This window comes from Streptomyces sp. NPDC097619 (assembly GCF_040302735.1).
GTDB lineage: Bacteria > Actinomycetota > Actinomycetes > Streptomycetales > Streptomycetaceae > Streptomyces.
The window spans coordinates 1-43,996 of the sequence record NZ_JBEOSD010000060.1 but is presented as its reverse complement, the minus strand read 5'-3'; the positions used below and the strand labels follow the sequence as shown (position 1 = coordinate 43,996).

Here is a 43,996-nt window from a genome sequence, read left to right as displayed (position 1 = left end):
CACCCCGAAGCAGCTGGAGAACGGCTCCTTCGAAACCCTCCAGAAGGGCATGATCACCACCACCGGCTCCGGTGAGTCGTACAAGGTCAACGACAGCGCCAACGTGGTCTGCGGCAACGTCAAGACCGCCAACGCCAACGTCTACATCATCGACACCGTCCTCATGCCCAAGTAGTCCCACCGCGGCGGGGCGATCACGCGTCATCGACGACCGTGGGCCCCGCTCGCCTTCCCGGGGAAGGCGAGCGGGCCCGTCGTCGTCTCCGTGCGGTCCGGAGGGTGGTGGAGGCGGCCGACCCCGTGGAGGGAGAGCGGCCCCGGACTACCAGGTGACGATCGCGATGACCTGCTTGCCCCGAGGGGTGCGGCTGAGGAACAGGTCGGCGCCCAGCGCGCGGACGATCCTCAGGCCCCGGCCGCCGGGCTCGCTCCGCCGGCCACCTCCGCCTCCGTCGGCACCGGGGCGGCGCTCCCGCGTGCCGCCCGAGCTGTCGCTGACGGCGATGCCCGCACGGCCCGGCTCCAGCCCGACCGTGAGCGCGTAGGGGGCTTCGGCGTGCAGGACGGCGTTGGTCGCCAGCTCGGAGACGATCAGCACGAGGTCCTCGGCGACCGCGGGCGGGCACAGGGCCGGGTCCAGGCCCAGCATCGCCGTCACGGTCCGACGGGCGTACCCCGCGGCCCGCGGGCCCGACGGGAGCGGGATGTGGAGTGTCGCGGGACACCCGAGGGGCGCGGTGACGGTGTCCATGGTCCTTCCTCACGGTGGCGCCCTCGTCCGCCGACGTGGCGGAGGGGCGGGGAAGTACGGGAGTGGGGCTCCGGTCCTCCGGAACCCCACGGCGGCCCTGTGCGGGCTACCACTTGTCGTGGCAGTTCCAGTGCGCGGGAACCCAATGGTCGACGTAGTGGCCGGGCACCCAGTGCTGCTTCCAGTACCCGTTGCCCCACCATCCGTCGTGCCGGTTCCCGTGGCGGTCCTGGTAGCCGTGGTGCCAGGTGCCCTGCTGCCACTTCCATTCGTAGTGGCCCTTGACCCACTTCTGGGTCCACTGGCCGTTCACCCAGCCACACCGGTCGTGTCGGTCGTGACGGTCCTGCCGGTGGTCCCGGCGCTCCTCCCGCTGGTCCCGGTCCCCGGTGACCGTCGCGGACGATGCCGGTGCCGCGTTCGCCGTGGTGGAGACACCCACCACGGACGCTCCGGCCAGCAGCCCGACGGACGCGGCCCCGACCACGATCCTTCGCGCCCTCACGGATGCGGTCATCGCTCTCACCTCCTTCGATCCGATCGATCTCGATCGCGGTGTCCTGCGAGCCCCGTGTGGAGCCTTACAGGAGGAATTCGGTACGAAGCGCCGCACGGATGGGCGCCACCGTCCGCACGGCCCGCCGACGACCGATCACGGGGCACCGAGCACCCCCGGCAGGGCGACACCGGTTGCGGAGGTCGAGGACTGGACAGCCTCGTACGGCACCGGGGCGGAGAGGGGCGGGGCGCCGTAGCATCGGTGCGGGGCGAGGGGGGTCGCCACCGGTCCGGGCATGGGGTCGGGATCGGGTGGGGCGCTGATTCGGGGGACGGGTCGTGGCGGATCGGGGCGGGCGGGGGAGTGCGGCGGCGGAGGGCGTTCGCGGGCCGGTGGGCGGGGGGTTGCGGCGGTTCACCCGGCCCGTGCACCCGGTGTTACGGCCGTACCTGCGCGGGCGCGTCGGATACGCGCACCTGGCCGCGCCCTATCGGGTGCAGATGGTCCCGACCGGCCATGTCGTCCTGACGGTCGATCTGGCGGAGCCGTTCCGTCAGGTCCGGCGTCTGGGGTCGCCCGGGCCGGGCACGGGGCGGATCAGTTCCCTGGTCGTGGGGATGGAGGACCGGCCCGCGCTGTGCGAACACCCCGGGGGCCGGCAGGAGGTGATCCGGCTGGAGTTCACGCCGCTCGGTGCCTACCGGCTGTTGGCCCTGCCCATGCGGGAGTTGACCAATCTGGTGCTCCGGCTGGACAGCGTCCTGGGTACGGAGGCCGATCTGCTGGTGGAGCGGCTGGCGGCCACCTCCGACTGGGACCTCCGGTTCGACCTCCTGGACGCCGTCCTGCTCGGCCGCCTCGACCGGGGGCCCGCGCCGGCGCCCGAGGTCGATCGGGCGTGGCACCTCCTCTCCGCCTCCGCCGGCGCGGTCCCCGTCGCCGGCCTCGCCGAGGAGGTGGGGTGGAGCCGCGGCCACCTGGTGCGGCGGTTCACCGAGCAGGTCGGGCTGTCGCCGAAGACCGCGGCCCGGGTGCTGCGGTTCCGTCGGGCCGCGGAGATGCTCGCCGGCGGGACCGTCGGCCTCGCCGAACTCTCGGCCGCCTGCGGCTACTACGACCAGGCCCATCTCAGCCGTGAGTTCCGGGCCCTCGCCGGGATCACCCCCGGCCGGATGACGACGGCCGTCCGGCCCGTCGAGGACGCCGTCGCCCTGTGACCCGAGGTGACCGCGACGTCCCGAGGTCACATTCGTCCAATCCAGGTCCCTCCACCGCCGCCTACGCTCCGCTGGGCGGTACCGATCGCTCCCACGCCGCCGGCCCTGACAGGGGTCCGAGGGGGGCGGGACGAGGACGTGTGACCGGCGATCGGTGACCGGCGTCCGGCGGGACGGCGCCACGGGGGTGTGGCGTCCGGCGGGACGGTCCGTCCGCGGGAGGGCGGGAAGAGCGGGGAGGGGACCGGGATGACGGCGCCTTTGGCGGCGGGCGATCCGCGCGAGGTGGGCGGCCACCGGCTGGTGGGGAGGCTGGGCGGCGGCGCGTTGGGGACGGTGTTCCTCGGCCGTTCGCGCGGCGGACGACTGCTCGCGGTCCGGGTGGTCGGGCCGGAGCCGGCCGCCGACGGCGAGTTCCGGCGCCGCTTCGAGGAGATGGTGGTCTCCGCGCGCGCCGTGAGCGGCGTCCACACCGCGCGGGTGGTGGACGGTGGTACGGACGGGGCCCTGCTCTGGCTGGCCGGCGAGTACATCGCGGGCCCGTCGTTGCGGGAGGCGGTGGCGGCGCACGGGCCGCTGCCGGTGGGGGCGGTCCGGGCCCTGGGGGCGGGGCTGGCGGAGGCGTTGGCGGGGGTGCACGCGGCCGGGCTGCTGCACGGCGGGCTCACCCCGGGGGATGTGATCCTCGCCGATGACGGCCCGCGCCTGACCGATTTCGCCCTCGCCCGGCTGTGGGACTCCGTACACCCCTCCCGTACGGTCGCGGCCGCCCCGGGCGGCACCTTCCTCGCACCCGAGCAGGTGCGGGTCGGTACGGCGTCACCGGCCTCGGACGTGTTCGCGCTCGGCGGGGTACTGGTCTTCGCCGCCACGGGCCGGAACGCGTTCGGTTCCGCCGCCGGTTCGGACGCGCTGCTGCGGCTGGTCGACGGGGAGCCGGACCTCGACGGGGTGCCCGCCGAACTGCTCGACCTGGTCCGGGACTGCCTGGCCAAGGAACCGGAGCGGCGGCCGGAGGTGGGCGAGGTCCTGCGGGGCCTGGCCGGGGAGGCTCCGGGCGCCTGGCTGCCCCCGGACGTCGCGGACATGGTCGGCGAGCGGAGAGCCCGGGCCGGAGCGCACGACACGGGCCGCCGGCCGAGCCGGCGGGCCCTCCTGCTGGCCGCGGGGGCCGGTGCCGTCGGACTCGTGGGCGTACCGGTCGGGATCCGGCTCGCCTCGGACGCCGCCGCGGGGACACCGGGGCCGACGCGTTCCCCGGCGGGCACCCCGACGGCCGGGGCCGGCTCCTCCGCGCCCGCACCCGAGGCCGTACGGCTCGGTCCGGCCGTCACGATCGAGCTCGGCCGCACCGACAACGAGGACGCCCGCAGCCTCGCCTACAGCGGGGACGGTCGGCTGCTGGCGGCCGGCGGGTTGAACAAGGTGGTCCTGATCGACCCGGTCGCGCGGAAGAAGACGGGGGAGATCACGTTCGGGCGCGCCATGGGCGTGGTCTCCGCCCTGGCGTTCAGCCCCACGGGAGGTCTGCTGGCCGCGGCCTACGCCCTGCCGCGCTACCCGCGGAGCCCCAAGGCCGAGGACCGCGCGCGCGGGCGCGTCGCCGTCACCCTGTGGGACCTCGCGTCCCGCCGTGAGGTGCGCATGCTGACGAGCGCCGCGGAGGGGAACCTGCTGACGCAGGCGAACACCGTGGCCTTCAGCCCGGACGGAAAGCTGGTGGCGCTCGGCCGCGACGGGGGCGACAGCATCGGCAAGGCCGTGGTGTGGGAGGTCCGTTCGGGCCGGCAGGTCGCCTCCCTGGCAGTCGGTCCCGGTACGAAGGACACCTTCGGCCGGGCGGACAGCGTCGTGTTCAGTCCGGACGGCAAAGTGCTGGCCGTCGGGTACGGGGCCGACCTGGAGGGGGCGATCGACCTCTTCGACACCGCCTCGTTCGCACGGATCGCCACGCTGCCCCTGCTCAGGACGGACCTGTTCGGCGTCGCCGACCTCGCCTTCACCCCGGACGGTCGGACGCTCTACGGGGCGTTCGGAGGCCTCGCCGGCTGGGACACCTCCTCCTGGAAGCGGACCACCACCCTCGCCGCGGTCGAGGCGCGATACCAGTCGATGGCCCTGAGCCACGACGGGAAGCTCATGGCCGCGACGGACGACAGGGGCGGCGGCCTCACGCTCTGGGCCCTCTCCTCCGGACGGTGGACGCCGGTGCCGACGGCGCACGTCACCGGCGGCCTCGTGGCGTTCGCCCCCGACGGCAGGACGATCGCCATGAACGTCGACACCGCCGAACTCCTGACGGCGGTCCAGATCCGGTCGATCGGATGATCGAGGCGCCGGCCGGGACGGACCCCCGTCACGTCGGCCCGTACGAGCTGGTGCGGAGGCTGGGCCGGGGCGGGATGGGCGAGGTCTTCCTCGGCCGCTCGCCGGGCGGACGCCTGGTCGCCGTCAAGTTGGTGGCCGCCGAGCTCGCGCACGACGTCGAGTTCCGCCGCCGGTTCGCCCTGGAGGTCAGCGCCGCGCGGAAGGTGGGCGGCTTCTACACCGCGCAGGTGGTGGACGCCGACACCGACGCCGAACGGCCCTGGCTGGTCACCGCCTACATCGCCGGTCCGTCGCTGCAGCAGGTGGTCCGGGACACCGGGCCGCTGCCCGAGCGGGCGCTGCGGGTGATCGGTTCCGGTCTGGCCGAGGGCCTGGCGGCGATCCACGCCGCCGACCTGGTCCACCGCGACCTGAAGCCCGGCAACGTCATCGTCGCCGACGACGGCCCCCGCGTCATCGACTTCGGCATCGCCCGCGCCCTCGACGGCGGCCTGCACACGGGGGCGGTGATCGGCACGCCCGGCTACATGTCACCGGAACAGGCGCGCGGCGAGCCGACGGGCCCGGCCTCCGACGTCTTCGCGCTCGGCTGCGTCCTCACCTTCGCGGCCACGGGACACAGCCCCTACGGACAGGGCCGTCCGGACGTCATCCTCTACCGGACGGTGCACCAGGCCCCCGACCTCGACGGGGTGCCCGAGGAACTGGCCGCCTTCATCAGGATCTGCCTGGACGCGGAGCCGGCGAGGCGCCCGCTGGTGTCGGACGTACTGCGGCACCTGGCGACCCCGGTCGAGGACACCCGGTGGCTGCCCTCCGGGGTGGTCGCGATGATCGGCGAGCGGCGCGGCGAGACGCTCCTGCTCCGGGAGCGTCCGACGGTCGAGGAGCCCACCGCGCCCCGGCCGGGGCGCCGACGGACCCTGGTGGCCGCGTCCGCCGCGCTGGCCGTCGGCGGTGCCGTCTGGGCCGCCCTGTCGTTCCCGAACCCGTTCGGCGAGGGAGGAACGGGAGCGCGGGGAGCGGAACCGACGAACACGGTGGCGGCCTGGAGCGGCGACCCCTGCGACCTCACCACCTACGACCTCACCCAGGCCAACCACCTCACCAGCGTGGGGCAGCCCGACGACTTCACCGAAGGCCCCGCGAAGGTGCGGACCTGTAGTTGGCGGCTGGGGCCGGCCACGACGGGCAACCGCAGCTCGATGACGCTCGCCTACGCCAAGGCACCCTTCCGGATGATCTCCGACCGCAAGGCCCCGAAGGACGCGAGCGAGCTCGACCTGACCGACCTGGACTCCGGTGCGGTCTACGCGGACACGCACGACCTCCAGTGCGAGGTCAGCTGGCGCACCCTCGATGGCTACGCCGCTGTCGTCCAGGACCAGCCGGTCGGCACCGTCGACTGTTCCTCCGCCGTCGACTTCGCCAGGGACGTGTCCCCGAGGCTGGCCGGCGGCACGGAGGACGCCCCGTGACGCCCCGCGAATCGGCCGCTCAGGAGAGGTAGAGGCTCATGCCGGGAGCCGGGCGGAGGGTCTGGCCCGGCAGCACGGCCGCGGTGACCCGGCCGTCGCAGAACGGGCCCGACCACACGAACGCCGTCTCGTCCGTGAGGTTGGTGACCTCCGAGGGGGCGTAGTCCCCGAGCGGGTGGCAGCCGGAGGGGTCCGTGCGCACGGACCCGTCGATGAGCAGCACCCCGCGCGCGGAGCCCGCCGTGGCGGTGCCGGGGGCCACCAGCCCCAGGAGCAGGGCCGCCGCCGCCCCCGCTCCGGCCGCCCGCGCGATCCGCCGCATTCCGTTCCCGTCCATGCCTCGTACCCGTTCCTTCCGTCCCACCGGACCAGCCGGCCCCTGCGAACCCTTCCGTCACCGAAGGTAGGGGTTCGCTACTGCTCGTGACACGGTGTGCGGGGGTGCACAGGGGTGCGAGGGGGGCGCGCGGAGCCCGCGGAGTCGGTGGGGGGAGCGGGGGGAGCGGGCGGGGGAGTGAACGGGGCGGACGCGGGGCAGCGTCCGGGGCAGCCGGGGCAGCCGCGGGTCAGAGCCCGGCGGCCTCGCGGAGGGCGGCGGCGGTCTTCGCGGCCTCGTAGCCGGCGGGAACCCCCTCGACGAGGATGATCTCGCCCGGTATGTGGTCGGTCCGCAGCGGCAGCAGCTCCTGGTAGGCGGGCGAGGCGTACCAGGCGCGGGCCTGCTCGATGTCGGGGAAGGCGATCATCACGACGGTCCCGGGGAAAGGGCCCTCCAGGACCTCGACCTCCGTGCCGTGGACGAGGAAACGGCCGCCGAAGGGGTCCATCGTGGCCTGGATGCCCTCGATGTAGCGGAGGATGTCCTCGTTCATGGTCTCGGGACGGATGAGTCCGATGGCGTACGCGGTCATGGCGTTCCCCCTTGCGACGGGCCCGCCGGTGCGGGCCGTGGACCACATCCTGGCAGGGGCCGGTGGGGGGCCGCGATTACCTCCGGGGTCATGACGGTCACCGTCCGGTCATCGGGCGGTCGGCTCCAGGGATCCAGGGATCCAGGGCCTCAGCGATTCAGGGCTTCAGCGATTCAGGGCTTCAGGGCGCCAGGTCTTCAGGCCGGGTGGCCGGCCCGCAGGTCGCGGACGTCCCGGTAGCGCAGGGGCGGGCGCGGTCCGCCGGGTGCGGCGGGTGACACGGCCACCGGAGCCAGGACGAACCCGACGTGGTCCCCGTCGCCGGGCCGGCCGTCGAGCAGCGCTTCGATCCGGCCGGTGAACCAGGTGGACGCCCGCTCCAGCACCGGGCCGCCCTCCGGGCCGGGCCGCCAGTCGACCCCGGCGAACTTGTCCACGTCGTCCCCGGTCCGCCCGCCGAAGTGCTCCGCGAGGTCCCGGTCCCCCGGGTGGAGGAGGTGGACGGTCAGGTGGCGGGCGGTCCGGGCCACCCGGTAGGTGTGGTTCACGACGGACAGCCACACCGTGAACCGCGGCGGATCGATCGACGACTGCGAGGCGAAACCGACCAGGCAACCGGCCCGCTCCCCGTCCGCCGCCACGGTGACCACGTACATCGCCCCGTCGAGCGCGTCGGTGAACGTGTCGAATCCGGGTTCCTGCGGTGCGCGCTGTCGAGGGTCCGGTTCCGCTCGCCCGGAATCCGTCACGGTGGTGCCTCCCGATCGTCCGGTGTCCCCTGCCCTTGTTCCGCCGTATCCCCCGTATCCCCCGTATCCCCCGTATCCCCTGTTCCCTGTGCTCCTTCCCCGCGCGTCGGGGGTCGAGGCCCCGCGCGGGGAACAGCACCCCGCCGGCCGTCCCCGGGGCCCTGTGTACGGTCGGTCCGTGATCGAACAACCGGTACTGCGCGCGCCCGGGGCCGGTGGCGTCCCCGGCCTGGTCCTGCGGCCCTGGGGCGAGGAGGACGTCCCGGCCCTGCTCGACGCCATGCGCGACCCGGGGATGCGCCGGTGGCTGGTCACCTCGCTGGAGACCCCGGCGGAGGGGCTGGCCTGGGTGGCCGATCAGCGGCGGACCCGTGAGGCGGGGACCCGTTTCGGCTTCGCCGTCCTCGAATCCGGACCCGAGGCGTTCGGACGGGGCGGCGCCCCGGCGCGGCTCGTCGGCAACGCCGTCCTCAAGGGGCTCGCACCGGGCAAGGCATCGGCCGAGGTCGGGTACTGGACCGTCGCCGACGCCCGTGGGCGCGGGGTCGCGGCCCGCGCCTTGGGAGCGCTCACCGACTGGGCGTTCGCCGCCTTCGGGGACACCGGGCCGCGTCGCCTCGACCTGCTGCACCAGGCGGGCAACCTCGCCTCCTGCCGCGTCGCGGAGAAGTGCGGGTACGCCCTCGACGGCCTCCTGCCCGCCTTCCCGCCGGACTTCCCGGAGCAGGGCCACCGACACGTCCGGCACCACCCGGGCGCATCCGCGGCCGGCGCCGGGGTGGAAGACCGGGTGGACGGGGCAGACGCCCCGACGTGACCGGGGCGGGCCGCCGCCCCGACCGGCCCTCCGGGAGCCACCATGACGGAGGCCACCATGACGGAGGCCACGATGGCGGGAGCCACGATGACGGGAGCCACGATGACTGCGGGAGCCACCATGAACCGAGCACGCCGATGATCCGGGTACGCCGCACGATGGTCGTCCCGCGGCCCCTCGCCTCCGCCGTGGACCACCTCGCGGACTTCGGGAACGCCCGGGACTGGGACCCCGCCACCGTCTCCTGCGTCCGCCTCGACGAGCCCCCGCCCGGCGCCCCGATCGAGCCCGGTGCCCGCTGGCGCAACACCTCGCGCTTCCGAGGGCGCACCAGCGACGTGGACTACCGGCTCGCGGTCCGGGAGCCGGACCGGCTGCTCTTCACCGGAGAGAACCGGACCGTGGCCGTCCGCGACGACATGCGGTTCCGCGCCCTGCCGGACGGCACCACCGAGCTGACCTACGAGGCGGTGTTCCGTTTCAAGGGCGTGGCCCGGCTGGTCGCGCCGTTCCTGCGCAAGGACGTGGAACGCCTCGCGGACGGCGTGGCCGAACGACTGCCCCGCGCCACCGCGCCCTAGAGCCTGTCGTCAGCGGCTGCGGAGGTCCGCGAGGAGTTCGCGGGCCGCCCGGGCACCGGAGGCCAGCGCGCCCTGTACGGAGCCGGTGGCCCGGTGGTCCCCGCACACGTACCGGCCGCGGGAGAAGCGGGCGGTCCGGGACAGCGGCCACGGCGGCGGCATCGCCGGCAGTGCCCCGGGGACGGGACAGCGCGCGACCAACTCCCAACCCGAGGTGTCGGTTCCGTACAGCTCGGCCAGCCGGCGCCGCACCGTGTCCTCCCGTCCCGGACCGTCCGGTCCGAGGACGGTGGAGGACACCAGGGCGGTGCCGGGCGGCGCGCAGTCCGGGTTCACCGCGCTGAGCACGCAGGTGTTGACGACGGTCAGGGTGCTGTCGGTCAGCAGCACCGGCTCGGCCAGCGGGGCCCGTTCCGCGGCGTGGTAGTACGTGGTGGCCGTGCGCTGCGCCGGGACCTCCAGGCCGGGCAGCAGCCGGGCGGCCGACCAGGCGTCCGTGGCCACGACCACCGCCGCCGCGGGCAGCTCGCGGCCGTCGGAGAGGAGCACCCCCGACTCGGTGAGTTCGGCGACGGGGCTCTCCAGGCGGAGGGTCCCGGCCGGGAGGGCGCCGGCGAGCTGGGCCGGGGCGGCGCCGATCCCCTCGGAAGGCAGGCACAGGGTGCCGCGGGCCATGCTGCGCCACACCAGGTGGAAGTAGCGGGCGGAGGTCTCCAGCTCGTCCTCCAGGAACACCCCCGCCAGGAAGGGCTTCAGGAGTCCGTCCACGGCGGTCCCGCTCAGCCCGGCGCGGCGGAGGGCGGCGGCGGTGGTGTGGTCGGGGAGCCGGTCCTTGAGGGTGCGGACGGGCGGCAGGGCGTCCCGCAGGGAGAGCGCGGCCAGGGCGGCGAGGTCGCGGGCCGAGAGGGCCCGGCCCGGCAGCAGGGCGGCCGCCTCGCGGGGCCGTCGGGTCGGGTCGGTGAGGCGCACGGGACCCGAAGGGGTGTGCGCGAGGACCCCGGGGGTGAAGGGGCGCAGCCGCAGGGGGCGCAGTCGCATCCGTCGTTTGACCTGCGGATAGGCGGTGTTGAACACCTGGAAACCGCGGTCGAGGAGGAAGCCGTCCCGCCGGTCGGTGCGCACCCGGCCGCCGACCCCGTCGGAGCCTTCGAGGAGGGTGACGCGCAGGCCCGCCTCCAGCAGGTCCGCTGTGCAGGCCAGGCCCGCCATTCCGGCGCCGACGACGATCGCGTCGCGGGGCTCCGTCCCGTGTTCACCGGCCACCGGAACTCCGATCCTCGAGGATGGGCACGGGCCATCGTGGCACGACGGCCCCCGGCCCGGGGCCCGTGCGGCGGAGCTCCGGCCGCCCCCGCCCGCCCCTTCACCCGAACGGCGGACATGGGGGGCGGGTACCGGCGGCGGACACGGGCGGGTGCCGGGCACGGCGGGGCCACGGAGCGGGGCCGGGCATCGCCGGCCCCGCCGCGCGTCGGGCCGCGGGGCCGGGCGGGCCGGGCGGGCCGTCAGGCGGTCGTGGCCGGGCCGGTGCCCGAGGGAGTCGGCGGGGTGTCGCCGGTCTCCGGGGCCTCCAGGCCCTCCAGGCTGTCCATGAAGGAGCTGACCGAGAACACCGCGCGCCCCGGACCCGCCGGCCCGTACCCGGGCGGGGAGCTGAGGCCGAAGTCCTCCAGCGTCGCCCGGTACGCCTCCAGCAGCCGGATGTGGTACTCCAGCGGGGCGCCCAGCGGGTTGGCCTTGCCCAGCGGGGTGGTCGGCTCCGGGCACCAGGTGGTGAAGCGCGGCACCACCCCGTGCGACATGAAGAACCGCAGCCCCTCCGTGGTCGACTCGATGGCCTCGCTCACCTTGGTGAAACCGAAGGGCTCGGCCATCTCGATGCCCGCCACGAAGTTCGGGATGACGTTGCGCGGGCCGAAGATCTCGGTCGAGTCCAGGATGCGCCGGTGCCATTCGTCGCGGCCGACGTACCGCTCCTTGCCCGGGCAGTGCAGCTGGAACAGCCGCCGGTCCCACACCTCGAAGTTGGGGTGGTAGATGCGGACGCCGTGGTCGTGGAAGCGCTGCACGGCGTCCCGCGGCAGGGCCTGCGCCACGACCTTGCCGATCCACCGGCCGGGGAAGCGCTCCTCGATGGCCTGCGCGTACTGCCCGTAGAAGTCGGCCTCGTCGCGCCCGCCGACCTGCGAGGTGATGGAGCCGCCGGTCAGCGTGTACGCCCGCGAGATGCCGGCGGTGTCGTACCGGTCGATGATCTCCAGGGCCTCCAGCACCTCCTCCACCGGCTTCACACCGGTGTAGGGGCGGCCCGCCGCCTTGTGCTGGCGCCAGTTGTGGTTGATGTCGCAGAACTGGCACTCCTCCTTCGCGCCGAAGTACTGGCACACCCGGAACACCGTCAGGTAGATGAGGTAGCCCCACTGGATGGTGGGCGCGACCTCCATCACCGACTTCCCGTTCGACAGGGTGTGCCGGTAGTACTCGGGCATCGGCGGCAGGCCCACGTCGGAGATCCGGGCCCCGTCCAGGTACAGGCCGAGGCGGCCCTCCTCGTCCCCGCGGACCACGTAGGGGGAGTCGGGGTTGACCCGGACCGAGACGACCGTCCGCCGCAGGTCGTAGGGGCCGCCGGTGAGGACGATCTCCTCCGGCGGGCGGTTCAGCGCGGCCGCGCCCAGCTCGGGGAGGGTGCGGTGGTCGAAGGAGAAGATGAAGTACGACTTCGGCTTGACGTCGCCGGCCCCGCCGTTCGCCGTGCCGCTCAGCGCGGACTCGTCGAAGGCCATGCCGCCCCGCAGCAGGTCCTCCTTGATGACCGCTTCCCGGGGCACGTGCGCGAAACGTCCCATCAGGTCTTCGATGAGCGCGGTGCGGCTCTGGCTCTCCACGGGCTGTTCTCCTCGCAGGACGGAGTGGGACGGCCCGGTCGTCAAGGGCGGACGGCCGGACTGGTGCGCGGCGGGCCGGGGTGCGGCCGACCGGCACTGGTCGATCTACCGCCAAAACCGTAACCGGCCGGGAAGGGGCGGAACGACGCGGGGGTGGCGCCGCGGGGTGTGGCCTCCCTCACCGCACGGCGGTCCCACGGGGCGGATCCGGGAGGTCGCCGGGCAGGTCGGTGGGCAACTCGGCGGGTACGGTCAGGGTGAAGGCGGCCCCGCCCTCCGGCCCGTGACCGGTGAGGGTGAGGACGGCGCCGAGACGGCCCGCGAGGCGGTGCGCGAGGGCGAGGCCGAGACCGCTGCCCCCCGGACGGAGCCCCCGGTACCGGTCGTGGAGGGCGCCCCGCTCGAAGGCCACCGCCACGTCCTCCTCTGTCAGGCCGGGCCCGCCGTCCCGTACCTGGAGGACCGCCCCGCCACCCGCCGACGGAGCCCGCGACGCCACCGCGAGGACCACCGGGGCTCCCTCGGGCGTGACGCGCAGGGCGTTCTCCAGCAGGCAGTCCAGCAGCTGCCGTACGCGGAACCCGTCGGTCCGGACGGTCATCGCGACCGGCGGTTCGGGCCGTTCCAGGCGCAGGACGACGCCCCGGCGGGCGCACCGGTCCCGCCAGGTCTCCGCCGCCGACCCGACCAGGGCGGCCAGGTCCGTGGGTCCGGGGTCGAGGCGGAAGTCCACCGCCTCCAGCCGGGCCAGGTCGAGCAGATCGCGCAGGAACCGGTCCAGTCGTCCGGCCTCCCGCAGCATCAGGGCACCCGTCGCGGGGACCCGATCCGCCGGGATGACACCGTCGGACAGCGCCTCGGCGTAGCCGCTGAGCGTGGTGAGCGGCGTGCGGATCTCGTGCGAGACGGACATGAGGAAGACCCGCTGCCGGTCCTCGCTCCGCTCCAGGGCCTCGTCGAGCAGCAGCAGGGCCCGGTGCAGCTCCGCGACCTCGGCGGGGCCGCGGTCCGTGGTCGTGGCGGGGCCCGGTGCCGGGTGCGTCGGAGGCGGTTCCGGGAGGGCGTGCGGATGCTCCGGCACCCTCCCGCTCCCGTCTCCGTACGTGGTTCCGCTCATGCTTCCGTTTTCGGTTCTCGTTCCGCTCCGGGTCCGGGTCCGGGCGAGGCTCCGGGCCAGCTCGGCGGCGCGGGTCAGGGGGCGGGCCAGTCGGCGGGCCAGGAACCAGCCCGCCAGCGCGGCGCCGGCCAGGCCCGCGCCGAGGGGCAGCAGCAGGTTCCGGCGGAGCCGGGACGCGGCGGCGTCCACCTCGGCCGTGGACCGTGTCAGCACCACCGCCCCGCCCCGTCCGGTCCATCCCTCGACCAGCACCCGCCGGCCGTCGAGGGTGCCCTCCGCCGACAGCGGGCGGCCCGTCAGCAGCCGGTCCCGCTGGGCCGTGGACACGGCCGCCGCGGCCGGGCCGCGGAGCGTGCCCGAGGGGTCCATCACGGCGATGCCCAGCCCGGCCGCCTCCGCCACCACCGGCTCCCCGTCGGAGAGCACCCCGGCCACCCGCGGCAGCCGACTCAGCACCTCGGCCTGCCGGGCCAGCGCCCTGCTCAACCTCGTCTCGATCGGCGCCTCCTTCGGGGTGGTCGTCGCCGTCTTCCAGTGGGGCTGGGGCAGTTCCCTGCTCGGCGTGCACGAGACCGTCCCCGTGGAGTCGTACGTCCCCATGATGATGTTCGCCATCGTCTTCGGACTCTCCATGGACTACGAGGTCTTCCTGCTCTCCCGGATCCGCGAGCACTGGCTCGCCGGCCACGACAACGGCGACAGCGTGGCCCTCGGCCTGGCCTCCACGGCCCGCGTGATCAGCTGCGCGGCCCTCATCATGACCAGCGTCTTCCTGGCCTTCCTGCTGTCCGGCGACACGGTGGTCAAGATGCTCGCCCTCGGCCTCGGGGTCAGCGTCGTCCTCGACGCCACGGTGGTCCGGCTCCTGCTGGTGCCCGCGACCATGACCCTCATGGGTCGCGCCAACTGGTGGCTCCCCGCCTGGCTGGACCGCGTCCTCCCCCGCCTCGACCCGGAGGGCCCTCCGGAACCGTCCGAGGAGGCCCCGGAACGGGCCCCGGGGCGGACCACCGACACCGACACCTATGCCGACACCGGTACGGGAACCGGTACCGGCACGGGCACCCGGGAGGCCCGCGCATGAGGGCCCGCACCCCATCCACCGCCGCACGGACCAGCGGCCCCGACCCCGAGCGCGTTACCGACCGCGATCCCGACCGTGCGGCCGTCACCCGCCCCCGCGGTGGGCGACCGCACCCGCGCCCCCGCCGCCGCAGGCTCGTGTTCCGCGCCCTCGCCGTCGTCCTCGCCCTCCTCCTGGCCTGGTACACCGCCGAGACCGTGGCGGGCCGGCTCATCGAGCACCGCGTCGCCGAAGCCCTGCGCCCGGTCCTCGGCGACGGCGACGTGCGGCTCGCCGGTTCCGGACTCGCCGCCCTGGCCCGGGACCGCGCCGAGCGGGCCCACGTCACCGCCGACGACGTCCGGTTCGGACGGTTCGAAGGGGTCCGGGCCGACCTCACCCTGGAGGACCTCCGCTTCGGGACGGAGGCCGGGGCCGCCGTGGGCGCCGTCACGGGCACCCTGACCGCGCCCGCCGACACCCTCCGCGCCGGACTGGCCGGCTCCGGAGGCCCCGTCGAGGTCACCTCCGTGGTCCCCGACCCCACCGGCGGCACCCTCCGGATCGGGCTCGGCCCCGGCGGCGCGCTCACCGCCTCCGTGCGCCCCGCCCTCGGAGACGACGGCCGCCCGACCTTCACCCTCACCGGGGCGACCCTCTTCGGCGCCCCCGCCCCGGCCCCCCTCACGGAGCGGGTCCGCACCGCGCTGGCCGACCGCACCGCCGACGCGGAAGCGCCCGCGCCCCGCCTCACGCCGACGGCCGTGACGGTCACCGCTGAGGGCCTGGTCCTCACCGTCCGCGCCCACGACCTCCGGCCCGCCGCCGAAGGGGGTCGACCCCACCCGAGTCCACCCGACCCCGCCCGAGCCCACGCGACCGCGCCGACCACCGGGCGGGCCCGCTGACCACCGGGGCAGCCCGCCGCACACCGACCGGGCCGGGCGGCCCGCCCGGCCCGGACGCGCGCCACGGGAACGGGCCCCGGATCCGAAGATCCGGGGCCCGTTCCCGTCAGCCCTCACACCCCCACCGGCACCCCACGGTGCCGCTGCGACCTCAGGGCGCCAGGCGGTAGGCGTCCGAGAAGGTGGTGCGGAGGGTGTTCCCGGAGGTGTCCTTCAGGTCCACCCGGAACGCCGTCGTCTTCGCCGCCGCCGGGTGCACCACCGTCACCGACCGCGCCCCCGCCGCGTCGGTGGCCACCGTCAGCGCCTTCCACGTGGTCCCGCCGTCGAAGGACACGCTCACCGCGAGCGAGGCCACCTTGCCCGGGGCCGCGGCCGGCCCGCCCACGAACAGCGGGACCTTCAGCGTGCCGCCCGCGGGGGCGGTCCCGTTCAGGCTCAGCGCCGGCGACAGTCGCACCGTGGACAACGGAAGCTTCACCTGCTGGTCCCCGGAGGGCCGGGCCGAGGTGAAGGTCCAGACGGCCGCCACCTTCGTCCCGATGGTGGCGTCGGCGGCGGGCCGCTTCCCCTCCATCGTCAGCCGGTACGCGGCCGAGGCGGCGGGCACCTCGGCGCCCACGTAACCGGGGGAGTCGTACTCGGCGATGATCCGACCGCCGGACTCCAACCGGCTGAAGCCCGTGGCCTGGGCGTAGCCCTCGTGTCCGCTGCCGTCCGCGAACAGCGAGACGTTCGCGTCCAGCCGGTCGCCGTACCGGTACGCACCCTGATCGCCACCGGACAGGTCGGGCCCGAACACACCGGTGTTGAAGGTCAGCGCGTACCGCTTGCCCGCCGTGTACGCGGCCATCGGCACGTAATGCCCGGTGACCTCCTCACCGGCGGCGTTGAGCTGCGCCGCGCTCCAGTCCCACGACACCCCGGCCGTGTTGACGTACTGGGTGCGGCTCAGCGGCAGGCTCGCCTCGATCGGCGGGTGCATGCCCACCCCGAAGCCCTCCGTGTACGGGGTGGCGTGCACCACTCCCTTCGCGCTCACCGAGGCGCCCATCGCCAGCTTGACCTCGGCGAGTTCGGCGCGGGTCACGGCCCGGCTGAGGCCCGTGAAGAAGGTGCCCCTGCGGAGGAAGGCGAACCGGTAGTCGGTGGCGGTCCCCGCCGCGCCGGGCGTCTTCCAGAGGCCGTGGTACTGGGCCTGCAGACCCGGGGATTCCGCGCCCAACCCGGCCGTGGCGAAGCGGGTGGCCCCGTCGATCACCCAGGAGGTGCCCACCCAGGCGGCGGGGGCGTCGTAGCCCATGACGGCGGACACCCGCTGCGCGGTCGCGTCCGGCGCGGTCACCGCGAGCGGCTTCGCCACGCGGGCGTCCAGCGTCACCGAGGTCTTCCCGGTGACCTTCAGCGCCGGCTGTACGAGCGCGGCCGTGCGGTTCCCGCTCCCGGGGCTGTACACCAGGGACTCCACCAGGTAGGTCCCCTTCGGCAGCCTGTGCACGACCGAACCACCGGCCCGCAGCGGCAGGTCGACCCGCCGCACCCCGTTCGGGGTGGGCCACATCACGGCCGTCGCGTACGAGGCCGCGCCGGCGCCCGTCTCGTCGAGGTGCCGGAAGGTCACGTCGTACGCCTCCGACTCGCGGACCGCGACCAGCGGGGTCCGCACCGACTGGTCGGTGCCGTACGCCGTCACCGTGCCGCCGAGGGTCCCGTCCAGGGTGCCCTTGCGGGTGTCGACCGTGACGGTGGTCCTCGCCGTGCCGCCCGCGGGCACCGTCAGCTGCGGGTCCGCGAGCACGAAGGTCCCGGCCGGCGCCGGACGACCCGCCGGGTCCGTCCCGGCCACGCTCAGCCGCAGCTTCACCGACCGCTTGCCGAGGTTCCGGTACGTCAGGGTCTTCACCACCGGGGTGTCGTCGGCGTGCGGCCACAGCTGCGTGCCGAAGTCGACCAGGGCCGGTTCGGAGACCACCGTGGCGGTGCGCGCGCGGGTGAGGTCCACCCGGCCGGCGCCCTGCTGGTACGGGTTCAGCGCCGACACGGCCTTCGAGGCACCCGTCAGCAGCGCCTTGACCCGCGCCCCCGACCAGTCTGGATGCTGCTGGAGCAGCAGGGCGGCGGCCCCCGCCACGTGCGGGGTGGCCATGGAGGTCCCGGACATCGACACGTAGCCGGTGCTGCCCGGCGGCACGTGCCCCTGGGTGGACTGCGCGGCCATGATGTCCACGCCCGGGGCGGTGATGTCGGGCTTGGCCACCCCCGCCGCGGTCGGGCCGCGGCTGGAGAACTCCGCGAGCCGGTCCTGCTTGTCCACCGCGCCCACGGTCAGGGCCGCGGGCGAGCTGCCCGGCGAGGCGATGGTGCCCCGGCCCGGCTCGCTGCCGTTGTTGCCGGCCGCGATCACGAACAGGGCCTTCGCGGAGAGCCGGGCGACGGCCTCCTCCTTCGGGTCCACGCCCGCGTCGTCACCCCCGCCGATGCTCATGCTGACGATCTTCGCGCCCTGCTCGACGGCCCACTCCATGCCGCCGACGATGTCGGAGTCGGTGCCCCAGCCGTCGTCGCTGAGCACCTTGCCGTCGATCAGCCGCACGTCCGGGGCCACGCCCTTGTAGCGGCCGCCGGACTTCGCCCCGGACCCGGCGATGGTGGACGCCACGTGCGTGCCGTGCCCGTGCCGGTCTTTGCCGTCGGCGGAGTCGCTGAAGTTCTTCTCCGCGATCTCCAGGCCCTTCAGGTCCGGGTGCGTCTGGTCGATCCCGGTGTCCAGGACGGCCACCTTCACGCCCTTGCCGGTGTACCCGGCCTGCCACATCGAGGGCGCCCCGATCTGCGGCACGCTCTTGTCCAGCGCGGCCTTGACCCGTCCGTCCAACCACAGGTGCGCGATCGCCCCGCCGGCGGCGGACGCGGCCCCCGTACGGGCCCCCGTCCCGGCCCCGACCGGACCCGCGACGGCCGCCCACAGCGCGGCCGTACCGCCCTTCGGAGCCGTGAACGCCTCGCCGTCCACCGCGGACAGCGTCCGGCGCTCGCGGGCCGTCCGGTCCAGCACCCCCCGGAACGCGGCGAAGGACTCGCGCGACCGGGCGTCCTTCCGGTAGCCGACGATCAGCGGCAGGGTGCTGCGGCGCGCGTCGTCGTACCCGTCCGCGACCAGCCGCGTCACGTCGAACAGCCGCCGGTCCACCACCCCGTCGGCCAGCGGGCGCTGCGCGTCCTGCGGGATCACGTACGTACGGCCCGCCTCGCGCCGCACCGTGAAGACGATGCCCTCCCGGCCCGCGGCGCGGTCGATCCGCACCACCTTGCCGTCCCCGCCGAGGACCACCTCGTCCCCGGTGACCAGCGTGACCACCGTCGACCGGGCGGCCTTCCCCCGGACGACGCCCTTGCCGTCGACCCCGCCGGCGGCGCGGCTCGCGCTCCCCTTGCCACCCTGGCTCCCGGGGGAGCGGCCGTCCTGCGCACCGGCCGGAGCCGTCCCCGCGACCAGTGCTCCGACGACCGCGGCGGCCAGCGCCACCGTCCCCGCCTTCGATGTACGTCCCACCCGTGGACCCCCGTCTCTGGGCATGCCAATCCGGTCGCCCCCTATCACGCCGTGCGGGCCGGATCGGTTCTGTCCTCGGGGGACGAATTCACCGCGATTTCGAGGGGAGTTGTGGAAGATCGGGCTCCGGCGGGTGGCGGGACGTGTGAGCGGCCGGCGGGACGGCCGGCCGGCGGGACGGGTGGGCGCGCGCCGCGGCGGAACCGCGTCGGGAGGCGTCGCGTCTGCGGGGGAGCGGGGCGGTCGGCGGTCCGCGAGGGGTGAGGGGTACGGGAGGGGCGCGTCGGTGGGCACGGGCGGAGGTCCGGAGACCGGAACGGTGAACGGCACGGAGATCGGCACGGTGAACGGAACGGGCGGTGGGACCGAGGGTGGGGCGCGCGGCGGGACGGGTCGGGGCGGGCCGAGCGGGGAGCCCGGTGGGGAGACCGGGCCCGGGGCCGCGCCAGGCCCCGTACCCGGCTCTCGTGAGGCGGCCGTGTTCCTGACGGAGCGGCTGCGGGAGGGGACGGCGTACGCCCGGGGCAAGAAGCGGCGCTTCGGCCGGCGGGCCTCGGCCACGAAGGTGGCGAGCCTGGTGCTGTCGGCGGCGTCCACGGTCATCCTGGGGCTCCAGGACCTCAACGCCTGGGCGGACCTGGCGCTGGCCTGCGTGGCGGTGGTGACGCTGCTCGGGGCCGTCGAGCCGTTCTTCGACTGGCGGTCGCGGGCGGTGCTGATGGAGGAGGCCCAGTACCGCTTCCACCGGCTCGCCGACGACCTCGCCTACCTGCTGGCGACCACCCCGCCGGAGGAGCTGACCGTCGAGCGGATCGACGGGCTCTTCGCGCGCTACCAACTCGTCTGGGACGACCTCAGCCGCGGCTGGCTCGACCACCGCCGGGAGACGGGGACGCCGGGTCCGCCGGGCACCGGCCCGGGAGCCTGACCGCGACGCCCGGCCCGCGGCGGGCGCGGTGCGCCGGTGGGGCGGGGCGTCGGGGCAGGAGGGATCAGGGGCGCCAGTGGCTCCGGTAGTCCGGGTGGGCGGAGTACGGCAGGGCCAGGACGCGCAGGGTCCACTCCGTGGTGACCGGTGGCACCGGGAAGCGGGCGCCGGTGTCGTCGTACAGCCAGCGCTGCCCGTCCTCCTCGTGCACGGGCCCCATCCGGTGCAGGGCGCAGGCGCGGCCGAAGCCGTGTCCCCGGCCGGTCGCGCATTCCGGTGGACAGTCGGCGACGGAGGCGTCCACCAGCAGCCGGGCGGCATGGGCCTGGGCCATCACCCGGGCCGCCGCCCAACTGCCGTCCACGGCGGCGGTACGAGCGTCTTCCGCGTCCTGGCGGAGGCGGGCGCGCAGGAACTCCACGAGGTCGTCCATGGCGCCAGTATGACCGGAAGCGGGGGGTGGGGGCTTGGCCGATCCGGTCCGGCGGCCTAGGCTCTGAAGGCATTATTCAACTTGTTGCAAAAACAGGGAGAGCCGTGCACCCCTTCCGCACCGCCGTCGAGAACCGGGACCACGTCGCGATCGAGGAACTCCTCGCCGACGAGGTCGTCTTCACCAGCCCGGTCGCCTTCAAGCCGTACCCGGGCAAGCCCGTCACCGCGGCGATCCTGCGCGCCGTGATGCGGGTCTTCGAGGACTTCCACTACGTCCGCGAGATCGGGGAACCCGATGCCCGCGACCACGCCCTGGTGTTCCGGGCCACCGTGGCCGGCAAGCAGATCGAGGGCTGCGACTTCCTGCACTTCGACGAGGACGGCCGGATCGACGAGTTCACCGTGATGGTCCGCCCGCTCAGCGCCGCCCAGGCCCTGTCGGAGGCCATGGCCGCCCAGTTCGAGCGCATCACGCGCGAGGCGTCGGAAGCGACGGGGGCCACGAACACCCCGTAACACCCGCCACCCCGGCCCGAGCCCCGCGCCCGCCCCCCGCCTACCGCCGGCCCCGCACCGCCCGGGAGCCCCATGGGCCTCCCGGGCCGCGGTGGCCACAGGTGGCGCCCGGTTCGCGGTGGTCCTCGGCGGCCACGGGTGTGACACCCCCTCCCGCGTTGCTCGAACGCCCGTCCCCGTGGATCCGGCCTGTCCCGCCGGGATGCCGCCAAAGCGGGCGATACCCCCTCGGGAGCCGCGCCCCACGGCTACACAGGAGGTACGGGGCGGCGGTCCGCCGCCCCACGGGACTTCCGGGGGGGACTGCCGCGTGCTGACGATCGACCTGGCGGTACTGCTGCTCGTCATCGTGGTCCTGCGGCTGCGTCGCCGCACGCAGGCGCGGAGCCGGGCCGACGAACGCTTCACCGTCCTCATCGTATTGGCCCTCGGCGTGGTCCTCGCGCCCACGGCCATCGGCCGCGGCATCAGCGACCTCCTCGGCCAACTCGTCGACAGCGTGGGCGGGATGCGGCTGTGAGCGTCCACCGTGCCCGCACTCCTCGCGATGGGCGCCCGGCCCCCGGGCCGGTCCCGCACCGACCCCGCTCCCGCCGTCCGGCCCGGCGGCGCACGACACCGCGCGGCCGAGGGGGACGACGAGAACGCCCGTGGGCCTCCGGGGACGTGGGTCTCGCCGTTGTGTCGGCAGCGGTCCTCCTCAGCCTGACCGCGTCCGCCCTGCGCTGGGCGGCCGAGCACCCGTGGACGGTGGCTGCCGTTCTGCTCGTGGCTGCCGTCGCGGCGGGTGCCCTGCTCCGGCGCCGCCGCGAGGCCGCGCGCCGGGAGCGGGTCCGGGCGAGCGCACTGCGTTACGCAGTCGGGCAGCTCGACGCCCTGGACCACCGTGCCTTCGAGTTCGCCGTCCGTGACCTCATGCGCCGTGACGGCTGCGCGGACGCCCGTCAGGTGGGCGGCCGCGGGGACAACGGCGCCGACGTCAAGGCCACCGACCCCTATGGACGGCTCTGGGTGATCCAGTGCAAGCACCGAAGGGACGGCTGGTCCGGGAAACCCGTGGGCACGCCAGCTCTCCAGGTCCTGAACGGCACCGGCCGCCAGGTCCATCACGGCGACGTCCTGGTCATGCTGACGAACGGCCGGATCACTGCCGACGCCACCGTTTTCGCCCGCTCCCAGCGCCTCCACCTGGTGGACCGCCGACTCCTCGCCGAATGGGCCGCGGGCGGGCGGCCCTTGTGGGAGCTGCTGCGGGTCCTTCCCCCGGGCTCCCCGGGGCGGTGGGGTGTCCGTGGGGGCGTCTAGGGTGCGGGGATGGAGACGATCTACCTGAGTTGGGCCGAGACGGCCGAGCTGTTCGAGCGGCGCGGCTTCCCCGCGGACTGTTACGGGAACCTCGACGAGGACGAGTACATCCTGCACCCCGGCCCCGCCGCGCTGTCCGGGTCGCTGTGGCTCGACGACCACCAGTACCGCCACCTCAACCCGTGGATCAAAGCCGGGGGACGGCCCCAGTACGAGGGGATCGACGGCGCGGTCTCCGGGTACGTCATCGACGGCGACCTCCACGTCGACGGCAACATACTCAACCTCGACCACGGCAGCCCCTCCCTGATAGTCCTCGGCGACCTGAAGGCCGCCAACCTCGTGCTGAGCGGCAGCTCCCGCCTCCTCGTGCAGGGCAACCTCGAAGTCGAGGCATTCCTCGGGGACTCCACCGAGCAGTACGTCGAGGTCCTGGGGGACCTGCGGGCCACCGTCGCGGTGTGCTGGGACGAGTTCCTGCCCGAGATCGGCGGCACGCTCCGCGGCCGGCCCCTGGTTCCCGACTACGTCGACCTCGGCCCCGGCGGGTACGGACCGGCCGTCGCGGACCCGGACCCCGCCGCCGCGCTCTCCGCGCTCCTGGTCCCGGAGGTCCTCGCCGCCCCGGACGGTACGAACGGTGGGCACGGTGAGGACGGGGACGAGGAGCGCCTCGACGGATCGGGCCTGAGCCACGCACGCCTCGTCGACCGGCTGGTCCGGGGCCTGCCGGTGGTCCGTGGCGGTCGCACGGTGGCCGCTCTGGAGGAGCTCCCGGCCCGGGACTGACCCCCGTGACACCCCCCGTGACACCGTCGAGGCACGGGGCGCGCCACCCCGGGACCGTTCGCCAAACAGCGAAGGGTTCAGGCACCCTGAGGGCATGACTCCGCAGCGTGGCGCCGCCGCTCCCGGCACCGGATCCGAGCCCCGACCCGACTCCGGACCCGACTCCGGATCGAACACCGCATCGGACACCGGGGCCGATCGGGGGTCCCGTACCGCTCCCGCCGCCCGGCTGGCGCAGCTGGCCGGGGCGTTGGCGGACGAGACCCGGGCCGCGCTCTGCCTGGCCCTCCTGGAGGGGCGAGCCTGGACGGCCGGCGAGCTGGCGCGGATCGCGCAGGTCGCGCCCTCCACCGTCAGCGGCCACCTGGCCAGGCTCATCGAGGCGGGCATCTGCGTGACGGAACGGCAGGGCAGGCACCAGTACGTGCGGATCGCCGACGCCGCGACCGCCCGCCTCGTGGACGTGCTCGCCTCGCACGCGATCCCGGACCGGGACGCCCCGTACACGGTGCCCGTGGTCTCCGCCCCGGACCCGCTGGCGCGCGCCCGGACCTGCTACGACCACTTCGCGGGACGTCTGGGCATGGCCGTGACCGGGGCCATGGCCGACCGGGGGCTGTTGCGTGCCGACGGCGTCTTCGAGCTGACCGACGCCGGTCGGGAGTGGTGCGCCACGGCCGGGCTGGACCTGACCCCGGCGGGCCGTCGCCGCCCGGTGAGCTCCTGCCTGGACTGGACCGAGCGCCGCCGCCACCTCGGCGGACTGCTCGGGGCCCGCTTCTGCGCCAAGGCGCTGGCGGAGGGCTGGGTCCGTCGCTCGGAGACCGGCGGCCGGGGCCTGCTGGTCACGGCCGAGGGGGAGCGGGCCTTCGCGGATCTGCTCGGGATCGGCCCGGGGGACTGGGCCTGACCGGAGTGAGCCTGACCGGACCGGGCCTGGCGGAAGTGGGCCTGGCGGAAGTGGGCCCGACCGCAGCCGGCGCCTTCTCGTCCGCCGCACGCGGGGTGCCGCCACACCCCTGATTATTTCGGTGGACGCCGAAGTGTCACGGTCCTAGGGTGAGGAGCATGGGACCCCGCTTCCGGCCGTCGCCGCCCGCCCGTGCCCTGACCCTCGGCGCCGTCACCTTCACGGTGCTGGCCTGGGCCTCCGCCTTCGTCTCGATCCGCAGCGCGGGCGCGGCCTACTCCCCGGGGGCCCTGGCCCTCGGGCGGCTGTTGACCGCCTCCGTGGTGCTCGCCCTGCTGCTCCTGATCCGCCGCGAGGGCGTCCCGCCGCGTGGTGCGTGGCGGGGCATCCTGGTGTCCGGACTCGTCTGGTTCGGCGGCTACACGGTGATGCTGAACTGGGGCGAACGCCTGGTGGACGCGGGCACGGCGGCCCTGCTCGTCAACGTCGGCCCCCTCCTCATGGCCCTGATGGCCGCCCGGCTGCTGGGCGAGGGACTGCCGCGCCCGCTGCTGGCGGGCATGGGCGTCTCCTTCGCGGGAGCCGTGGTCGTCGGCCTGTCCATGTCCGCGGCGGGCGGCTCCGGCGGGGAGGCGGGCGAGGGGAGCTCCACCTCGGTGCTCGGCGTGGTGCTCTGCCTGCTGGCCGCCGTGGCCTACGCGACGGGGGTCATCGCGCAGAAGCCCGCGCTCTCCTTCGGCTCCCCGCTCCAGGTCACCGCGTACGCCTGCCTCGTCGGCACCGTCGCCTGCCTGCCCTTCGCGGGCCGACTCGTCGCGGAGGTGCCGGAAGCGCCGCTTTCGGCCACCCTCAACATGGTCTACCTCGGTGTGGTCCCGACCGCCCTCGCGTTCACCACCTGGACCTACGCCCTGACCCGGATGCCCGCCGCGAAGCTGGGCGCCACCACCTACGCGGTCCCCGCCATCGTGGTCCTGCTCAGCTGGATCCTGCTGGGCGAGGTGCCGGCCTGGCTCACCCTCCTCGGCGGCGCCCTCTGCCTGGCGGGGGTCGCGGTGTCCCGCCGCGGCTCCGCAGCCCCCCGGGCCCCCAAGTCACCGGCGGCCGCATCCGTCCCGGGGTCCGAGGCCGCCCCGGAGGCGGACGGCGCCGGCGCGGCCCGCGCCACGGATCCCGCACGGCGCCCCTGACGGAGCGGGGGACCACGGACACGGGAACGGCCGCCGCCCCCCGGAGGGGAGACGGCGGCCGTTCCCGTACCACCGCACCGCTACACCGCACGGAACCACACTGCACCGCACCGGCACCGCGGCGCCCGGATCCTACTCGTCGGGATAAGGGACCGGGAACGGGTCGGGGATCACTCCGATGAGGACCACCGAGCCGTTGATCTGGCCGACCTCGCCGATCGCCTCACCCTCGGCGTAAATGTAGGCGAGCAGCGGGATGAACATCGCGTCGAGTTCCGGGAAATCCTCCACGGCGTCGCCGAGGACTTTCTCCAGGGCGGAGGCCGCGCTGGTGACCATCTCCACCGCGTAGGAATTCAGGTGGATCTTGTAGCCGAGGTCCAGGAACCCGTACAGCTCGCACCAGATGTTCGGGCCGTCGTCGGGGCGCTGCCGCCCGGCCGCCCGGAGCTTCGCGAGCACCGCCTCGTCCGGTACCACGGCGGGCTGCGCCCTGGCCTCCAGGGCCTTCCGCGCCGAGGCTTCGAGGTCGAGCCCGGTGCCGAGGGAGGCGCTCTCCTCCCGTTTGCGGGCGAACAACTCCTCGATCTTCTGGATGCGTTCCTGTACCTGTTCCTTGCTTATGGTGGTTTCGCCTTCGGGCATAGTTTTCCGCACTCCCGTGTGGTCCGCCGATGGGCGGGACCCATTCAGCCGTAAATGCCTCCCGCCGTCCACCGCGCGATCCGGCCAAATTCGCGTGATCCGATCTCGGGGCGGGATTCTTTCGTCTTCTTCGAATGGGATGGTGACCGGCGTGACGAGAGGGCAGGAAAACCGGTGGAGGAGTCGCATAAATGCGCGCCACCCCCGGTTTTCGTGCGCCAGTGCGAGGATTACCGGCCCGGACCCGGGGCATCGCGGATCCCGGGCGCCGGATATCCGAGAGGTCGCGGAAGCGCGCCTTCCGGGGACCGGGGGCCGTACCGGCGGGTACCGCTCCCTAAGATCACCGACATGGCAATGCGACCCGTCAACGTCAACATCAAGGCCGTCGACCCCGACCGCGTCGGCGGCTTCTGGGCGGAAGCGCTCGGTTGGGGACTCTCCAGCGAGGCGCCCGGCGTCTCCAACGTCGAGCCCGGCGGCGGCTACGTCTGGCCGGATCCGTCCGCGCTCTGCATCGACGTCGTCGTCGTCCCCGAGGCCAAGGCGCCCGTGAAGAACCGGGTGCACCTCGACCTCGCCACCACCTCCGCCGCCCACCGGGCCGAGACGGTCGAACGGCTCCTCGCCCTCGGCGCCACCCGCGCGGACGTCGGCCAGGGCCCCGACGTGCCGTGGACCGTGCTCGCCGACCCCGAGGGCAACGAGTTCTGCGTCCTGGAGCCCCGCGAGGTCTACCGGGACACCGGGCCCGTCGCCGCCGTCGTGGTCGACTGCGAGGACCCCCGCGCCATGGCCCGCTTCTGGGACGCGGCCACGGACTGGACCCTGCACTCGGTGTCCGGGGACAGCGCCGTCCTGCGCTCCTCCCACGGAGTGGGCCCGTACCTGGAGTTCCTGCGCGTACCGGGTGCGAAGACCGTCCCGGACCGGGTCCACGTGGACCTGCTGCCCTACCCCGGCGACGATCAGAAGGCCGAGGTCGCGCGCCTCCTCGCCCTCGGGGCCGTCCCGTTGGACCTCGGGCAGGGCGACACCCCCTGGACCTGCCTCACCGACCCGGAGTCCCACGAACTCTGCGTCCTGGCCCCCCGGCCCGCCGGATAGGGCCTCCGCCCCGCCGGTCCGCGCCGGCGGGGCCCGTCCCGGTATCGGCGGGTGCCCGGATCAGCGGCCCAGGCGGCGTCGGGCGTCGAAGCGCGTCAGCACGCGGACCACCCGCCAGATCCCGGCGACGCCCGCCAGCACGGTGCCCGTGGTGAGGAGCCCGTCCCGGACCCGGCCGGAGGCCCCGGACAGGTGGGCCGTCAGCAGGAACGGGCCGTAGACGAGCGCGGCCAGGAACGCGGCCGTCACCAGGGCGAAGACGATCTCCACCGTCATCGCGTCCTTCTCCACGCGGGATTCCCGCCCCATGTCCATGCCGCCAGTCTCACACGGCGGCCCCCGCCCGGACAGCCTCTCCGGCGGGGCCACCGCGCGCCCCGGCCATCGATGGCCCCGGCCGATCGTCCCTCCTCGCGCACCGCACGTGGCCCCTCCCCTCCAGGGTGCCCACAGGCTGCTCCCTGGAGGGTCCGTGGAGGCCCGCGCCCCGGCCGTCGCACCGTCACCCGCCGGACTTTTACCGGGAGATGCCCCCGGAGGTGGAACCGCCGCTCCTCGAACGCACTCTCTGCTGGCGCAAGCAGCAGCGCATCAGGAAGCGGGGCCGTCATGAAAAGGCGCACCATGCTCACGGCGAGCACCGGCATCGCGGCGGCGGCCGCCTGGACGGCCGTCGGGGACGGGGCCACGGGCAGCGCCGCCTCCCGCACCGGGGCGGCGCGCTCCGGAGCCCCCACCCCCGCCGACTGGACCGCACTCGGCCGGGGGTTGCAGGGCGGACTGGTACGCCCCGGCGACGCCGACTACGCCACCGCCCGGCAGCTCTACAACACCCGCTTCGACGGACAACGCCCCGCCGCCGTCGCCTACATAGCCAACGGCACCGACATCGCCGAGTGCCTTGCCTTCGCCCGCCGACACGGCACCCCCGTCGCCATCCGCAACGGCGGCCACTCCTACACCGGCTGGTCCAGCGGTACGGGCCGGCTGGTCGTCGACGTGTCCGCGCTGAAGTCCGTGCGCACCGTGCCCGGCGGGGCCGTCATCGGCGCCGGCGCCAAGCTCATCGACGTGTACGGCGGACTCGGTGCCCACGGGGTGACCGTCCCCGGCGGCTCCTGCCCCACGGTCGGGATTTCCGGGCTCACCCTCGGTGGCGGACACGGCGTGGTCTCCCGCGCCTACGGGCTCACCTGCGACAGCCTCACCGGGGCCCGCGTCGTCACCGCCGACGGCCGGACCCTCGACGTGTCCAAGGACCGGGAGGCCGAGCTGTTCTGGGCGCTGCGCGGCGCGGGCGGCGGCAACTTCGGCGTCGTCACCGAACTCCGCTTCCGCACCCACAAGGCCGCCGACGGCGTCACCGCCTACCTCACCTGGCCCTGGTCGAAGGCCGCCGCCGTGCTGCGCTCCTGGCAGGAGTGGGGCCCGTCCCAGCCGGACGAGATCTGGTCGGCCCTCCACCTGTCGGCCGCGCCCGGCCGCACCCCGACCGTGTCCGTGGCCTGCTTCTCCCTCGGCACCTACGGGGCGCTCCAGAACGCCGTCGACCGACTCGCCGACCGTGCCGGGGGCCCCGGACCGGCCTCGTCCGTCAGTCTGCGGCGGCGCGGCTACCTCGACACCATGCGGATGTACGCGGGTTGCGCCACGAAGACCACCGACCAGTGCCACCTGCCCGGCAAGACCCCGGGCCGCCGTCCGAACGGCACGCTCCAGCGCGAGACGTACGCGGCGCGCTCGGACTTCTTCGACCGGTCGCTGACCGCCGAGGGCATCCGCACCCTGCTCGGCGAGGTCGAGCGCTACGGCCGTCGGCCGGCGGGCAGCGGCGGTGCCGTCTCCGTCGCGTTCACGGCGCTCGGCGGGGCCGTGAACCGGGTCTCGCCGCAGGCCACGGCCTTCGTGCACCGCCGCTCGCGCGTCCTCGCCCAGTACACCGCCTCCTGGCCCGCCGCCCAGACGGGTGGCCCGCAGGCGGCCTGGCTGGCCGGGGCGCACACGGCCATGCGCCGGCACGCCTCGGGGGCCGCGTACCAGAACTACGCCGACGCCTCCCTGAAGGACTGGCGCTCCGCGTACTACGGCCCGCACGCCGCCCGCCTCGCCCAACTCAAGAAGCGCTACGACCCCACCCGCCTCTTCGACTTCCCCCAGGCCCTCTGAACCGTCAGCGCATCGAGCTGCGGTGCCCGGGCCATCGACCGGCGGCGCCAGGTCGGGGGCCCGGATCAGGCGCCCGTGTCGGGGGCTCGGGTCAGGTGCCCGGGTCGTGGGTGATCAGGTCGCCGGGTTGGCAGTCCAGGACCTCGCAGATCCGCGACAGGGTCGAGAAGCGGATGGCCTTGGCGCGGCCGTTCTTGAGGACGGACAGGTTCACCACGGTGATGCCCACCTGCGCCGACAGCTCCGTGAGGGTCATGCCGCGCTCGGCGAGGACCCGGTCCAGGTGGATGCGGATGGAGTGGACTTCGTCTTCGGGCATCAGATCGTCCCGTCCAGGTCCTCCCGCATCCGCACGCCCTGGCGCATGATCCCGCCCATGACGACGGCGGCGAGACCGGCCAGGAGGAGTTCGGTCGGCCCCGAGAACTCCGGTCCGGAGCCGACGATCGGCGCCATGCTGCCGACCAGCCAGGACTGCGACCAGCCCGCGACCAGCCCGGTGAGGGGGGCGCCGACGGCCACGAACCAGCCGAGTCCGGTGAGCCGTCCGGCCACCTGGTCGGTGAACGGGCCGTGGGCCAGGACCGCGGCGAGGAGCCGGGAGAAGAGCAGCAGGGCCACGGCGGCGAAGAGCGGCCAGGGGAGTTCGACGCCGAGGTCCGCCGCGCGCTGACCGGCGGACGGGGCCTCCTGGCAGAGCCGCACCATGCTGGAGGAGGCCGTCACCCCGGCGTCGACGGGGAGGGCGTCGCCCAGTCGGGCGTTGGCCCAGAATCCCGTCTTCACGCAGATGTCCCCGTCGTCGAAGAGGCGTACCGCCCCGGTGCCGAGGAAGGCGAGCCCGCTGAGGGCGCCGAGTCCGAAGGTGACCGAGGACAGGATCCTCGTCAGTCGTGTGTTCATGCCGTTTCCGTCCCGCCCCGTGCAGCTCGATACGGCTCCGCGCGGCCTCGTACGCAGGCGTACGGCCGGGCGGAGCACGATGTCTCGGATATCGAATATCGATAGGTGGAGCGTAGGTGGCATATCGATAATCGACAAGTCCCGGGTCTCGGGCCGCGGAAGACCGAGCGGCCGGGCGGCGTGGTGCGGTCCGGTGCGGGCGGAGCGCGGTCGTTCCGTGGCGGTGCGTGGGACGAGGGTCCGGGGGTGGAGCCGGCCCTGTACCCGGGGCCGTCCGGCGGTTAGCGTCGAAGGTATGACAGGGACTCGCCGCGCTTCGACCGCCTTCGCCGCCGCCGCGGCGACGGTCGTGGTGGCGCTGGTGGGCTGCTCGGGCGGGGGCGGCGCGGCCGTTGCCGAGCAGCTGTCCGCCGCGGCGCCTACGGGTACGGGTACCGCGCGTGCGACTTCGACCGCGCCGGGCCCTGCCACGGTGATCGCCACGGCCACCCCGGGTCCTGGGTCCCCGGCCGCTCCGCGGCCCGTCGCCGCGGTGCCCGCGCCCGGACCGACGCCCGCGCCTTCGACGCGGGCGGCGCTGACGCGGCCCGCCGTGCTCTCCATCCCCGGGATCGGTCTGGCCGGGCTGCGCGTGGTGCCGTACGAGGGGACGACGGACGACTGGCCGGGGACGCGGATCCAGGACCGGGGCGTGGCCGCCAACCCGTACGGGGAGCGGGGCGGCGCCGGGCCGGGGCAGATCGGCAACTACCTGGTCGCGGCACACCGGCTGTCGGCGGGTGGTCCGCTGCGGGACCTGCCGTCCCTGGCGGTCGGGGAGAGCGTACGGGTCACGGCGGGCGGCACGGTCTACGAGTACCGGATCACCGAGACGCGCAAGACGTCCTTCCGGTCGGAGCGTTCGCTGGCCGAGCAGCGGGCGGCGGTCCCGGGCGAGCCCGGAGCGGAGCCCACCCGGGCCATGATCACGATCTCCACCTGTGCCACCCCCGAGGACAACGCCGCCGGGAACTTCTGGCGGGACGACCGGGGCAACCCCGAGCACCGCATCGACAAGGTCGGCGTCCTCGTCGCCACCCGGCCCGCCGGATAGCTCCCCCGCCTGCCGCCCGCCGGGTCCGGGTGCCGCGATATGGGTGCCGCTCCGGAGACCGGCACCCGTATCGGACTACCTTCCGCGGCCGGCCCCGTTCCGCGAACGCGTCGGGGTCGCCTGGGCGGGGGCGGGGTGCCGGCGTTCCTGCCAGACGGCCTGTCCCGCCCAGGCCGCCGCGCACAGGACGACGGCGGCCGCCCCGGCGGCGAGGATCGGTGCCCCGGGCCGGTAGGCGAGGGCCAGGCGGATGCCGATGACCAGCAGGACGAACCCGACGCGGCCGGGACCGTACACGAGGACCCGGGCCGCGGTGGCCCGGAGCAGCCCGAGTGCCGCCAGACCGGTCACTCCGCCCACGGCGAGCAGCGGCCACGGAGAGCCGGGAGCGGCGGCCGGGATGCCGAAGTCCGGTGCGCCGAGCCGGAACTCCGACAGGAACCAGCCGACGAGCAGGGCGGCCGCGGTGACGCCCAGGACCCAGGCCGCGTGCCGCCACAGGGGTCCGGGACGCAGCTCGCCCTCGTCGTCGGCGTCGGGGAGGTCTTCGGGGTCGGCGAAATCCATCATGATCTACAAGACGTGCCGGAGGCGGAGATGGTTGTACCGCGCGGGCGTCCGCGTGCGAGTCGCCGAGGTCGTCCCCCGGCCCGTCCCTGTTTCCCTCTCCGTCCCCGGTCCCCGGCGGGGTCCCCCGCCCCGGCCGGTCCGTCCCCGGCGGGTCAGTCCAGGACCGCCGTGGCCTCCACCTCGACCAGGTGCTCGGGCACGTCCAGCGCCGCCACTCCGATGAGCGTGGCGGGTGGTACGGGGACGGTGCCCAGCCGCGCCGCCGCCCGGCCGATCCCGTCCATGAGGAGGGGCATCTTCTCGGGGGCCCAGTCGACGGCGTACACGGTCAGCTTCACCACGTCGGCGAAGGAGGCCCCGGCGCCGGCCAGCGCGGTGGCGACGTTCAGGTAGCACTGCTCGACCTGCGCGGCCAGGTCGCCGGGGCCGACGGTGGTGCCCTCGGCGTCCCAGGCCACCTGACCGGCGGTGAAGACCAGGCGGGAGCCGGACGCGACGGCGATCTGACGGTAGGCGTCGACGACGGGCAGTCCGGCGGGGTCCGACAGGGAAACGGGCATGGTCGTTCCTTCCTCCGCACGCGATTCACGTGCTCTCTTGTGGTGACTCGGAAACCGTAGGAGAGTGAGCGGCGACCTGGAAGAACGCACTTTTCGGTGACAGGGGAACCTCATGGTGACCAAGCAGCTCACGGGGGCCGCAGGGTCCGCAGGACCTGAAGGGAGCGCGCCGGACGCGGCAGCGGTGACGCGGGCGGACTCCCTCGCGCGCGAGATCTTCTCCGACATCGCCAACAAGTGGGCGCTGCTCATCATCGAGGCGCTCGGCGGGGGCACCCTCCGGTTCACCGAGCTCCGCGCCGAGGTCGAGGGCATCAGCCACAAGATGCTCACCCAGAACCTGCGCCTGCTGGAGCGCAACGGACTGCTCGTCCGGACCGTGCACCCGACCGTGCCCCCGCGCGTCGAGTACACCCTCACCGAGCCCGGCCACGCCCTGCGGGCCACCGTCGACGCCATGTGCGCCTGGACCCAGCGCTACCTAGGCGAGATCGAATCGGCCCGCGACCGCTTCGACGACGCCTGAGCGGGCCACCGAGCGGCGCGCGAACCGCGCCTGAGCGACACCCGGACGGTGCACTCAGGCCGGGCTCGCGCCCGTCCCCGCAGCCGCACCCGTGCCCGCGCCCCGCTCCTTTCCCCGCGTTCCCCTCGCGCCGGGGTGCCGGCCGAGGCGGGCGACCGCCGGGAGTCCGACCACGAGCAGGACGCCGGCGGCGGCCGCGTACGCGAGCCGGTAGCCCTCGACCGACAGGGCAGCCGCGGAACCCGGACCGGAGCCTGCACCGAGTGCGGCACCCGGGCCCGGTCCGGAGACGGCCTGGCCGATCGCGGCCAGGACGGCCGGTCCCGTCGCGCTGCCGAGTTGCAGGGCCGTGACGGTCACCGCCGAGGCCGTCCCGTGGTCCCCGGGCGCCACCCCGTCCAACCCGGTGGCCACCAGGGCGGGGAAGGCCACGCCCTGCCCGCACCCGCTCACCACCAGCCCCGTCAGGACCGCCGGCCACGACACTCCCCGATCTCCGGGCAGGCACCACACCAGCACCCCGCCGGCGGTGAGCAGCAGCCCGACGGAGAGCAGGATCCGGGCCCCGTACCGGCGCAGCAGCCGCCCCGAGACGAGGGCGGCCGCGGACACCGCCAGGCTCACCGGCAGTACCGCCCACCCCGAGGCGCCCGCCGACAGGCCGCGTACCTCCTGGAGTCGGAGCGGCAGCAGGAACAGGGTCCCGGTGACGCAGAAGTAGAAGGCCACCGCCACGACGGCCGCGATCCGCACGCCGGGCAGCCGCAACAGACCGGGATCCAGCAGCGGGGCCCGGTGCCCACCGCCGCGCACGGGGGAGGCGGTGGGCGCCGGGGCGGTGCTTTCCGGAGCGGCGTCGGCCGTCGCGGGGGACCGGCCGCGGAGCCACCAGAGGCGCCCGCAGGCCGCCGCCGCGGCCATGACCGCCAGAGCGGTCGGCAGCCCTCCGGGGCGGGTGGCCAGGTCCGCGGCCAGGACGGCCAGGACGAGCGCCCCGACCAGGGCCACCGCACCCACCGGCTCCGGACCCCGGCCCGAACCCGCGGTGTCCCCGACCGGCAGGCTGCGCACGGCCGCCGCGGCGGTGCCCACGGCCGCGAGGGCCAGTACGGCGAACACCCAGCGCCAGCCCAGGGCGCCCGTCACGGCCCCGCCGAGCACCAGCCCCGCCCCGTAACACCCTGCCTGTGCCGAGGCGAAGACCCCGAGGGCCCGGGCGCGCCCCCGGCCCTCCGGATACACGGAGGTCAGCAGGGCCGTGGCGGCGGGCATCGTGACGGCCGCCCCCGCACCCTGGAGGACCCGGCCCGCCACCACCGCCCCGAACGCGGGCGCGAGACCGGCGAGCACGCTGCCCGCCGCCACCGCCAGCAGCCCCGCGACCAGCACGCGGCGGCGCCGCAGCCGGTCCGCCATCGCCCCGCCGCACAGCAGCAGCCCGGCGAACGCGAGGGCGTACCCGCCCACCGCCCAGGACAGGTCCCGTGCCGAGGCGCCGAACTCGGCGCCCAACGAGGGCAGGGCGCTGTTCAGCACCGCGACCCCGCCCGCGTCCAGCCCGGCGGCGGCGCTGAGCACGACGAGGGGCGCCCGGGACGGGATCCGGCCCGGCCCCCCGGCCCCTGACGAGGGCGGAGCACCGGGACCGGCCCCACGGGGAGAGGGGGATGGCGACGGCCGGTCACGGAAGCGAGGGGGCATGACAACGGACTCCAGGGGGACGGGGTTCGAGGAGGGAGGGTCGGGAGAAGCGGCCTGCTGACGCCGTGACGCCGTGACGCCGTGACGCCGTGACGCCGGGCCGAATCCCGGCCGCGTTCCGCCAGTCTCGTTCGCCTTCCTCGCGGCCACGAGTCACCGCCGCGGGCACGGACCGTCGGGGGTGGCCCCGGCAGGGCTACCCTCCGTTCCGCGGGACCGCCGATACTCCCTCCATGGCCCCGCCCGTTCCTCCCGCCGCCGCCCTCGGCCCCGTCTCGCCCTCCCGGACCGCCGGTTCCACCGCGCCGATCGGCCGGCCCCGTCCCGCCGGACCGGAGGCCGGTCCCCCCGCCGCCGCCGCGGCCGGACGTGAATCCGGAACCACGGGGCCCGTGTCCGCGTCGGAATCCGATACCTGGACCGGCGCCGGCACCGCGACGAGTACGGGAAGAGGCAGCGGCACCGGTACGTGGACCGGGTCGGGCGAAATCTGCGAGCTCGCGCACTTCCTGAGGTCCCGTCGGGCCCGCCTCACCCCGGAGGCGGCCGGGCTGCCCCGCACGTCCACCCGCAGGCTGAACGGTCTCCGCCGGGCCGAGGTGGCCACCCTCGCGGGCATCAGCCCCGAGTACTACACCCGCCTCGAACAGGGTCGGCAGTGCCGGCCCTCCCCGGCCGTGCTGGACGCCCTCGCGGGTGCGCTCCGCCTCGACGAGGACGCCCGCCGCCACTTGCACCGGCTCGCCACCGCGGCCCCGGGACCGCGCTCCGGCCCCGACGGCGGCCCCGGCCTGCCCGAGCTCCCCGAGGGGACGCGCAGGCTCCTCGCCTCGCTGACGCCCTGGCCCGCGCACGTGGTCACCCCGATGCGCGACGTCATCGCCTGGAACCGGGCCGAAGCCTGGCTGCTCCCCGCCCTCCTGGAGCTGCCGGCCGCCCACCGCAACCACGCCTGGTTCGTCTTCTGCGATCCCCGGGCCCACGCCCTCCTCCCCGACTGGGAGCAGGTGGCCCGGGGCAACGTGCACCGCCTGAGGCACGCCCTCGCGGCCGATCCGCGCAATCCCCGGGGCAACCGGCTGGTCGCCGAACTCATCTCCCGCAGCCGCCGGTTCGCCGAGATCTGGGAGGAACACGACGTGCGCGGACCCGCCGAGGGCCACCACGCGTTCCTGCACGCCGAGGCGGGGCGGCTCGACCTCGACTACACCGCGTACGTGGTGCCCGGCACCCCCGCCCTCGAACTCGTCGTCCTCACCGCACCCGAGGGCTCGCCCACCCACCGGGCCCTCCTGCGGGCCGGGTCCGGCGCGTGAGCAGCCCCCGGCCCGGCTGACCGGATCCGCGAGCTGGAAGGCCCAGCTCAGAGGGCTTGTGAAAGGGGAGCGGAGCCAGTCCCGTCGGCGATCGTGCGGGGCTACCCGGTGCGTACCGCTGGGCTGACCGGCGGTACGGTGCGCGTGCCGTGCGCCGCCGCCCCGGTCCCATCTGATGATCACCTGGCGAACGGATCATCAGAACGGAAGGCCTACCCCGTGCCCCTCGCCCCTTGGCCGGACTCCGCCACCGCCCGACGGCAGTTGGTCACCGGAGCCGTCACGCTCGGGCTCTCTCCCGGGAGGCGTGGCTCAGCTCCCGGGGAGCCGTTGGCCGAGGCGGGACTGGAGGGAACGGGCCGCGCAGCGCAGGCCCTCGTCGTCCCCGTGCTCGGCCACGGCGTCGAGCACGGCGAGGGTCACCAGGGCCTCGGTGTGCGTGAGGAGGGGCAGCCAGGGGGCGGTGTCGTCGGCCATGTCGTCGGCGAGCATGTCGTTGTGCAGGTCGTCCAGAGTCACGTCACAGCAACGCGGCGGACGGCCGGGGGTTACGCGGCGGGGCCGGGGCCGGGGGCGGACTCGCCGCCCCCGGCCGCGCGGGTCGGCCGCGAGCGCTACGTGGCCCGCGCCGTGAGGGTCACGCCGCTGAAGTCCTGCGCGGCGGCCAGGCTGAAGTACACCCAGCCCGCGGGCGGGTCGGTGATCGTCAGGGATTCCCCGTTGCCGGGGCCCGCCGACTTCGCCAGGTGGCTGCCGGGGGAGGCCCAACTGCCGCCGCCGTAGTACAGATCGGCGTTTCCGGTGCCGCCGCCACTGGTGACGGTGAGCTGCTTGACACCCGCCGGCAGGTACACGAAGTGGTAGCTGAGGTTCCCGGCGGTGGCGGCGAGCCCGTCCCGGCGGCAGTTCCCGTCGAACTGACGCGGATCCGGGAGGGTGCACACCGCGGTGGCGGGGAGGGTGGGGGCGTCCGGAAGCGGGCCGCAGTCGGCGGTGGCGCAGGTGGTGGTGAGCCAGCGGGTGAAGTCCGCGTCGTAGCGGGTCCCGATGGTCTGCTTCAGGAAGGTGCGCGCCCCGGCCCAGTCACCCGCGCGGTACGCGCCGAGCACGATCCGCATGTCGGCGGGGTGCTGCTGGAGCATGTAGCGGACCGCGAGCCAGCCCCACCGGTAGACCCGGTTCGAGTTGACCTCCGGGTCCCCGCTCTGGTCGTAGACGGTGTCGAAGAGCTCGCTCAGCCGGTAGGTCTGCTTCCCCGCCTCGGCGATCGCGTCGGCGTTGCGCAGGTCGCGGTAGCCGAAGGAGATGTTCTCCGCGATGCCCTCCACCCACCAGATCGTCGGGGTGGTCATGCCCGCCTCGAAGTCGCCGTGCATCGTGTAGCGGCCGTCGAGGTAGTGGGCGTACTCGTGGTTGAGGTTCCAGATCTCGAACCGGGGGCGCAGCCAGTGGGCCTCGTGGGCGATGAAGCGGGCCTGGTTGCCGGCCGCGGAGGGGTTGCCCTCCTCGTACATGCCTCCGTTGTCCACGTCGATGTCGTAGATGGCCCACGCGTACAGGGAGTAGTGGGTGTAGTCGTCGAACACGACGACTTCCAGGTCGGTGTTGACGTCACCGGGCACGGGGCCTTCGGCGCCCATGATCCGGTGGAAGTAGGCGTCCTGGTTCACCAGGCTGGTGCAGGTGCTCGCCAGTTGACCGGGGGACATGTCCTGGGCGCGGATCTTCAGGGCCGGGTTGCAGGTGTGCTGCGTCGGCAGGATCGCGGGGAGGACCCGCGCACCCAGGTCGCAGATGCCGTACGCGGCGCAGTTGCCCCGGTCGTACTGGCGGGTGGCCCAGCCCAGGTTCATCGTCAGCGGGGCGGTGGGGCCGGTGTGGGGGTAGCGGTTGATGAGGTCCTTGAGCAGCGGTCGGAGTCGCGGCTTCAGCTCGGGGACGTCCAGGGCGTGGCCGAGGTGGCGGCCGACGTTGCTGACCACGTCGAGGCGATTGAGCTGCGCGCCGTTGCGGATGACGAACCCGGCCCAGGTGTCGAGGATCGTCGGATCGGCCTTGAGGGCGGCGCGCCAGCCCCGGCCGTCGTCCTTCGCCTTGAAACCGTTGTCGACGACCCATTCGACGTGCTCCACGGCCAGGTTCATCTGGCCGGGCCACGTGGCGCCGTCGTAGGAGCCGAGGAGCCACTTGACGACTCCGGCGTACCGGCCCGCCGTCTGCGTGCTGTCGATGAGGGTGACGACCTCGTTGAGGATCTCGCCGTTGGCGCCGGTGACGTCCTTGCTGCGGGGGGAGGCGAAGAAGGCGTCGAGTGCGCCGCGGGCGGCGGTGTCCAGGGCGGGGCCGTACGCGCCCACGGCGGCGGCGTTGTTGTCCTGGACGTAGTATCCGGCGCGCAGGAACAGCACCAACTGGCCGGTGGCGGCACGGTTGTCCCCGGTGTAGCCGGCGGCGGACTCGCGGAGCGCGTCGGCCACCGTCACCATCTGCTCTTCGCGGAAGGCCTTCCGGGCGTTCTCACCGGTGAGGCCGAAGAGCGGGTACGTACAGGAGATCCAGGGGAGCGCTTTGAGCTGCCGGACGAGGGCGGCCCCGGTGGAGTTCATGACGCCGGAGAGGTCGGCGCAGGCGTCGGCGGCGGCCGCCGCCGAAAGCCGGGCGTCCTTGCCGGACTTGCCGGTCTTCGGGTCCGTGAGGCGTTCGGCGGTCGGGGCGGGGGCGGGTCCGCTTTCCTCGGTGCCGTCCTGCGCGGAGATCCGGAAGCGGGAGGTGGTCTTGAGCGCGTCGGGGGAGACGGGGACCGGGATGGCGCGGGGGGCGGGAGCCGCCGGCGTCTGGCCGCCGCGTGCCGCGGGTGTCGGGCCCCCCGTGGTCGGGGCTTGCGGAGGGGTGGGCGCGGCCTGCGCGAGGGGTGAGAACAGGCCGAGGGCGAGGACGGAGGCGATGCCGAGTGCGGGCAGTTTGCCGGCTGCGGCCTTGGCTATCCGGAACGGTGGAGTCGGGTGCATCTGCGGTGTTCTCCAGGGCAGTTGAGGCGCCGCACAGGAACCAAGCGGCTGTCATGTGACATGTAAAATTTCACATGGCGCAGTCCGAGGGAAGGGTTCCGGCCAGATTGACGGCGCATCAAGGAAAACGTTGTCATCCGGTGACCGGGAGGCGGGAGGCGGGGGCGAGGCGGATCGGGTGGTGGGGGCGGGCGGCGCCGAGCCCGGATGGTTGCGCCGCCGGGGTGGGCGCCGGGTGTCAGTGGATTCTGCGATTTCCGCGTTCCCGGGAGTGGAGATAAACCGTTTCGGCGTCGCGATCGAGCTGCCGGATTTCGGCTCGATATGAGCCTCGTCGAGACTGGTACATTCGTTTTTCTGCGTTCCGGAACGTTTTTCCGGCGACTCCGCTGCGGGGGCGCAGAGCGGTGTGGGAAACCCTGCCCGACCTGGGGGTAGTTTTCGGCCGAATATCGGCCCCCGGCTCGGAGGGTGGCCGGGTGAAGCCGCTTGGACCTGCGGAAACAATTCTCCGGAGGAGTGGTGCGGATCATCGGATGATCCGGGTACTGCCTGTTTCGGGTGAAGAATCAAGCCCGCTTTCCAGGGTTCTGCGGATCGCTGATATCAATTCCCTGCGGCTCGGTTCAGAGCCGAATTCATCCCCCTCAGTTCTTTCCTCCCGGTCGTGCGCCCCCGTGCGTCGACCCGCGCCGAGAATGGAATCCGCACCATGGGAATGGCCCTCCGCAAGACCCTCGCCCTGGCCGCTCTGACCGTGACCGCCTCCCTGCTGCCCGTCGTCGGAGCGGGTGCGGCGGGTGCCGCCGAGCAGACGGTGCGGGTGCCCGGCCGGTACTGCCTGGCCAACGCCTGGAACACCCCCGACGTGGCGAGCAGGCCGTGCGACACGGCCGACCGCGGCCAGCACTGGATCGTCCGTGGCCAGCAGATCGCCCTCGCCCATGCGCCCGCGTACTGCCTGGCGAACACCTGGAACACCCCCAAGATCTCCACCAAGCCCTGCGACCCCAACGACCAGGGGCAGTACTGGAACCTCTCCGGGCAGCGGCTCTCCCTCGCGTTCGCACCGGCCTACTGCCTCGCCAACGCGTGGGGCACCCCCGACATCGCGACCAAGCCCTGTGACAACGCCGACCGAGGGCAGAACTGGGCCGTCTTCAACGATCAGATCAGCCTCGCCCTCGCCTGAGTCCGCTCCGCCGCGCCCGGGGGCCGACTCCGTCCCGGCCCCGGGCGCACGGGGCACGCCCGCCCCGCCCCGGTCTCGTTCTCCGGACGTTCGGGGCGGGGCGGGCTTCGTTCGGCGTGCTGCGGGGGTCGGGTGCGCGGCGGCACCGTCCCCCGTATGGATCTTCCCGGCACACCTCGTGCACCTCAGCCGGACCCGGCCGCCGCCGACGCGGTCATGGCCGCCCGCGTCGAAGCCCTCGCCGTCGAGGCCGAGGAGCAACTGAGGGACGGGACATGGGGTCCGGGACCCGAGGACGCGGAGCTCGCCCGCCGGGTGGCGAAGGGCTCGCGGCCGCCGTCGGCCCGGCCGGCAGGCAGGAGGGTCGGCCGTCATGGCGCGGCTGGAGCACCTCCGCGAGGCCCTGGCGGTACTCGCCCTCGGCACGGCAAGGCACGGCCCGGACCCACGGACAACCGGCCTGGCTGCCGGACCGGTACGGAACTCGCCCCGGCCCTCGTCGCCCCGCCCCGGACTCCGTGCGCTGACCGACCGGCCGGACCCGTCGGGCCCGACGGGGGAGGACCGTCCGCTCAGGGGTGGTACACCGTGCCGGGGCGGGGTGCGGCGGGGGCGAGGAGCTGGGAGACGGTGACGAAGGTGTAGCCGCGGGCCCGGAGTTCGTCGATGATCCTCGGCACCGCCGGAACGGTCCCGTCGTAGATGTCGTGGAGCAGGATGATGCCGTCGCGGCCGGCCTGGTCGAGTATCCGGTCCCCGATCAGCCGGGTGTCGGTGGTGGCGTAGTCGCTCGCGGTGGCGCTCCACAGCACCTCGGACAGGCCGAGCAGGCGGGTCACCTCGTGCACGGTGTCGTTCGTGCGCCCCTGCGGGGGACGCATCAGCACGGGGGCCTTGCCCGTGATCTGCCGGATCGCGTCCTGGGTGCGGCCCAGTTCCTCGCGCACCCGGTCGGCGGGCAGCTGGTCCAGGCGCTCGTGGGTCCAGGTGTGGTTGCCGATCTCGTGGCCCTCGGCCGCCTCCCGCCGCACCAGCTCCGGATGCTTCAGCACGTGGTTCTCGCCCAGCAGGAAGAAGGTCGCGTGCACCTTCTTCTCCTTCAGGATGTCCAGCAGCCGGGCGGTGTGCGGGCCCGGGCCCGCGTCGAAGGTCAGGGCGATGCACTTGGCCTTCGCGCAGTCCACCGCCGCGTCCCCGCCCGTCCCCTTGCCGTGGGTCCCGTCGCCCTTCCCGGTGCTCGTACCGGAACCGCTCCCGGCCTCCGCCCGGGCCGCCGCGCGCGCCTCCGCCGGGGTGGTGCGGTCCTGGCCGCAGCCGGTCAGCAGGCCACCGGCCGCCGTCAGGCCGAGCAGCACGGCGAGCGCGCCCCGCAGCCGGCGGCCCCCACGACCCGCACGACCCGCACGACCTCCAGGGCCCCGACGGGCCGGGCGGGCGGCGGGCGTCCGGGACCCGGAGGACGGAGACCCGGGGGGCGGGGACGCGGAGGACGGGGAAGCGGGGGACGACGGGCCGGCGGCGCACGGAGCCGCGGACGAGGGGCCGGCGGGGTGCGCCGCCGGGTCCGTGGCGCGGGCCGGGCGGACCGGGGGAAGCGGGGGAAACACGGGAGGGACCTCCGGGCTGCTGACGGGATCGACGGGATCGAGGGGCGGGCGGGCGGCGGGCCGCCGGGCGCCGCCCGGCGCACCCGGGCGGCGGGGAGCGCCTCCGGGTGGCACCGGGCGAGGCGCGGCGCGGCCGATCGGCAGCGTGCGGGAGGGAACCCGAAGAACAGCTCAAGATCCTGAAGATCGCCTTAAGGAATCGGGACAAACCGCATGCGAGGCTTGGACCCGTGAACGGCATCCTGGTCGTCGAGGACGACCCCCAGCTCGGCCCCGCCCTGGTCCGCGGGCTCACCGCCGAGGGCTATCGGGTGGAGCTCGCCGCCGACGGTCGCCGGGGACTGGAGCGCGCCCTCGCCGGCGACCACGCCGTGATCCTGCTCGACGTGATGCTCCCCGGGATCAACGGCTACCGGATCTGCGCCGCCCTGCGAGCCGCCGGCCTGGACACCCCCGTCCTGATGCTCACCGCGAAGGACGGCGAACACGACGAGGCCGAAGGGCTCGACACCGGAGCCGACGACTACCTGGTCAAACCCTTCTCCTCGCTGGTCCTCCTGGCCCGGCTCCGCGCCCTGCTGCGGCGCGGCCGCTCCGGCGCCGGGCCCGACGGAAGCCCCGTCCTGCGCGCCGGGGACCTGTGGCTCGACCCCGTCAGCCGGCGGGCGGGCCGTGCCGGCACCGAACTCGCCCTCACCCCGAAGGAGTTCGCGATCCTGGCCTGCCTGATGCACACCCCCGACCAGCCGGTCTCCAAGGAGACCATCCTCGACGAGGTCTGGGACCCCTCCTACACCGGCGGCACCGCCATCGTGGAGGTGTTCGTCTCCACCCTCCGCAAGAAGGCCGACGCCCCCTTCGGCACCCACAGCATCGAGACGGTCCGCGGCCACGGCTACCGCCTCGGCACCCGCCGCGGGCCCCACGATGGCTGACCCGGCGCACGGCGGGCCCCGCCCTCGCCCCCGCTCCTCGTGGCGCCGACTCCCGCCGGTCGCGCGCCGACTGCCCGCCCCCCTGCGGACCGCGCTCGTCGCCGGACTCGTCGCCCTGCTCCTGGCCGGGGCCGCCGCCTGGTGGTTCCAGCGGTACGCGTACGACGCCGTGTACCGCGAGTCCGTCCAACGGGCGACCGAGCTCTCCCTCCGCCTCGCCGACCGCGCCGCCACCGGCTGGAAGGACGACCCGCCCGGCCCCTCCGACGGCCCCTTCGTCCAGGTCGACCCCACCGGCCGGATCCTCACCGGCGCGGGCGGCGCCCTCGACCTCGCGGACCTGCCGGCCCTGCTGCCCCCGCCACCGCCCGGACCGCCCCCCGGCCGGACCGTGGGACAACCCCTCGACGACACCGTCCGGATCGGCGGCACCGACGAACGCTCCGGCGCCCCCTTCCACCTGCCCGACGGCACCCTCCGCCCCGTCACCGGCGGCTACCCGGACGCCGCCGACCACATCGCGCACACCGAGGCCCACTACCTCGCCCACCGCACCCTCACGGTCGTCGCCACGCCCGTCCGCGCCCCGGCCGGTCACTGCACCGGCTTCGCCGCCGCCGTCGTCACCGAACCCGACGGCACCTGCCGGTCCACCCTCTACGTGCTCGTGCCCCCCTACGTCGCCGCCTACGTGGCCGACACCCTCACCGTTCCCCTCGCCGTCGGCGTGCCGGTCGCCGCCCTGCTCGTCGCCGCCACGGCCTGGGCGGCCGCCCGGCGCACCCTGCGCCCCGTCGAGGCGATCCGACGGGAGGTCGCCGTCATCACCGCCGGCAGCCTCGACCGCCGGGTGCCGGTCCCCGAGGGCCGCGACGCCATCCGCGCCCTCGCCCGCACCACCAACGCCACCCTCGACCGGCTGGAGGACGCCGTCGAACGCCAGGCCCGATTCACCGCCGACGCCGCCCACGAGCTCCGCTCCCCGCTCGCCGCCCTGCGCTACCACCTGGAGACGGCCCTCGACCACCCCGGTGCCGCGGACCCCACCGACACCCTCGCGGAAGCCCTCACCGCCACCCGCCGCCTGCACGCCCTCAGCGACGACCTGCTGCTCCTGGCCCGCCCCGAACCACCCGCCCCCCGCTCCCTGGTGGACCTCACCGGTCTCGCCGCCGAACTCGTCCTCGAATACGCGCACCTGGGCCGGCAGGTCACCCTGGCGGACGCCCCGGCGCAGGCCGCCGTCCGCGGCGACGGCCCCGAACTCCACCGGCTGCTGCGGAACCTCCTCGACAACGCCGTACGCCACGCGCGCACCGCCGTCACCGTCACCGTCACGGTCACGGTGCCCGTCACCGGGTCGGGCTCCGGAGCCGGACCGACCGCCGCCGTGACCGTCCACAACGACGGCACCACGCTCACCCCAGAGGAGTGCGAGACGGTCTTCGCCCGCTTCACCCGCCTCGACGAGGCCCGCGGCCGCGACGCGGGCGGCAGCGGTCTCGGTCTGGCCATCGCCCGCAGCCTCGCCCACCGCCACCGCGGCACCCTGACCGCCCGCCCCGCCGACCCGCCCCCCGGCACCGTCTTCGAACTCCGCCTCCCCGTCGTCACCACGGCGGACGGGACCGCACCTCCGGCCTGACCGGGCGCTGCGGGCCGGACTGGCCGTGGTGCCGCCCCGGTCCCGGCTGGCTGCGCGTGGAGGTCGCCGACGGCAGCGACGAGCTGCCC

The 43,996-nt window shown here is 74.6% G+C and carries 44 protein-coding genes; 24 read left to right on the top strand and 20 right to left on the bottom strand.

Going from position 1 to position 43,996, the window contains the following annotated elements; genetic code table 11:
* A partial coding sequence (locus ABTZ17_RS18400) for a fasciclin domain-containing protein (RefSeq protein ID WP_352196690.1) occupies positions 1–175 on the top strand: 175 nt, incomplete at its 5' end.
* Between the two features lie 147 nt (positions 176–322).
* Here ABTZ17_RS18400 and ABTZ17_RS18395 read toward each other — a convergent pair.
* Positions 323–751, bottom strand: a complete 429-nt coding sequence (locus ABTZ17_RS18395) for an ATP-binding protein (protein ID WP_352196688.1) — start codon at positions 749–751, stop codon at positions 323–325.
* A 106-nt stretch (positions 752–857) separates the two neighbouring features.
* Entirely contained in the window at positions 858–1,268 is a 411-nt protein-coding gene (locus ABTZ17_RS18390) for a hypothetical protein (protein ID WP_352196687.1), read from the bottom strand.
* A 407-nt stretch (positions 1,269–1,675) separates the two neighbouring features.
* Here ABTZ17_RS18390 and ABTZ17_RS18385 point away from each other — a divergent pair, with 407 nt between their 5' ends.
* The 3 genes from ABTZ17_RS18385 to ABTZ17_RS18375 all read left to right on the top strand — a co-directional run bounded on the left by ABTZ17_RS18385 (position 1,676) and on the right by ABTZ17_RS18375 (position 6,273).
* Positions 1,676–2,467 (top strand): helix-turn-helix domain-containing protein, encoded by a 792-nt coding sequence (locus tag ABTZ17_RS18385; protein WP_352196686.1) that lies wholly within the window; start codon positions 1,676–1,678, stop codon positions 2,465–2,467.
* A 249-nt stretch (positions 2,468–2,716) separates the two neighbouring features.
* Positions 2,717–4,795: a WD40 repeat domain-containing serine/threonine protein kinase gene (locus tag ABTZ17_RS18380; RefSeq protein WP_352196685.1), complete on the top strand. Its 2,079-nt coding sequence runs from the start codon at positions 2,717–2,719 to the stop codon at positions 4,793–4,795.
* Positions 4,792–6,273, top strand: coding sequence for a serine/threonine-protein kinase (locus tag ABTZ17_RS18375; protein ID WP_352196684.1), 1,482 nt, complete (start codon positions 4,792–4,794; stop codon positions 6,271–6,273). Before ABTZ17_RS18380 ends, ABTZ17_RS18375 begins: the two co-directional genes overlap by 4 nt.
* Before the next feature lie 19 nt (positions 6,274–6,292).
* Here the strand turns inward: ABTZ17_RS18375 and ABTZ17_RS18370 are convergent, their stop codons facing one another.
* The 3 genes from ABTZ17_RS18370 to ABTZ17_RS18360 all read right to left on the bottom strand — a co-directional run bounded on the left by ABTZ17_RS18370 (position 6,293) and on the right by ABTZ17_RS18360 (position 7,840).
* Positions 6,293–6,610, bottom strand: coding sequence for a hypothetical protein (locus ABTZ17_RS18370; RefSeq protein ID WP_352196683.1), 318 nt, complete (start codon positions 6,608–6,610; stop codon positions 6,293–6,295).
* A 229-nt stretch (positions 6,611–6,839) separates the two neighbouring features.
* A complete protein-coding gene (locus ABTZ17_RS18365) occupies positions 6,840–7,184 on the bottom strand; it encodes a DUF1330 domain-containing protein (protein ID WP_352196682.1) in 345 nt (114 codons plus the stop codon).
* Positions 7,185–7,381: 197 nt separating this feature from the next.
* Positions 7,382–7,840, bottom strand: coding sequence for a flavin reductase family protein (locus tag ABTZ17_RS18360; protein ID WP_352196689.1), 459 nt, complete (start codon positions 7,838–7,840; stop codon positions 7,382–7,384).
* A gap of 271 nt (positions 7,841–8,111) precedes the next feature.
* Here ABTZ17_RS18360 and ABTZ17_RS18355 point away from each other — a divergent pair, with 271 nt between their 5' ends.
* Genes ABTZ17_RS18355 through ABTZ17_RS18345 form a run of 3 tightly spaced genes read left to right on the top strand, consistent with a single transcriptional unit; the run spans position 8,112 to position 9,331 of the window.
* Positions 8,112–8,750, top strand: coding sequence for a GNAT family N-acetyltransferase (locus ABTZ17_RS18355; RefSeq protein WP_352196681.1), 639 nt, complete (start codon positions 8,112–8,114; stop codon positions 8,748–8,750).
* Positions 8,751–8,792: 42 nt separating this feature from the next.
* Positions 8,793–8,891: a hypothetical protein gene (locus ABTZ17_RS18350; RefSeq protein ID WP_352196680.1), complete on the top strand. Its 99-nt coding sequence runs from the start codon at positions 8,793–8,795 to the stop codon at positions 8,889–8,891.
* Entirely contained in the window at positions 8,888–9,331 is a 444-nt protein-coding gene (locus ABTZ17_RS18345; RefSeq protein ID WP_352196679.1) for an SRPBCC family protein, read from the top strand. Before ABTZ17_RS18350 ends, ABTZ17_RS18345 begins: the two co-directional genes overlap by 4 nt.
* A gap of 9 nt (positions 9,332–9,340) precedes the next feature.
* Here ABTZ17_RS18345 and ABTZ17_RS18340 read toward each other — a convergent pair whose 3' ends face one another.
* From ABTZ17_RS18340 to ABTZ17_RS18330, 3 genes are all read right to left on the bottom strand, one after another.
* Positions 9,341–10,594, bottom strand: coding sequence for an NAD(P)/FAD-dependent oxidoreductase (locus ABTZ17_RS18340; RefSeq protein ID WP_352196678.1), 1,254 nt, complete (start codon positions 10,592–10,594; stop codon positions 9,341–9,343).
* 242 nt (positions 10,595–10,836) lie between these two features.
* Positions 10,837–12,219 (bottom strand): radical SAM protein, encoded by a 1,383-nt coding sequence (locus tag ABTZ17_RS18335; RefSeq protein ID WP_352196677.1) that lies wholly within the window; start codon positions 12,217–12,219, stop codon positions 10,837–10,839.
* Between the two features lie 178 nt (positions 12,220–12,397).
* A complete protein-coding gene (locus ABTZ17_RS18330) occupies positions 12,398–13,738 on the bottom strand; it encodes a sensor histidine kinase (protein WP_352196676.1) in 1,341 nt (446 codons plus the stop codon).
* Here ABTZ17_RS18330 and ABTZ17_RS18325 point away from each other — a divergent pair.
* Positions 13,713–14,420 carry an MMPL family transporter gene (locus ABTZ17_RS18325; RefSeq protein ID WP_502994726.1) on the top strand — a complete coding sequence of 236 codons (708 nt, stop codon included), beginning with the start codon at positions 13,713–13,715 and terminating at the stop codon, positions 14,418–14,420. The two genes, ABTZ17_RS18330 and ABTZ17_RS18325, sit on opposite strands and share 26 nt — an antisense overlap.
* Entirely contained in the window at positions 14,417–15,307 is an 891-nt protein-coding gene (locus tag ABTZ17_RS18320; protein ID WP_352196675.1) for a hypothetical protein, read from the top strand. The genes ABTZ17_RS18325 and ABTZ17_RS18320 overlap by 4 nt, the downstream gene beginning before the upstream one ends.
* A gap of 151 nt (positions 15,308–15,458) precedes the next feature.
* On the opposite strand, the gene ABTZ17_RS18315 is transcribed toward ABTZ17_RS18320, so the two are convergent.
* The gene (locus ABTZ17_RS18315; RefSeq protein ID WP_352196674.1) at positions 15,459–18,860 is read right to left on the bottom strand and encodes a S8 family peptidase; all 3,402 of its coding nucleotides are present in this window, start codon (positions 18,858–18,860) and stop codon (positions 15,459–15,461) included.
* A gap of 478 nt (positions 18,861–19,338) precedes the next feature.
* Between ABTZ17_RS18315 and ABTZ17_RS18310 the strand changes: the two genes are divergently transcribed.
* Entirely contained in the window at positions 19,339–19,788 is a 450-nt protein-coding gene (locus ABTZ17_RS18310; RefSeq protein ID WP_352196673.1) for an SLATT domain-containing protein, read from the top strand.
* A gap of 64 nt (positions 19,789–19,852) precedes the next feature.
* On the opposite strand, the gene ABTZ17_RS18305 is transcribed toward ABTZ17_RS18310, so the two are convergent.
* Positions 19,853–20,221, bottom strand: a complete 369-nt coding sequence (locus ABTZ17_RS18305) for a DUF6221 family protein (protein WP_352196672.1) — start codon at positions 20,219–20,221, stop codon at positions 19,853–19,855.
* A 104-nt stretch (positions 20,222–20,325) separates the two neighbouring features.
* Between ABTZ17_RS18305 and ABTZ17_RS18300 the strand changes: the two genes are divergently transcribed.
* The 6 genes from ABTZ17_RS18300 (at position 20,326) to ABTZ17_RS18275 (ending at position 24,933) form a co-directional block, all read left to right on the top strand.
* Positions 20,326–20,739 (top strand): nuclear transport factor 2 family protein, encoded by a 414-nt coding sequence (locus ABTZ17_RS18300; protein WP_352196671.1) that lies wholly within the window; start codon positions 20,326–20,328, stop codon positions 20,737–20,739.
* 310 nt (positions 20,740–21,049) lie between these two features.
* A complete protein-coding gene (locus ABTZ17_RS18295; protein ID WP_352196670.1) occupies positions 21,050–21,259 on the top strand; it encodes a hypothetical protein in 210 nt (69 codons plus the stop codon).
* A gap of 161 nt (positions 21,260–21,420) precedes the next feature.
* Entirely contained in the window at positions 21,421–22,044 is a 624-nt protein-coding gene (locus ABTZ17_RS18290; protein WP_352196669.1) for a restriction endonuclease, read from the top strand.
* A gap of 9 nt (positions 22,045–22,053) precedes the next feature.
* Complete coding sequence (locus ABTZ17_RS18285) at positions 22,054–22,833, top strand: hypothetical protein (protein WP_352196668.1); 780 nt, start codon at positions 22,054–22,056, stop codon at positions 22,831–22,833.
* A gap of 94 nt (positions 22,834–22,927) precedes the next feature.
* On the top strand, positions 22,928–23,743 hold the full coding sequence (locus ABTZ17_RS18280) for an ArsR/SmtB family transcription factor (RefSeq protein ID WP_352196667.1): 816 nt from the start codon (positions 22,928–22,930) through the stop codon (positions 23,741–23,743).
* 158 nt (positions 23,744–23,901) lie between these two features.
* Positions 23,902–24,933, top strand: a complete 1,032-nt coding sequence (locus tag ABTZ17_RS18275) for a DMT family transporter (protein WP_352196666.1) — start codon at positions 23,902–23,904, stop codon at positions 24,931–24,933.
* Between the two features lie 132 nt (positions 24,934–25,065).
* On the opposite strand, the gene ABTZ17_RS18270 is transcribed toward ABTZ17_RS18275, so the two are convergent.
* Positions 25,066–25,578, bottom strand: a complete 513-nt coding sequence (locus ABTZ17_RS18270) for a hypothetical protein (RefSeq protein WP_352196665.1) — start codon at positions 25,576–25,578, stop codon at positions 25,066–25,068.
* Between the two features lie 351 nt (positions 25,579–25,929).
* Between ABTZ17_RS18270 and ABTZ17_RS18265 the strand changes: the two genes are divergently transcribed.
* Positions 25,930–26,685, top strand: a complete 756-nt coding sequence (locus tag ABTZ17_RS18265; RefSeq protein ID WP_352196664.1) for a VOC family protein — start codon at positions 25,930–25,932, stop codon at positions 26,683–26,685.
* 60 nt (positions 26,686–26,745) lie between these two features.
* Here the strand turns inward: ABTZ17_RS18265 and ABTZ17_RS18260 are convergent, their stop codons facing one another.
* Positions 26,746–27,000 carry a DUF6332 family protein gene (locus tag ABTZ17_RS18260; RefSeq protein ID WP_352196663.1) on the bottom strand — a complete coding sequence of 85 codons (255 nt, stop codon included), beginning with the start codon at positions 26,998–27,000 and terminating at the stop codon, positions 26,746–26,748.
* A gap of 294 nt (positions 27,001–27,294) precedes the next feature.
* On the opposite strand from ABTZ17_RS18260, the gene ABTZ17_RS18255 reads away from it, so the two are divergent.
* Positions 27,295–28,851, top strand: a complete 1,557-nt coding sequence (locus ABTZ17_RS18255) for an FAD-binding oxidoreductase (protein ID WP_352196662.1) — start codon at positions 27,295–27,297, stop codon at positions 28,849–28,851.
* Positions 28,852–28,942: 91 nt separating this feature from the next.
* Here ABTZ17_RS18255 and ABTZ17_RS18250 read toward each other — a convergent pair whose 3' ends face one another.
* Together ABTZ17_RS18250 and ABTZ17_RS18245 are read right to left on the bottom strand one after the other, a co-directional pair.
* Positions 28,943–29,170 carry a helix-turn-helix domain-containing protein gene (locus ABTZ17_RS18250; protein WP_352196661.1) on the bottom strand — a complete coding sequence of 76 codons (228 nt, stop codon included), beginning with the start codon at positions 29,168–29,170 and terminating at the stop codon, positions 28,943–28,945.
* Positions 29,170–29,754: a DUF2975 domain-containing protein gene (locus ABTZ17_RS18245; RefSeq protein WP_352196660.1), complete on the bottom strand. Its 585-nt coding sequence runs from the start codon at positions 29,752–29,754 to the stop codon at positions 29,170–29,172. Before ABTZ17_RS18245 ends, ABTZ17_RS18250 begins: the two co-directional genes overlap by 1 nt.
* 295 nt (positions 29,755–30,049) lie before the next feature.
* Here ABTZ17_RS18245 and ABTZ17_RS18240 point away from each other — a divergent pair, with 295 nt between their 5' ends.
* Positions 30,050–30,847, top strand: a complete 798-nt coding sequence (locus tag ABTZ17_RS18240; protein ID WP_352196659.1) for a class E sortase — start codon at positions 30,050–30,052, stop codon at positions 30,845–30,847.
* A 75-nt stretch (positions 30,848–30,922) separates the two neighbouring features.
* On the opposite strand, the gene ABTZ17_RS18235 is transcribed toward ABTZ17_RS18240, so the two are convergent.
* Positions 30,923–31,417 carry a hypothetical protein gene (locus ABTZ17_RS18235; protein WP_352196658.1) on the bottom strand — a complete coding sequence of 165 codons (495 nt, stop codon included), beginning with the start codon at positions 31,415–31,417 and terminating at the stop codon, positions 30,923–30,925.
* Between the two features lie 152 nt (positions 31,418–31,569).
* Positions 31,570–31,977: a RidA family protein gene (locus ABTZ17_RS18230; RefSeq protein ID WP_352196657.1), complete on the bottom strand. Its 408-nt coding sequence runs from the start codon at positions 31,975–31,977 to the stop codon at positions 31,570–31,572.
* A gap of 112 nt (positions 31,978–32,089) precedes the next feature.
* Here ABTZ17_RS18230 and ABTZ17_RS18225 point away from each other — a divergent pair, with 112 nt between their 5' ends.
* The gene (locus ABTZ17_RS18225) at positions 32,090–32,503 is read left to right on the top strand and encodes a winged helix-turn-helix transcriptional regulator (protein ID WP_352196656.1); all 414 of its coding nucleotides are present in this window, start codon (positions 32,090–32,092) and stop codon (positions 32,501–32,503) included.
* A 54-nt stretch (positions 32,504–32,557) separates the two neighbouring features.
* On the opposite strand, the gene ABTZ17_RS18220 is transcribed toward ABTZ17_RS18225, so the two are convergent.
* On the bottom strand, positions 32,558–34,081 hold the full coding sequence (locus ABTZ17_RS18220) for an MFS transporter (protein ID WP_352196655.1): 1,524 nt from the start codon (positions 34,079–34,081) through the stop codon (positions 32,558–32,560).
* A gap of 515 nt (positions 34,082–34,596) precedes the next feature.
* On the opposite strand from ABTZ17_RS18220, the gene ABTZ17_RS18215 reads away from it, so the two are divergent.
* Entirely contained in the window at positions 34,597–35,520 is a 924-nt protein-coding gene (locus ABTZ17_RS18215; RefSeq protein ID WP_352196654.1) for a helix-turn-helix transcriptional regulator, read from the top strand.
* Between the two features lie 312 nt (positions 35,521–35,832).
* Here ABTZ17_RS18215 and ABTZ17_RS18210 read toward each other — a convergent pair whose 3' ends face one another.
* Positions 35,833–36,039, bottom strand: coding sequence for a hypothetical protein (locus tag ABTZ17_RS18210; RefSeq protein WP_352196653.1), 207 nt, complete (start codon positions 36,037–36,039; stop codon positions 35,833–35,835).
* Between the two features lie 95 nt (positions 36,040–36,134).
* Entirely contained in the window at positions 36,135–38,528 is a 2,394-nt protein-coding gene (locus tag ABTZ17_RS18205) for a M9 family metallopeptidase (protein ID WP_352196652.1), read from the bottom strand.
* Between the two features lie 712 nt (positions 38,529–39,240).
* Between ABTZ17_RS18205 and ABTZ17_RS18200 the strand changes: the two genes are divergently transcribed.
* The gene (locus tag ABTZ17_RS18200) at positions 39,241–39,720 is read left to right on the top strand and encodes a ricin-type beta-trefoil lectin domain protein (protein WP_352196651.1); all 480 of its coding nucleotides are present in this window, start codon (positions 39,241–39,243) and stop codon (positions 39,718–39,720) included.
* A 572-nt stretch (positions 39,721–40,292) separates the two neighbouring features.
* On the opposite strand, the gene ABTZ17_RS18195 is transcribed toward ABTZ17_RS18200, so the two are convergent.
* Positions 40,293–41,075 carry a polysaccharide deacetylase family protein gene (locus tag ABTZ17_RS18195; RefSeq protein WP_352196650.1) on the bottom strand — a complete coding sequence of 261 codons (783 nt, stop codon included), beginning with the start codon at positions 41,073–41,075 and terminating at the stop codon, positions 40,293–40,295.
* Positions 41,076–41,557: 482 nt separating this feature from the next.
* On the opposite strand from ABTZ17_RS18195, the gene ABTZ17_RS18190 reads away from it, so the two are divergent.
* The gene (locus tag ABTZ17_RS18190; RefSeq protein ID WP_352196649.1) at positions 41,558–42,262 is read left to right on the top strand and encodes a response regulator transcription factor; all 705 of its coding nucleotides are present in this window, start codon (positions 41,558–41,560) and stop codon (positions 42,260–42,262) included.
* Positions 42,255–43,907, top strand: a complete 1,653-nt coding sequence (locus ABTZ17_RS18185; RefSeq protein WP_352196648.1) for a sensor histidine kinase — start codon at positions 42,255–42,257, stop codon at positions 43,905–43,907. The genes ABTZ17_RS18190 and ABTZ17_RS18185 overlap by 8 nt, the downstream gene beginning before the upstream one ends.
* The last annotated feature ends 89 nt before the right edge of the window (positions 43,908–43,996 follow it).

Excerpts from the sequence above, each read along its gene's own strand:
- ABTZ17_RS18395 (WP_352196688.1), bottom strand. The coding sequence starts at position 751 with ATGGACACCGTCACCGCGCCCCTCGGGTGTCCCGCGACACTCCACATC.
- ABTZ17_RS18390 (WP_352196687.1), bottom strand. The coding sequence starts at position 1,268 with ATGACCGCATCCGTGAGGGCGCGAAGGATCGTGGTCGGGGCCGCGTCC.
- ABTZ17_RS18380 (WP_352196685.1), top strand. The coding sequence starts at position 2,717 with ATGACGGCGCCTTTGGCGGCGGGCGATCCGCGCGAGGTGGGCGGCCAC.
- ABTZ17_RS18375 (WP_352196684.1), top strand. The coding sequence starts at position 4,792 with ATGATCGAGGCGCCGGCCGGGACGGACCCCCGTCACGTCGGCCCGTAC.
- ABTZ17_RS18370 (WP_352196683.1), bottom strand. The coding sequence starts at position 6,610 with ATGGACGGGAACGGAATGCGGCGGATCGCGCGGGCGGCCGGAGCGGGG.
- ABTZ17_RS18365 (WP_352196682.1), bottom strand. The coding sequence starts at position 7,184 with ATGACCGCGTACGCCATCGGACTCATCCGTCCCGAGACCATGAACGAG.
- ABTZ17_RS18360 (WP_352196689.1), bottom strand. The coding sequence starts at position 7,840 with ATGTACGTGGTCACCGTGGCGGCGGACGGGGAGCGGGCCGGTTGCCTG.
- ABTZ17_RS18350 (WP_352196680.1), top strand. The coding sequence starts at position 8,793 with ATGACGGAGGCCACCATGACGGAGGCCACGATGGCGGGAGCCACGATG.
- ABTZ17_RS18345 (WP_352196679.1), top strand. The coding sequence starts at position 8,888 with ATGATCCGGGTACGCCGCACGATGGTCGTCCCGCGGCCCCTCGCCTCC.
- ABTZ17_RS18325 (WP_502994726.1), top strand. The coding sequence starts at position 13,713 with ATGCCCAGCCCGGCCGCCTCCGCCACCACCGGCTCCCCGTCGGAGAGC.
- ABTZ17_RS18320 (WP_352196675.1), top strand. The coding sequence starts at position 14,417 with ATGAGGGCCCGCACCCCATCCACCGCCGCACGGACCAGCGGCCCCGAC.
- ABTZ17_RS18305 (WP_352196672.1), bottom strand. The coding sequence starts at position 20,221 with ATGGACGACCTCGTGGAGTTCCTGCGCGCCCGCCTCCGCCAGGACGCG.
- ABTZ17_RS18285 (WP_352196668.1), top strand. The coding sequence starts at position 22,054 with ATGGAGACGATCTACCTGAGTTGGGCCGAGACGGCCGAGCTGTTCGAG.
- ABTZ17_RS18280 (WP_352196667.1), top strand. The coding sequence starts at position 22,928 with ATGACTCCGCAGCGTGGCGCCGCCGCTCCCGGCACCGGATCCGAGCCC.
- ABTZ17_RS18275 (WP_352196666.1), top strand. The coding sequence starts at position 23,902 with ATGGGACCCCGCTTCCGGCCGTCGCCGCCCGCCCGTGCCCTGACCCTC.
- ABTZ17_RS18270 (WP_352196665.1), bottom strand. The coding sequence starts at position 25,578 with ATGCCCGAAGGCGAAACCACCATAAGCAAGGAACAGGTACAGGAACGC.
- ABTZ17_RS18265 (WP_352196664.1), top strand. The coding sequence starts at position 25,930 with ATGGCAATGCGACCCGTCAACGTCAACATCAAGGCCGTCGACCCCGAC.
- ABTZ17_RS18260 (WP_352196663.1), bottom strand. The coding sequence starts at position 27,000 with ATGGACATGGGGCGGGAATCCCGCGTGGAGAAGGACGCGATGACGGTG.
- ABTZ17_RS18255 (WP_352196662.1), top strand. The coding sequence starts at position 27,295 with ATGAAAAGGCGCACCATGCTCACGGCGAGCACCGGCATCGCGGCGGCG.
- ABTZ17_RS18250 (WP_352196661.1), bottom strand. The coding sequence starts at position 29,170 with ATGCCCGAAGACGAAGTCCACTCCATCCGCATCCACCTGGACCGGGTC.
- ABTZ17_RS18245 (WP_352196660.1), bottom strand. The coding sequence starts at position 29,754 with ATGAACACACGACTGACGAGGATCCTGTCCTCGGTCACCTTCGGACTC.
- ABTZ17_RS18240 (WP_352196659.1), top strand. The coding sequence starts at position 30,050 with ATGACAGGGACTCGCCGCGCTTCGACCGCCTTCGCCGCCGCCGCGGCG.
- ABTZ17_RS18235 (WP_352196658.1), bottom strand. The coding sequence starts at position 31,417 with ATGATGGATTTCGCCGACCCCGAAGACCTCCCCGACGCCGACGACGAG.
- ABTZ17_RS18230 (WP_352196657.1), bottom strand. The coding sequence starts at position 31,977 with ATGCCCGTTTCCCTGTCGGACCCCGCCGGACTGCCCGTCGTCGACGCC.
- ABTZ17_RS18225 (WP_352196656.1), top strand. The coding sequence starts at position 32,090 with ATGGTGACCAAGCAGCTCACGGGGGCCGCAGGGTCCGCAGGACCTGAA.
- ABTZ17_RS18205 (WP_352196652.1), bottom strand. The coding sequence starts at position 38,528 with ATGCACCCGACTCCACCGTTCCGGATAGCCAAGGCCGCAGCCGGCAAA.
- ABTZ17_RS18200 (WP_352196651.1), top strand. The coding sequence starts at position 39,241 with ATGGGAATGGCCCTCCGCAAGACCCTCGCCCTGGCCGCTCTGACCGTG.
- ABTZ17_RS18185 (WP_352196648.1), top strand. The coding sequence starts at position 42,255 with ATGGCTGACCCGGCGCACGGCGGGCCCCGCCCTCGCCCCCGCTCCTCG.